At 69.9% G+C, this 57,671-nt stretch carries 48 protein-coding genes and 2 pseudogenes (2 of these 50 cut by a window edge); 13 read left to right on the forward strand and 37 right to left on the reverse strand.

Annotated features, from left to right (window positions below; translation table 11 throughout):
* Window positions 1–479, forward strand: the end of a protein-coding gene (locus tag RJQ01_RS03460) for a restriction endonuclease (protein ID WP_350475319.1). The gene continues 958 nt to the left of window position 1, outside the view; only the last 479 of its 1,437 coding nucleotides appear in the window; its start codon lies beyond the left edge, outside the window; it ends in the stop codon at window positions 477–479.
* A gap of 80 nt (window positions 480–559) precedes the next feature.
* Here the strand turns inward: RJQ01_RS03460 and RJQ01_RS03465 are convergent, their stop codons facing one another.
* From RJQ01_RS03465 to RJQ01_RS03475, 3 genes are all read right to left on the reverse strand, one after another.
* The gene (locus tag RJQ01_RS03465) at window positions 560–2,017 is read right to left on the reverse strand and encodes an ATP-dependent nuclease (RefSeq protein ID WP_350475320.1); all 1,458 of its coding nucleotides are present in this window, start codon (window positions 2,015–2,017) and stop codon (window positions 560–562) included.
* A 642-nt stretch (window positions 2,018–2,659) separates the two neighbouring features.
* Window positions 2,660–4,180, reverse strand: a complete 1,521-nt coding sequence (gene gatB, locus RJQ01_RS03470; RefSeq protein WP_350475321.1) for an Asp-tRNA(Asn)/Glu-tRNA(Gln) amidotransferase subunit GatB — start codon at window positions 4,178–4,180, stop codon at window positions 2,660–2,662.
* A 10-nt stretch (window positions 4,181–4,190) separates the two neighbouring features.
* On the reverse strand, window positions 4,191–4,853 hold the full coding sequence (locus RJQ01_RS03475; protein WP_350475322.1) for a DUF6498-containing protein: 663 nt from the start codon (window positions 4,851–4,853) through the stop codon (window positions 4,191–4,193).
* Between the two features lie 128 nt (window positions 4,854–4,981).
* Here RJQ01_RS03475 and RJQ01_RS03480 point away from each other — a divergent pair, with 128 nt between their 5' ends.
* On the forward strand, window positions 4,982–6,454 hold the full coding sequence (locus RJQ01_RS03480; protein WP_350475323.1) for an HNH endonuclease signature motif containing protein: 1,473 nt from the start codon (window positions 4,982–4,984) through the stop codon (window positions 6,452–6,454).
* 83 nt (window positions 6,455–6,537) lie between these two features.
* On the opposite strand, the gene gatA is transcribed toward RJQ01_RS03480, so the two are convergent.
* The 7 genes from gatA to RJQ01_RS03515 all read right to left on the reverse strand — a co-directional run bounded on the left by gatA (window position 6,538) and on the right by RJQ01_RS03515 (window position 15,407).
* Entirely contained in the window at window positions 6,538–8,046 is a 1,509-nt protein-coding gene (gene gatA / locus RJQ01_RS03485; protein ID WP_350475324.1) for an Asp-tRNA(Asn)/Glu-tRNA(Gln) amidotransferase subunit GatA, read from the reverse strand.
* A gap of 11 nt (window positions 8,047–8,057) precedes the next feature.
* Complete coding sequence (gatC, locus tag RJQ01_RS03490) at window positions 8,058–8,357, reverse strand: Asp-tRNA(Asn)/Glu-tRNA(Gln) amidotransferase subunit GatC (RefSeq protein ID WP_350475325.1); 300 nt, start codon at window positions 8,355–8,357, stop codon at window positions 8,058–8,060.
* Between the two features lie 77 nt (window positions 8,358–8,434).
* A complete protein-coding gene (locus RJQ01_RS03495; protein WP_350475326.1) occupies window positions 8,435–8,887 on the reverse strand; it encodes a hypothetical protein in 453 nt (150 codons plus the stop codon).
* Window positions 8,888–9,016: 129 nt separating this feature from the next.
* Entirely contained in the window at window positions 9,017–10,474 is a 1,458-nt protein-coding gene (locus tag RJQ01_RS03500) for an alpha/beta hydrolase (RefSeq protein WP_350475327.1), read from the reverse strand.
* A gap of 143 nt (window positions 10,475–10,617) precedes the next feature.
* A complete protein-coding gene (gene ligA, locus RJQ01_RS03505; protein ID WP_502885217.1) occupies window positions 10,618–12,975 on the reverse strand; it encodes an NAD-dependent DNA ligase LigA in 2,358 nt (785 codons plus the stop codon).
* Window positions 12,976–13,019: 44 nt separating this feature from the next.
* On the reverse strand, window positions 13,020–14,180 hold the full coding sequence (gene mnmA / locus RJQ01_RS03510; protein WP_350475329.1) for a tRNA 2-thiouridine(34) synthase MnmA: 1,161 nt from the start codon (window positions 14,178–14,180) through the stop codon (window positions 13,020–13,022).
* Window positions 14,181–14,228: 48 nt separating this feature from the next.
* Window positions 14,229–15,407 carry a cysteine desulfurase family protein gene (locus RJQ01_RS03515; protein WP_350475330.1) on the reverse strand — a complete coding sequence of 393 codons (1,179 nt, stop codon included), beginning with the start codon at window positions 15,405–15,407 and terminating at the stop codon, window positions 14,229–14,231.
* A gap of 19 nt (window positions 15,408–15,426) precedes the next feature.
* Here RJQ01_RS03515 and glgX point away from each other — a divergent pair, with 19 nt between their 5' ends.
* The 3 genes from glgX (at window position 15,427) to RJQ01_RS03530 (ending at window position 19,068) form a co-directional block, all read left to right on the forward strand.
* Window positions 15,427–17,496 carry a glycogen debranching protein GlgX gene (glgX, locus tag RJQ01_RS03520; RefSeq protein ID WP_350475331.1) on the forward strand — a complete coding sequence of 690 codons (2,070 nt, stop codon included), beginning with the start codon at window positions 15,427–15,429 and terminating at the stop codon, window positions 17,494–17,496.
* A 17-nt stretch (window positions 17,497–17,513) separates the two neighbouring features.
* Window positions 17,514–18,017, forward strand: coding sequence for a Cys-tRNA(Pro) deacylase (ybaK, locus tag RJQ01_RS03525; protein ID WP_350475332.1), 504 nt, complete (start codon window positions 17,514–17,516; stop codon window positions 18,015–18,017).
* Window positions 18,018–18,219: 202 nt separating this feature from the next.
* A complete protein-coding gene (locus RJQ01_RS03530) occupies window positions 18,220–19,068 on the forward strand; it encodes a DUF559 domain-containing protein (RefSeq protein WP_350475333.1) in 849 nt (282 codons plus the stop codon).
* Between the two features lie 142 nt (window positions 19,069–19,210).
* Here the strand turns inward: RJQ01_RS03530 and glgP are convergent, their stop codons facing one another.
* The gene (glgP, locus tag RJQ01_RS03535) at window positions 19,211–21,766 is read right to left on the reverse strand and encodes an alpha-glucan family phosphorylase (protein ID WP_350475334.1); all 2,556 of its coding nucleotides are present in this window, start codon (window positions 21,764–21,766) and stop codon (window positions 19,211–19,213) included.
* A 357-nt stretch (window positions 21,767–22,123) separates the two neighbouring features.
* Here glgP and RJQ01_RS03540 point away from each other — a divergent pair, with 357 nt between their 5' ends.
* Both RJQ01_RS03540 and glgB read left to right on the forward strand, forming a co-directional pair.
* Window positions 22,124–24,322 carry a maltotransferase domain-containing protein gene (locus RJQ01_RS03540; RefSeq protein WP_502885220.1) on the forward strand — a complete coding sequence of 733 codons (2,199 nt, stop codon included), beginning with the start codon at window positions 22,124–22,126 and terminating at the stop codon, window positions 24,320–24,322.
* Entirely contained in the window at window positions 24,322–26,580 is a 2,259-nt protein-coding gene (gene glgB / locus RJQ01_RS03545) for a 1,4-alpha-glucan branching protein GlgB (RefSeq protein ID WP_350475335.1), read from the forward strand. The genes RJQ01_RS03540 and glgB overlap by 1 nt, the downstream gene beginning before the upstream one ends.
* 12 nt (window positions 26,581–26,592) lie before the next feature.
* Here the strand turns inward: glgB and RJQ01_RS03550 are convergent, their stop codons facing one another.
* Together RJQ01_RS03550 and RJQ01_RS03555 are read right to left on the reverse strand one after the other, a co-directional pair.
* Entirely contained in the window at window positions 26,593–27,534 is a 942-nt protein-coding gene (locus RJQ01_RS03550; RefSeq protein ID WP_350475337.1) for a tetratricopeptide repeat protein, read from the reverse strand.
* The gene (locus RJQ01_RS03555; RefSeq protein WP_350475338.1) at window positions 27,531–29,363 is read right to left on the reverse strand and encodes a DUF8094 domain-containing protein; all 1,833 of its coding nucleotides are present in this window, start codon (window positions 29,361–29,363) and stop codon (window positions 27,531–27,533) included. Before RJQ01_RS03555 ends, RJQ01_RS03550 begins: the two co-directional genes overlap by 4 nt.
* A 308-nt stretch (window positions 29,364–29,671) precedes the next feature.
* On the opposite strand from RJQ01_RS03555, the gene RJQ01_RS03560 reads away from it, so the two are divergent.
* Both RJQ01_RS03560 and RJQ01_RS03565 read left to right on the forward strand, forming a co-directional pair.
* On the forward strand, window positions 29,672–31,462 hold the full coding sequence (locus RJQ01_RS03560; protein ID WP_350475339.1) for a coiled-coil domain-containing protein: 1,791 nt from the start codon (window positions 29,672–29,674) through the stop codon (window positions 31,460–31,462).
* A gap of 33 nt (window positions 31,463–31,495) precedes the next feature.
* The gene (locus RJQ01_RS03565) at window positions 31,496–32,557 is read left to right on the forward strand and encodes an AI-2E family transporter (RefSeq protein ID WP_350475340.1); all 1,062 of its coding nucleotides are present in this window, start codon (window positions 31,496–31,498) and stop codon (window positions 32,555–32,557) included.
* On the opposite strand, the gene RJQ01_RS03570 is transcribed toward RJQ01_RS03565, so the two are convergent.
* The 10 genes and pseudogenes from RJQ01_RS03570 to rpsB form a co-directional block, all read right to left on the reverse strand.
* Window positions 32,554–33,267 (reverse strand): alpha/beta hydrolase, encoded by a 714-nt coding sequence (locus RJQ01_RS03570; RefSeq protein WP_350475432.1) that lies wholly within the window; start codon window positions 33,265–33,267, stop codon window positions 32,554–32,556. The two genes, RJQ01_RS03565 and RJQ01_RS03570, sit on opposite strands and share 4 nt — an antisense overlap.
* Window positions 33,268–33,326: 59 nt before the next feature.
* On the reverse strand, window positions 33,327–33,626 hold the full coding sequence (locus RJQ01_RS03575) for an Rv1322 family protein (RefSeq protein WP_350475341.1): 300 nt from the start codon (window positions 33,624–33,626) through the stop codon (window positions 33,327–33,329).
* Window positions 33,627–33,637: 11 nt separating this feature from the next.
* The gene (locus RJQ01_RS03580; RefSeq protein ID WP_350475342.1) at window positions 33,638–34,294 is read right to left on the reverse strand and encodes an aggregation-promoting factor C-terminal-like domain-containing protein; all 657 of its coding nucleotides are present in this window, start codon (window positions 34,292–34,294) and stop codon (window positions 33,638–33,640) included.
* A gap of 36 nt (window positions 34,295–34,330) precedes the next feature.
* The gene (locus RJQ01_RS03585) at window positions 34,331–34,885 is read right to left on the reverse strand and encodes a DivIVA domain-containing protein (protein ID WP_350475343.1); all 555 of its coding nucleotides are present in this window, start codon (window positions 34,883–34,885) and stop codon (window positions 34,331–34,333) included.
* Between the two features lie 28 nt (window positions 34,886–34,913).
* Window positions 34,914–35,981 carry a phosphatidate cytidylyltransferase gene (locus RJQ01_RS03590; RefSeq protein WP_350475344.1) on the reverse strand — a complete coding sequence of 356 codons (1,068 nt, stop codon included), beginning with the start codon at window positions 35,979–35,981 and terminating at the stop codon, window positions 34,914–34,916.
* Window positions 35,982–36,536: a ribosome recycling factor gene (gene frr, locus RJQ01_RS03595; protein ID WP_350475433.1), complete on the reverse strand. Its 555-nt coding sequence runs from the start codon at window positions 36,534–36,536 to the stop codon at window positions 35,982–35,984.
* 115 nt (window positions 36,537–36,651) lie between these two features.
* Complete coding sequence (locus tag RJQ01_RS03600) at window positions 36,652–37,521, reverse strand: EamA family transporter (protein WP_350475345.1); 870 nt, start codon at window positions 37,519–37,521, stop codon at window positions 36,652–36,654.
* Window positions 37,522–37,533: 12 nt separating this feature from the next.
* Window positions 37,534–38,244 (reverse strand): UMP kinase, encoded by a 711-nt coding sequence (gene pyrH, locus RJQ01_RS03605; protein ID WP_350475346.1) that lies wholly within the window; start codon window positions 38,242–38,244, stop codon window positions 37,534–37,536.
* Between the two features lie 123 nt (window positions 38,245–38,367).
* Window positions 38,368–39,195, reverse strand: coding sequence for a translation elongation factor Ts (gene tsf / locus RJQ01_RS03610; RefSeq protein WP_350475347.1), 828 nt, complete (start codon window positions 39,193–39,195; stop codon window positions 38,368–38,370).
* A 216-nt stretch (window positions 39,196–39,411) separates the two neighbouring features.
* Window positions 39,412–40,395: pseudogene (gene rpsB, locus RJQ01_RS03615) on the reverse strand (30S ribosomal protein S2); the annotation flags it as partial.
* A 281-nt stretch (window positions 40,396–40,676) separates the two neighbouring features.
* On the opposite strand from rpsB, the pseudogene RJQ01_RS03620 reads away from it, so the two are divergent.
* Window positions 40,677–41,084, forward strand: a pseudogene (locus RJQ01_RS03620) (peptidoglycan DD-metalloendopeptidase family protein); the annotation flags it as partial.
* 148 nt (window positions 41,085–41,232) lie between these two features.
* On the opposite strand, the gene RJQ01_RS03625 reads toward RJQ01_RS03620, so the two are convergent.
* Window positions 41,233–42,156, reverse strand: a complete 924-nt coding sequence (locus RJQ01_RS03625; protein ID WP_350475348.1) for a tyrosine recombinase XerC — start codon at window positions 42,154–42,156, stop codon at window positions 41,233–41,235.
* A gap of 50 nt (window positions 42,157–42,206) precedes the next feature.
* Complete coding sequence (locus RJQ01_RS03630) at window positions 42,207–44,327, reverse strand: MMPL family transporter (RefSeq protein ID WP_350475349.1); 2,121 nt, start codon at window positions 44,325–44,327, stop codon at window positions 42,207–42,209.
* Between the two features lie 133 nt (window positions 44,328–44,460).
* Between RJQ01_RS03630 and RJQ01_RS03635 the strand changes: the two genes are divergently transcribed.
* The gene (locus tag RJQ01_RS03635; RefSeq protein ID WP_350475350.1) at window positions 44,461–44,955 is read left to right on the forward strand and encodes a MarR family winged helix-turn-helix transcriptional regulator; all 495 of its coding nucleotides are present in this window, start codon (window positions 44,461–44,463) and stop codon (window positions 44,953–44,955) included.
* On the opposite strand, the gene RJQ01_RS03640 is transcribed toward RJQ01_RS03635, so the two are convergent.
* The 9 genes from RJQ01_RS03640 to rplS form a co-directional block, all read right to left on the reverse strand.
* The gene (locus RJQ01_RS03640) at window positions 44,956–45,891 is read right to left on the reverse strand and encodes a phosphodiesterase (RefSeq protein ID WP_350475351.1); all 936 of its coding nucleotides are present in this window, start codon (window positions 45,889–45,891) and stop codon (window positions 44,956–44,958) included.
* Window positions 45,892–45,924: 33 nt separating this feature from the next.
* Complete coding sequence (gene dprA, locus RJQ01_RS03645) at window positions 45,925–47,193, reverse strand: DNA-processing protein DprA (protein ID WP_350475352.1); 1,269 nt, start codon at window positions 47,191–47,193, stop codon at window positions 45,925–45,927.
* A gap of 8 nt (window positions 47,194–47,201) precedes the next feature.
* Window positions 47,202–48,728, reverse strand: coding sequence for a YifB family Mg chelatase-like AAA ATPase (locus tag RJQ01_RS03650; RefSeq protein WP_350475353.1), 1,527 nt, complete (start codon window positions 48,726–48,728; stop codon window positions 47,202–47,204).
* Window positions 48,728–49,078 (reverse strand): YraN family protein, encoded by a 351-nt coding sequence (locus RJQ01_RS03655; protein ID WP_350475354.1) that lies wholly within the window; start codon window positions 49,076–49,078, stop codon window positions 48,728–48,730. The genes RJQ01_RS03650 and RJQ01_RS03655 overlap by 1 nt, the downstream gene beginning before the upstream one ends.
* 100 nt (window positions 49,079–49,178) lie before the next feature.
* A complete protein-coding gene (locus RJQ01_RS03660) occupies window positions 49,179–52,226 on the reverse strand; it encodes a hypothetical protein (protein ID WP_350475355.1) in 3,048 nt (1,015 codons plus the stop codon).
* Window positions 52,227–52,330: 104 nt separating this feature from the next.
* Window positions 52,331–52,654 (reverse strand): DUF2469 family protein, encoded by a 324-nt coding sequence (locus RJQ01_RS03665; protein ID WP_152583178.1) that lies wholly within the window; start codon window positions 52,652–52,654, stop codon window positions 52,331–52,333.
* A gap of 10 nt (window positions 52,655–52,664) precedes the next feature.
* Window positions 52,665–53,339 (reverse strand): ribonuclease HII, encoded by a 675-nt coding sequence (rnhB, locus tag RJQ01_RS03670; RefSeq protein ID WP_350475356.1) that lies wholly within the window; start codon window positions 53,337–53,339, stop codon window positions 52,665–52,667.
* Window positions 53,336–54,067 (reverse strand): signal peptidase I, encoded by a 732-nt coding sequence (gene lepB, locus RJQ01_RS03675; protein ID WP_350475357.1) that lies wholly within the window; start codon window positions 54,065–54,067, stop codon window positions 53,336–53,338. Before lepB ends, rnhB begins: the two co-directional genes overlap by 4 nt.
* A gap of 105 nt (window positions 54,068–54,172) precedes the next feature.
* The gene (gene rplS / locus RJQ01_RS03680; protein ID WP_350475358.1) at window positions 54,173–54,520 is read right to left on the reverse strand and encodes a 50S ribosomal protein L19; all 348 of its coding nucleotides are present in this window, start codon (window positions 54,518–54,520) and stop codon (window positions 54,173–54,175) included.
* A gap of 235 nt (window positions 54,521–54,755) precedes the next feature.
* Here rplS and RJQ01_RS03685 point away from each other — a divergent pair, with 235 nt between their 5' ends.
* Window positions 54,756–55,403 (forward strand): TetR family transcriptional regulator, encoded by a 648-nt coding sequence (locus RJQ01_RS03685; RefSeq protein WP_350475359.1) that lies wholly within the window; start codon window positions 54,756–54,758, stop codon window positions 55,401–55,403.
* The gene (map, locus tag RJQ01_RS03690; RefSeq protein ID WP_350475360.1) at window positions 55,404–56,171 is read left to right on the forward strand and encodes a type I methionyl aminopeptidase; all 768 of its coding nucleotides are present in this window, start codon (window positions 55,404–55,406) and stop codon (window positions 56,169–56,171) included.
* A gap of 34 nt (window positions 56,172–56,205) precedes the next feature.
* Here map and RJQ01_RS03695 read toward each other — a convergent pair whose 3' ends face one another.
* The 3 genes in view from RJQ01_RS03695 to rimM are tightly spaced (at most 9 nt apart) and all read right to left on the reverse strand, a layout consistent with a single transcriptional unit that may run on beyond the window.
* A complete protein-coding gene (locus tag RJQ01_RS03695; protein WP_350475361.1) occupies window positions 56,206–56,670 on the reverse strand; it encodes a hypothetical protein in 465 nt (154 codons plus the stop codon).
* Window positions 56,667–57,398, reverse strand: coding sequence for a tRNA (guanosine(37)-N1)-methyltransferase TrmD (gene trmD / locus RJQ01_RS03700; protein WP_350475362.1), 732 nt, complete (start codon window positions 57,396–57,398; stop codon window positions 56,667–56,669). The genes RJQ01_RS03695 and trmD overlap by 4 nt, the downstream gene beginning before the upstream one ends.
* 9 nt (window positions 57,399–57,407) lie before the next feature.
* Window positions 57,408–57,671, reverse strand: partial view of a ribosome maturation factor RimM gene (rimM, locus tag RJQ01_RS03705; RefSeq protein WP_350475363.1) — the 3' portion only. 333 nt of this gene lie beyond the right edge of the window; 264 of the gene's 597 nt are visible here — the last part of the coding sequence; its start codon lies off the right edge, out of view; its stop codon occupies window positions 57,408–57,410.

The raw sequence follows: 57,671 nt of genomic DNA on the forward strand, positions 1-57,671 counted from the left end.
TGGACATGTCAGATGCACGGTTCGTCACCGAGGCCGATGTGCTCAGCACGCTAGACACCAGGCCGAACCTGATGGAACTGTCGCCGACCGAATTTGAGTCTCTCGTCCAGAACCTCTTCGCCAGCATGGGGCTCGACACCAAGCAGACCCGAGCCTCCCGAGACGGAGGGGTCGATGCAATTGCGTTCGATCCGCGACCGATCATCGGCGGCAAGATCGTCATCCAGGCCAAGCGGTACAAGAACGTCGTTGGCGTCAGCGCTGTTCGGGACCTGTTCGGAACCCTTCAGAACGAGGGCGGCAGCAAAGGCATCCTCGTGACCACGAGCGGCTACGGCAAGGCCAGCTTCGAGTTCGCGAAGAACAAGCCACTAGAGCTGATCGATGGTTCGGGGCTGCTCTTCTTGCTCAAGGAGCACGCAGGTATTGATGCCCGAATAGTCGTTCCGGAGGATTGGCGGGATCCGGCGACCGACTAGCCTCCAACGCGGCAAGAGGTAGGCGTTGGAACAACCCGCGCGATGGGGTAAAGCGCGCGATCAGCTGAGATCAGTGATGGCTATCGACGATCAAGTACGACCGACTTGATGAACTCAATAACACCATCGAAGTGGCCCTGCGTCGAGTCTTGGGCCCAAGTGCGGCATGCCTCCATCTCAACGATCTTTTCCGACGTATTCGTCTCCTTGGCAAGGACTCTCGCGTAGTCATGATGGTTTGCGATGCCCGCGAGCGTATCGTCAACCTGAACGCCATATGTCTGCGCGAAGTATGACTTCACGCTCTCGTGTTTGAAGACGACCTTCTCGGGCACGTCATCGCCAGGGAGAGCATGAATAGCGCCCTCACCAGCGTGCGTCTGATCAGTGTCGCTTATTGCTACGACACGCCGGCCTGCCGACGCCAGCACCCGAACAGCAGGAGCGAGTGACGCGACATCTCCCGCGTTTACAAAGCCCAATCCAGAGAGCAGGTCAGGCTCGAAGTGTCGCAACATCTCGCGGACCATAGTTTCAGCGAACTCATCCTCTACGCAGATGGTCGCGACAGTGCCGGCGCCACTGTTGAGGTAGGAATCGATCTGGTAAGTGCTGAGACCAGGAGTGGCAGTGAGCGATCCCGTCGTCTCACGACGGAGCAGCACGACCGACTCACGCCCGAGTTCGCTCATGATCGCCCTGCTGTGGGTGGTCATCACGACTTGATGCCCGCGACGATCAACTACATCAACCAGGTACTGGGCGAATCTCCGCTGGGCCTCACCATGAAGAGACGTCTCTGGCTCCTCGAGTATGAAGAGGCTGTTCTTCGCGGCCGCCTCCATCGTTGAGATCACGTAGAACATCCGAGCCTCGCCGAACCCCATGTTGTTCTCGGAGTATCGTTGCGGCCCACGCTTGACCATGGCGAGTTCGCCAGATTTTCCCGGGATGGATACCGCTGTGAAATTTGCTTCTTCGTAGTCGAGGCCCATCACGAACGACAACTGCTTTCGCGCAACCTCCGTGATGGCCCGCGACTGACCCCTCTGTAGCCGCGCGCCGCCGTAAACCGAGAAGTCGCGCTTCTCGATCTTCGGAAGGAAGTAACTGATCCCTACGTAGTAGACCGCGCGCTCCGGCTGGCGCTTGTAGCCAGACCACTTGTCCACGACCCGAGTCACAGTCAAGCGTTGTGTACCATCCTCATCCGCGTACTCGTAGCGAACCTGCGCTTCGTCGGTGAACGGACGCGGGTCGACCACCGACACCGGGAACCAGCTCACGACGTATGACCGAGGCGGCCAGCCACCAGAAGGAGATCTGTATGCAGCAGCCAGGAGTTGAGCCAAGGATGTCTTGCCAGTTCCATTCAGCCCGGAAAGAGCCAGGATCGGAGAGGTGAACTCGAGTTGCAGAGAGTCGACACCCCGGAAACCCGAAACTTGAACCGACTCGATCAGAGACCCGAAGTTGGCATAGCGAGATGATCGCTTGAACTTGTTGCGCAGATGGCGCAGGTTGTCATCATGACTCATATCTCACCTCGGGTTAGCGACAAGGTATCAACATTGCGATGACCGTTTGGGATTGGCTCGCGATCTCCGAAGTTGGATATTTGACCCCGCATCGACCTGAGGCGAGCAGCGCGAACACCAGCCGACTCATAGCTCTCGTGTGGGATCGACGAGACCTGACCCCTACTTGATAGGCCAATTGCGCTTGATTGCCCTATGGCGGCTAGGTTCGATCGCCAATTCAGGCTCTGAACCCTGCCTATCGAGGAGTGAATCTTCACCGATCGGGTCCGGTCCGTCTACCCGTCGTCGGCACCCATCTCGCAGCGACGTGAACTCATGGCGAAGCTCCCACGTACGGTTCACGGCGACACGTCGTCGTTGTTCTTGGCATGGCGCGTTGACGTTCATTGCTCCAAACGGGCACCTGGAGTGCCGATGTCGGTGGTGCAAGGCATCCTGTTGGAGAGGCGAAAAGTGCTCGCCGACCACGGTTAGGAATAGTCATGAAGACATCGGCATACCACTCGAGTCACCAGTCCGACCCGGACGTCTACCACGACCACAGCGATTGCCCGAGCGGACAACAGATCCCTCGGCAGAACCGCATGTCGGGCACTGGCGGCTATCCTCGCTGCGGCCACTGCAAGAACATGGGCTGATCTAACCGGAGGTCTGAGCCCGCTCCAAGACGAGCTCGCGCACGCGCGCCGCATCGGCCTTGCCACCCATTGACTTCATGACCGCGCCGATGACGGCTCCGGCGGCCTGCACCTTGCCGTCGCGGATCTTCTCCAGCACGTCAGGCTGCTCCGCGAGCGCCGCATCCACCGCGGCGATGAGAGCACCGTCATCCGAGACGACCTCGAGACCTCGGGCCGCGACGACCTCGGTCGGCGTGCCCTCCCCCTCGATGACACCCTCGAGCGCCTGGCGGGCCAGTCGGTCGTTGAGCGCACCCGACTCGACGAGCTGCACGATCTCGGCCACGTGGGCTGCGGTGATGAGCGACGCCGGTTCGGCATCCCGAGCGTTCGCGATGCGGGCGATCTCGCCCGTCCACCACTTGCGGGCCTGCTGCGGTGACGCACCCGCCGCAACCGTGTCGGTGACCTCCACGAGCAGGCCGCTGTTCACGACGTCGCGGAACTCCAGATCGGTGAAGCCCCACTCCTCCTTCAGGCGGCGGCGTCGAGCCGCGGGGGGCTCCGGCAGGGCATCCCGCAATGCGTCGATGAGCGCCTGCGTCGGCACGACGGGCAGCAGGTCCGGCTCGGGAAAGTAGCGGTAGTCGTCGGCGTCGCTCTTCACGCGGCCCGCCGACGTCACGCCCGTATCCTCATGCCAGTGGCGGGTCTCCTGCTGAATCGAGCCGCCCTTCGCCAGGATCGCCGCCTGGCGCTGAATCTCGTAGCGCACCGCACGCTCCACAGAGCGGAACGAGTTCACATTCTTGGTCTCCGTGCGGATGCCCAGCTCGACCTGCCCGCGCGGGCGCAGCGACACGTTCGCATCGCAGCGCAGGTTGCCCCGCTCCATGCGCGCCTCGCTGATGCCCAGCGCCCGCACCATGTCGCGGATCGTCGACACGTACGCCTTCGCGATCTCCGGCGCGCGGTGCTCGGCGCCGTAGATCGGCTTCGTCACAATCTCCACCAGCGGCACGCCCGCGCGGTTGTAGTCGACGAGCGAGGACTCGGCGCCCTGGATGCGGCCCGTCGAACCGCCCACGTGCGTGAGCTTGCCGGCATCCTCCTCCATGTGGGCGCGCTCGATCGGGATGGCGACGAGCGTGCCGTCCTCCAGCTCGACCTCGACCTCCCCCTCGAACGCGATCGGCTCGTCGTACTGGCTGATCTGGTAGTTCTTCGCCAGATCCGGGTAGAAGTAGTTCTTGCGGCTGAACGTGCTGCTCGGGGCGATCTGGCAGCCCAGCGCGAGGCCCAGCGAGATCGCGAACTGCACGGCCTGCTCGTTGACGACCGGCAGGCTGCCGGGGAGGCCCAGGCAGACCGGCGTGATCGCGGTGTTGGGGTCGGTGATGTCGTTGTCGCTCAGCGCCGGGTTGGGGGCGTCGGAGAACATCTTCGTCTTGGTGCTCAGCTCGACGTGCACCTCGAAGCCGAGCACCGGCTCGAAGAGTTCCAGTGCCTTGTCGAAGTCCATGAGTTCTGCGCGCGCCATGCGGTCAATCCTACGGGGGCGGGGTGGCGGCGTCGGTTGCGGTGGGGCGGGCCGCCTGGCCCGCGTGCGCATCGAGACGGATGCTCGCCCTCCGCCTCCGCCTCACCACCAGTGCCGCGGCATCGACGAGGGCGTGAATCGCGATCAGCAGAACGGCCGCTACAGGTGGCCAGCCCGACGCCGCGATGACGACCGCGACCAGGAAGACGGTGAACTGCAGCGCGATGATGCGCGGGTAGACGCTCACCATGAGGGCGAACCCGCCCAGCGTCGGCAGCGGACCGCGCAGGGCGAGGGCTAACTGCAGCACAGCCGCCACGGCAAAGACCCCGAGAATGCCGGGACCGTCGAGCGCAGCATCCGTACCGGCCATCGGCGCCGCCGAGAACGGGCCGAACACCACGGCGACCACCGTGACGACCAGGGCGCCATGCACAATCGTGAAGACGCCGAAGTGGACGACGAAGAGCGCGGCAAGACCGACCGACCCGACCCCATCGCGCCGCCGCGAGCGCAGCAGATACACGACCATGGCGAGCCCGACCGCGATGTTCTCGAACCAGTAGAGCGCGAGAATCTCGCGCCACCCCCAGCCGAAGGCCAGCACCCCCGCCAGCGGAATGACCGTGTAGGCCGCGACGATGAGCAGCCGCAGCACGGTCGACAAGAGCATGGGGAGAGTGTGGCACGAGGCTGCCGTCCAGTCCTGGCCGCTCCTCCACAGGAGCCGATCAGGACTTCTTCTCCACGAGGTTACCTCAACCCCTGTACACCAGTTCGATACTTCGGGAGAATAGGGGTATGTCAGATTCGAACGCAGTGCACGCATCGCTCGTCGATGTGTCGCGCCCGTTCGAGCCGCCGCGCGTTTCCGCGCTGCCCGACGACGAGCTGATCGCGCGGCAGCGCACCCTCGCCGAGATCCGTCGTCGCGTCGACGCGACCGCCGCTACTCTCGCCGCCGAGATCGCCCACCGCTCCCGCCGCGACCTCGGAGGCGAGGGCCTCGCCCAGCGCCTCGGAGTCCGCACCCCCGAACGCCTCGTTCAGCGCCTCACCGGCTCGACGGCGCGGGAGGCGGGCACCATGGTGCGTGTCGGCACCCTCATGACCCCTCCCTCGGCTCCTACTGAGAATGCTGCGCTCGACTCCCCCGACGCCACCGACCCTGCCGACCAGCGTGCGGGAGCCCTGGCCACGCCGTGGCTGACCAACGTCGCAGCAGCCGTCTCCGACGCCCGACTGTCGCTCGACGCCGCCGACGCGATCCGCGCCGGGTTGGGCGAGCCCGACGGGGCACGGGGTGTTGACGCCCAGAACCCGGGTACCGGAGTGACGGTCGAGCAGTTGACCGCTGCGGCTGAGCAGCTCGTCGCCGAAGCCCCGACGTGCACGGTCGAGCAGCTCGCCGCCCGCGCCCGGTATGTGCGCGCCGAGCTCGACGCCGAGGCCGACGCGAGTCGGTCGACCGAGCGCGAGCAGGCCCTGCGCGACCGCCGGTACCTCTACCTCTCGAAGCAGCCCGACGGCATGACCCGCGTCTCGGGCCTGCTCGACCCCGAATCCGCCGCGCTCGTGACCTCCGCGATCGACGCTGCCACCTCACCGCGACGCGGCGGGCCGCGCTTCGTGAGCAGTGAGGGTGTCGATCGTGCAGAGCGCTTGGCCGAGGACCCGCGTTCGACCGAGCAGATCGCCGCCGACACGCTTGTCGAGCTGATCCGCCTCGGTGGAGCCGCCTCGCCCACCGAGTTGCTCGGGGCGCGACCACCCGCCGTGCAGGTCATCGTCGCCGAGCGCGACCTGCGTGCCGACCGCGGGCTCGCCCGCATCGAAGGGCAGAACGAGCCCGTCAGCATCGCCACCGCCGAACGCTACGTCTGCGAGGCCGGCGTCACCCCCATCGTCGTCAACGACGCCGGCGACGTCCTCACCCTGGGGCGCTCGATGCGCCGCTTCAGCCACCGCCAGCGGCTCGCCCTCGCCGCTCGCGACGGCGGGTGCCGCTTTCCCGGCTGCGATCGACCGCCCTCCTGGGCAGAAGCCCATCACATCATTCCGTGGTCAGGAGGCGGGCCGACCGACGTCGACAACGGAGTGCTGCTCTGCCGACATCACCACCTGCTGCTGCACAACAACGGGTGGGGAATCACCCGCGAACACGGAGTGCTGGCCGTCGTGCCACCGCGATCGCTCGACCCCGACCGCAGACCCATCCCCGCCCCCAGCAAGAGCCGAGTCGTCGACCGCGCCCTCCGCGCCCGCGCCGGGTAGCCGTGCGCTCGGGTGGGGACGTGCTCACGTGGGGGCGTGCTCGCGTACCCGTGGACCAGGCGAGACCAGAGCGAGAACCGGGGTCAGCCCAGCGCTGGCGCCTGGGTCCAGAGCGGGCCGCCCCAGTTCGCCTCGAGCAGCTGCTCGACCGCCGCACCGACCGTGTACAGGCGAGCATCCTCGCGCGCGGGGGCCATGATTTGCAGTCCCACCGGCAGGCCGTCCTCGGGTGCGAGACCCATCGGCAGACCCATACCGGGCACGCCCGCGAGGTTCGCCGGAATCGTCGTCACGTCGTTGAGGTACATCGCCAGCGGATCAGCCAGCTTCTCGCCGAAGCGGAACGCCGTCGTCGGCGCCGACGGCGAGACCAGAACGTCGGCCTGCTCGAAGCACGACGCGAAGTCGCGCTGGATGAGTGTGCGCACCTTCTGCGCACTGCCGTAGTAGGCGTCGTAGTAGCCCGCCGACAGCGCGTAGGTGCCGAGGATGATGCGACGCTTCACCTCGGGGCCGAAGCCGGCCTCGCGCGTCGCCGCCATGACATCCTCGACCGTGCCGCCCGCGACCTCGCGGCGCAGACCGAAGCGCACCGAGTCGAACTTGGCGAGGTTGCTCGACGCCTCCGCGGGCAGGATCAGGTAGTACGCCGCGATCGCGTACTCGAAATTCGGCGCACTCACCTCGACGATCTCGGCACCCGCCGCCGCCATGAGATCGAGAGTCTCCGTGAACCGCTGCCGCACGCCCGCCTGGAAGCCCTCGCCGTCGCCATCGAGCTCCTTCACGACGCCGACACGCACGCCCGCTAACGCCTCGCCCGACTGGCCGGCACGTGCCGCCGCCGCCATCGACGGCCACGCGTCCGGGATCGAGGTCGCATCGCGAGGGTCGTGCCCGCCGATCACGTCGTGCACGAGCGCCGCATCCAGTACTGAGCGCGACACCGGCCCGACCTGATCGAGCGAGGATGCGAGCGCGATCGCGCCGTAACGGCTCACGCCGCCGTACGTCGGCTTCACGCCCACCGAACCGGTGACCGCCGCCGGCTGGCGAATCGAACCGCCCGTGTCGCTGCCCAGCGCGATCGGCGCCTCGAACGCCGACACCGCCGCCGCCGAGCCGCCGCCCGAACCACCGGGGATGCGGTCGAGCGCCCACGGGTTTCTCGTCGGCCCGAACGCCGAATGCTCCGTCGACGAGCCCATCGCGAATTCGTCCATGTTCGTCTTGCCGAGCGGAACCAGCCGCGCCGCGCGTAGCCGGGCCACGACCGTTGCGTCGTACGGCGGCACCCATCCTTCGAGGATGCGCGAGCCCGAGGTGCTTGGCATATCCAGCGTGCACAGCACATCCTTGATGGCGATCGGCACCCCGGCCAGCTCGCCGAGAGGTGCACCCGCGGCCCGGTCGGTGTCGACCGCCGCCGCCGTCTCGAGAGCGTCGGCGCTCACGTGCAGGAACGCGTGCACGTCACCGTCGACCGCCGCGATGCGATCCAGGTGCGCCTGCGTCACCTCGACGCTCGACACCTCCCCCGCGGCGAGCCGCGTCGCCAGGTCAGCAGCAGACAGGCGTGTGAGATCGGTCATGATCGGGGCCCCTACTGCTCTTCGCCGAGGATCGCCGTCACGCGGAAACGGCTGCCGTCGTGGTCGGGCGCGCCCGCGAGTGCCTGCTCCGTCGTGAGCGTCACACCGACCTCGTCGGGGCGCATACCGCCCGTCAACGGAATCGGGTGGCTCGTCGCCGGCACCTCCGGCGTCGCCACGCGCTGCACGGTCGCGACCGCGTCGACGATCGCGCCGAGTTCACCCGTCAACTGCTCGATCTCGTCGTCGGTGAGGGCGATGCGGGCCAGTGAAGCCAGATGCGCGACGCGCTCGGGCGTGATCTCAGACATGGAACTCCGAAACGGGCGTAGCAGGCGGGTGGGGATGCCCCCAGTCTACTGAGACGGGTGCTCCACCCCGACGGGGCTCACGCGACCGGGCGGCACTCGCTCTCGCCCGTGAGCGTCATCGCGCTGTCGCTCGCACGGAACAGCAGCAGCTCCCCCACCGTCGACTCGCCCTTCAGCTCGATGACGTTCGACACCTCCATGACGGTCACCTCCAGGCCCTGCTCGCGCCACGCCTCCTCCACCCGGTCGGCCGCGCGCGTCGGCGAGGCAGGACCGTCAGCCAGGCGCAAGGCCGGGAAGCGCTCGCCCGACACCCACAGCGGAATGACGCACTGCCGAGGGGTCGGGTCGTCCCGCACCGACCACGAGCCGCCCGCCGCCGCCTGGGTGTCGTCAAGAAGTGCCACGAAACGCTCGCGCGCCTCCTCGTCCTCCACCGCCGACGGCGTCTGGAGGGTGCACCCGCCGAGAGCGGCGACGCCGAACACCGCCGCCGCGGCGACGATGCCGAACCTGCTGCGTCTGATCATGGCCCTCCGCGGTCAACCTAACACCGGCGTGCGTCAGGCAAACAGCAGACCGTCAGGTCTGCCTGTCAGGCCGCCGACACCTTCCGCATCGGGTCAGCGACCCGATGCCGGCCGCCTCGGGTCAGCGGCTCAGCGCAGCATGGCGAGGGTGCGGCCCGCGTCGAGCGCCGAGCCGTCCGTCACCAACTCGCCCTTGTCGATCGCGATGAGGGAGAGGTTGCGCATCGACTCGGTGCCCGGCACCCAGTACTCGTTGTGCCCGGCAGAGCCCGCGAGCACCTCGTTCGTGATGACGTCGACCGAGCCGAGAACGCTCATCACTCGAGCGCCGTACGACGGCGCCCCCGGGTCGGAGCCGAAGAACGCGCTGTTCGGAATCGGATCCCACGCCGCCTCGCCGACGAAGACATCGCCGCGCACATTCAGCTCGTCGACGCTCTGCGCGGGCGAACCCGGCGAGCCGACCATCGCGAGCGCGTCGACGGTGGTGTCGTCCGCCAGCGCCAGCAGGGCCGCCGTGGAGCCGTACGAGTGGGTCAGCAGGGAGATGAAGGGCGGGTCATCCGCCCGCAGGGTCTGCAGGCCGTCGATCGCGGCAGCGATCGCATCCCGACCCTTGTAGGCGAGATCCATGCTGCCGACATTCATGAGGCTCGGCGTCTGGTAGCCGATCCACGCGACCGTCGCGACGGTCTCCTCCTCCGTCGCGGCTCCCGCCTCGGCGAGCAGTGCGAGCCACGACGTCTGGTCGTCGTAGAGACGGGCCCCGAACCCGGTCCACCCGACGATGTCGCCCGCGACCGTCACGAGCATGCCGGGGATCATGTAGCTCACGTAGTCGGCCGTCTGGAGGTCGCCGAGCACGACCGCGGCCTTCCCCTGGCCGTGCGTGTCGAGGTTGAGTAGCGAGCGGGGCGGGTTCGCGGTGGCCGGGCCCAGAGCATCCACCACCTCGTAGAGCATCTCGAGACGGTGCAGATTCTGCGTCGCCACGGCACGGCCGATCGCGGCATCGGCCTCGAGCTCCAGCTCGCGAATCGTCGACTTCAGGAGCGCCCGATTCGCCTGATTGCGCACGGCGAACGGCACGCCGTCCAGGTTGCCGACGACCTCGGGGGCCGCCGCCAGGAGCGAGCGCTGCGCGGTGGAATCGAGGCCCGCCCACCAGCTGGTTACCTGGTGCGCCGCAGGAGGCGCGCTCAGGAGCTCGTGAACCGCGTGGGGGTGCGAGGTCACGAAGTCGGCCGCGGCAGCCGGGGGGAGCGCCGAGAGGCCATGCAGAAGCGACGAGCCCGAGAACGTCGCCAACTGCTCGGCCGCGAGGGGAAGCGCGGGAGCGACGACGGTCGGGGCAGACCGCTGAACCAGACTGGTGGGCAGGTCGATCGCCCGCCCGGGGGCGGGGGTCAGGGGGTTGTGCGACGCCGAGCGACTGTCGCTGTCTCCTTCGGGAGAGGAGAACGCGTAGCCGGCGTGGGCGGAGTAGGGTGACGAGGCGGCGCTGGAGACTTCGGGCATGGCGACGGGCCCGCCGACCGTTGCGACAGTCAGCGAGGCTACAAGTACAGCCGTCGCGTCGAACAGCACTGCGATCCCCTCGCGCGCTGCCGAATCCCGTGTCCCCGAGACACGGGTAGACAGCGCGGTTTCATGGTAGGGGAAAAGTGACCCCAATGGGGGGCATAGGCGCAAAAACCTTCACCATTCATATGGTCGTTACATAGCCGCCATCACGCATCCGACCCGGAAACACGCGCGTCGAGCGCCTCCGGCCCCTCGGTGACGAGCACCGCGAACTGCGCCGCATCGATGATGCGCAGCCCCAGCTGCTCGGCCTTGGCGAGCTTCGAGCCCGCGCCGGGGCCCGCCGCCACGAAGTCGGTCTTCTTGCTGACGCTGCTCGCCGCCTTGCCGCCGGCGGCGATGATCGCTTCCTGCGCCCCCTCGCGCGTGAAGCCGTCGAGGGTGCCGGTCGCCACGACCGTCAGACCGGCGAGCACCCCCCCGGCGGCTGCCGCGGCTCCCGGGCCGGGGTGGCCCGGTGTCGACCACCGAACGCCCGACGCAGCCCACTGCTCGACGATCTCGACGTGCCAGTCGACGGCGAACCAGTCCAGCAGGGCTTCAGCGATCGTGGGCCCCACGCCGTCGACCGCCGCGAGCTCCTCCGCCGTCGCCGCCCTGATTGCGTCGAGAGAGCCGAAGTGGTCGGCGAGAGCCCGAGCGGCGACCGGGCCGACGTGCCGGATCGACAGGGCCACGAGCATCCGCCACAGCGGCTTCGTCTTCGCCTTCTCCACCTCGTCGAGCAGCTGCAGGGCGAGCGCGCTCGGCAGCGTCACCGGCACTTTGCGGATGCCCCGCGCGCGCCGCTCGGCCGCGTCGAGCCTCTCCGCCTCGGGCGGATACCGCTGCTCGGTGCGCTGGAACGGCGTGCGCCGTCGCGCCTCGCCGTCCTCATCGAGCTTCGGCAGACCCGTCTCGCTGTCGGTGACGATGACCTCGATCGGCAGCAGGTGCTTGAGCGTGAGGGCGAACAGCCCTGCCTCCGTCTCGAGAGGCGGCGTCGCCGGCACCTCCGGCTGGGTGAGCGCCGCCGCACCGATCTCGCCGAGCCCCTCGATGTCGAGCGCTCCGCGGCTGCCGATGTGCTCCACCCGACCCCGCACCTGGGCAGGGCAGCTGCGCGCGTTCGGGCAGCGCAGGTCGACATCGCCCTCCTTCGCCGGCCGCAGCTCGGTACCGCACTCGGGGCAGCGGGTCGGCATGACGAACTCGCGCTCGCTGCCGTCGCGCAGCTCGACGACCGGCCCCAGCACCTCGGGAATCACGTCGCCCGCCTTGCGCAGCACGACCGTGTCGCCGATGAGCACGCCCTTCGCCTTCACGACGTCCTGGTTGTGCAGCGTCGCCTGGCGCACCTCGCTGCCGGCCACCCGCACCTTCTGCATGACCGCGAACGGCGTCGCCCGGCCCGTGCGGCCGACGCTCACGACGATGTCGAGCAAGGTGGTGTTGACCTGCTCGGGTGGGTACTTGTAGGCGATCGCCCAGCGCGGGGCGCGGCTCGTCGCGCCGAGCTCGTCGTGCAGGGCGAGTTCGTCGACCTTGACGACGACGCCGTCGATCTCGTGCTCCACGCTGTTGCGGTGCTCGCCATAGTGGGTGATGAACTCGGCCGCGCTCTCTGCCGAGTCGCGCACGCGGTAGTGGTCGCTCGTCGGCAGCCCCCAACTCGACAGCAGACCGTAGATCTCGCTCTGCGCCGCCACGGGAGGGCTCTGCCAGGCGCCGATGCCGTGCACGAGCATCCGCAATCGACTCAGGCGATCGTGCATGCGCGCGAGCTGGACCGCGCTCTTGCCCTCCGCCTTCTGCCGCAGCGAGCCGCTGGCCGCGTTGCGGGGGTTCGCGAACTCGCGCTCGCCCGCCTCGCGTTGCAGGCCGTTCAGCGCGTCGAATGCCTCCTTCGGAATGAACACCTCGCCGCGCACCTCCACGAGGTCGGGCACGACGGCAGCGCCGCCGGGCTGGCCCTCCCCACCGACGAGGCGGTGCGGGATGACCGTCACGAGCCGCGCGTTCTCGGTCACGTCCTCCCCCACGACCCCGTCGCCGCGCGTCGCCGCGCTGACGAGCACGCCGCGCTCGTAGCGCAGGTTGAGCGCCAGCCCGTCGATCTTGAGCTCGCACAGCCAGCGGATCGGCCGATTCGCGTCGCGCTCGACACGCGCCGCCCACGCCGCGAACTCCTCGGCCGTGAACACGTTGTCGAGGCTCAGCATGCGCTCGGCGTGCGTCACGGGCGCGAACAGCGTCGATTCTGCGCGGCCGCCCACGGTCTGCGTAGGGCTGTCCTGACTCTGCAGTTCGGGAAACTCGCGTTCGATCTCCGCCAGCCGCTGCAGCTTCGCGTCGTAGGAGGCGTCGTCCTCGATCACGGTGTCGCGGCCGTAGTAGGCGTCGCGCAGCTCGAGAATGCGGGTGGTGAGCGCCCCGACCTCGGCGCGAGCCTCGTCGCGACTCAGCCCGCCCACGGGAGGCGCGGCGGTCGTCGTGCCGGTGTCGTCGGAAGCGCTGTCAGCCACGCGTTCAGTCTACGAGCGCGCTCTGACGTCGCCCTCGGACGAGGTCAGGATGCGGTTGCCGTCACCGCACTGACGGTGCGGTCGATCGTGCACTGGCCGAGCACGCGCGTGCCGACGTAGATCACGGCGGTCTGGCCGGGGGCAACACCGTCGAGCGGCTCGTCGACGGTCACGCCGAGCTCAAGCACCGCCTCGTCGTTCTCCGCGACGCGGGCGCGCGCCGGCACCGGGTCGGCGTGCGCGCGAACCTGTACCTCGCACGCAAACTCGGCCACGGCATCCGGTGCGCTCGCATCGGCGACAGCGATGCCGGATGCGACCGGGTCGAGCCCCGCCCAGGTGAACCGCGCCCCGGCGAGCTCGCGCACCGCGAGCGCCTCACGCGGGCCGACGACGACCTCGTTCGAGCGCGGCCGCACCTCGAGCACGAAGCGCGGGCGCCCGTCGGGAGCGGGCACGCCCAGGTTGAGACCGCGGCGCTGCCCGACCGTGAAGCTCGTCGCGCCCTCGTGAGCGCCGACCTGCGTGCCCTCCCGGTCGACGATCGCACCCGCAGCGGGCGGGATACGGTCGGCGAGCCAGCCGCGCGTGTCGCCATCGGGGATGAAGCAGATGTCGTGACTGTCGGGCTTCTGCGCGACCGTCAGCCCGCGCTCGGAGGCCTCGGCGCGCACAACCGCCTTCGACGGCGTCGTGCCGAGCGGGAACATCGCGTGCGCCAGCTGCTCGCTCGTCAGCACGCCGAGCACGTACGACTGGTCTTTGGCCTCGTCGCTCGCACGGTGCAACTCGCGGTGGCCCGCCTCGTCGGTGACGATGTGCGCGTAGTGCCCGGTCGCGACCGCGTCGAAGCCGAGCGCGAGCGCCTTCTCGAGCACTGCCGCGAACTTGATGCGCTCGTTGCAGCGCATGCACGGGTTCGGTGTGCGGCCCGCTGCGTACTCGGCGATGAAGTCGTCGATGACGTCGTCGCGGAACCGCTCGCTGAAATCCCACACGTAGAAGGGGATGCCCAGTCTCTCCGCCGCGCGCCGGGCATCCAGCGAGTCCTCGATCGTGCAGCAGCCGCGCGCGCCCGAGCGCAGCGTGCCCGGCATGCGGCTCAGCGCGAGGTGCACGCCGACGACGTCGTGGCCGGCGTCGACCGCGCGCGCGGCGGCGACGGCGCTGTCGACGCCGCCGCTCATCGCCGCGAGAACCTTCACCCCTCCAGGGTACGCGCGGCGGGCGAGCGCGGCGTCCGGGCGGCGGGACTAGCGGCCGAGGCGCGGCTGCCGCGCGGCGAGCCCCGCGGCGAGGGCCTGCTGCACGGCAGCGGGCAGGGCATCCAGGAATGCGTCGATCTCGGCGGTCGTCGTCGTCGGCCCGATCGACACGCGCAGCGAGCCCCGCGCCTCCGCCGCGGGCACCCCCATCGCGAGCAGCACGTGCGACGGCTCGGGCACCCCCGCCTGGCACGCCGAACCGGTCGACACAGCGAACCCCGCCTGGTCGAGCAGGAACAGCAGCGAATCACCCTCCGCACCCGGCACGCGCAGGTGCAGCGTGCCCGGCAGAGAATCGGCCAGATCGGTCGAGAGAAGCGCCTCCGGTACACGATCCCGGATGCCCTGCGCCAGCCGGTCGCGCAACCCCCGCTTGTGCGCCGCCCGGTCGTCGAGCTCGGCGTGCGCCGCCTCGGCGGCGTGCGCGAAGGCGGCCGCGCCCGCGGCGTCCATCGTGCCGGACCGCCCGCGCTGCTGGCCGCCGCCGTGCAGCAGCGGCTCCACCTCGGTGCCGCGGCGCAGCACGAGCGCACCGACGCCGACCGGCCCGCCGACCTTGTGGGCGGAGATCGACACGGCATTCACCCCCGCCGGCAGGGGCGCGAGCGGTACCTGCCCGTACGCGGCGATCGCGTCGACGTGCACGGGCACGCCGGCGGCCGCGGCGAGCGCCGCCGCCTCCGCGACCGGCTGCAGCGTGCCGACCTCGTTGTTGGCCCACAGCATCGTGAGCAGCGCGGCGGGCCCGGCCGCGAGGGCCGCCTCGAGCGCGTCGAGGCGCAGCCTGCCCCGCTCGTCGACGGGCAGCCAGTCAACGGACGCCCCCTCGTGGTCGACGAGCCACTGCACCGCATCGAGGGTCGCGTGGTGCTCGGCCGTCGGAGCGAGGATGCGCGAGCCGGCGCCCTGCGCGCGGCGCGACCAGAGCATCCCCTTGACCGCCAGATTGACCGCCTCGGTGCCGCCGCCCGTGACCGTCACCTCGATCGGGTCGACGCCGAGCGTAGCCGCGAGGCGGGCGCGCGACTCGTCGAGCAGGGCGCGCGCCGACTGGCCAGAGGAGTGGATCGACGACGGGTTGCCCACCACCTGGAGCGCCTCGACGTACCGCTCGCGCACGGCGCGCGGCATCGGCGAGGTCGCCGCGTGGTCCAGGTAGATCGTCATCGCCTTTACCCTAAGACTCATGCCCTCCGCCCCCGCCTTCGCGCGCCTCGGCGTGCACCAGACATCGAGAGGCGGCGAGCTTCGCGTGTGGAGCGAACACGCGTCGCGCATGCGGCTCGTGCTGTTCGACCCGGAGGATCTCGACCGGGTGACGGGCGAACACGAGATGCACCGCATGAAGAAAGACGGGGGCACGTGGCACGCCGCCGCGCGCGAACTCGCCCCCGGCGCCGCATACGCGCTGCGCGTCGACGGCCCTCGGGACGCCGAGCGGGGCACGGGGCACGCCTTCGACCCCGAGCGGCTGCTGCTCGACCCCTACGCGCGCGGCGTGCAGCGCAGCCCGCGCGGCGAGTGGCGCGCCCGCGTGCTCGGGGACGCGTTCGACTGGGGCGGAGTGCGCAAGCCGCGCATCCCGAACGATCAGCGGGTCATCTACGAAGCGCACGTCAAGGGGCTCACGAAGCTCGCGCCCGAACTGCCCGACGAGCTGCGCGGCACGTATGCCGGGCTCGCCCATCCGGCGACGATCGACTATCTGAAGAGCCTCGGTGTGACGACGGTCGAGCTGCTGCCGATCCACCAGTTCATCAGCGAGCAGCGGCTGCACGCGCTCGGCCTCAGCAACTACTGGGGCTACAACACGCTGAACTTCTTCGCCCCGCACGCCGCCTACGCCACCCGGCGCGCTCAGCAGGCGGGCCCGGAAGCCGTGCTGCGCGAGGTGAAGGGCATGGTGCGGCTGCTGCACGAAGCGGGTCTGGAGGTCATGCTCGACGTCGTCTACAACCACACCGCCGAGGAGGGTATGGACGGCCCCACGTCGAGCTTCCGCGGCATCGACAACGCCAGCTACTACCGGCACACGGCCGACGGCGAGTACCTGGATGTGACCGGGTGCGGCAACACCCTCGACGCCTCGCGGCCCGTCGTGCAGCGGCTCATCCTCGACTCGCTGCGCTACTGGGCGCGCGAGGTGCAGATCGACGGGTTCCGCTTCGACCTCATGGCCACGCTCGGGCGCGACAGCAAGGCGCACTTCGACCCCGAGCATCCCCTCTTGCGGGCGATTCTCGACGACCCCTCACTGCAGGACGCGACGATGGTCGCCGAGCCATGGGATGTCGGGATGGGCGGCTGGCAGGTCGGCAACTTCCCGCACGGGTACAGCGAGTGGAACGACGGCTACCGCGATCGCGCGCGGCACTTCTGGCTCACCGACATCGCCTCCGCCCGCGAGCACGGTCACGCGCCGGAAGGCATCGGGTCGCTCGCGCGGCGTATCACCGGCAGCGCCCACGTGTTCGCCGCCGAGCGCGGCCCGCTCGCGAGCGTCAACTTCGTCACCGCCCACGACGGGTTCACCCTCGCCGACCTCGTCAGCCACGACCACAAGCACAACGTGGCCAACGGCGAAGACAACCGGGACGGCAGCGACCACAACCGCTCCTACAACTTCGGAGTGGAAGGGCCCACCGACGACCCTGCCATCACCGGCGAACGGCGCAAGGCCATGCGCAACCTGCTCGGCACACTGCTGCTCAGCGCCGGCACGCCCATGATCACCGCGGGCGATGAGGTGGGCCGCACCCAGCGCGGCAACAACAACGCCTACTGCCACGACAGCGAGCTCACCTGGCTGGACTGGGCGCACGAGGGCTGGCAGCAGGACCTGCTGAGGGTCGCCTCCCGCCTGACGCAGCTGCGGCGCGAGAACCCCGCCTTGCGGCCCAGCCAGTACGGGCGCTGGGGAGAGACCGTGCCTAACGCGACCCAGATGGACTGGTACAACAAGGAGGGCGCCTCCATGACGATGGAGGACTGGGATTCACCCTCCGAGCGCACGCTGCAGTACCTCGCGGCCTCCACCCCAGAGCGCGAGGAGTTCAACCGCATCCTGCTGATCCTCCACGGCCTGGAGGAGCCGGTGCGGGTGACCCTGCCGGAGCACGAGGGTGTCACCGGCTACACCCTGCTGTGGGACAGCCTGCACGACGACATCTCCGACCTTGAGGCCGAGCACTCGCCCGGCTCCGCACTCGAGGTGGGCCCGACGTCGATGCTGCTGTTCCGGGCCCACGGCGACTAGCGGCGCGCGGGCAGCGGATGGCGAAGAAGAGGCGCGCGGGTTCGCAGGCCGGGCCGGGTACTCCCGCGACGGTCGCGCTCACAGCAGCGGGCATTCCGTACCTCGCGCACGCCTACACGCATGATCCGAGCGTCACGAACTACGGCCTCGAAGCGGCCGGCGCCCTCGGGGTCGACCCCGATCGGGTCTTCAAGACGCTCCTCGCCCTCGCGGACGGCCGCGTGGTCGTCGGCATCGTCCCGGTGTCGCGGATGCTCGATCTCGGGCTGCTCGCCGCCGCCTCCGGTGCGAAGCGCGCGGTGATGGCCGAGCCCGCGCTCGCCGAGCGCAAGACCGGGTACGTCGTGGGCGGCATCTCGCCGCTCGGGCAGCGCACAGCCTGCCCGACCTTCCTCGACGACTCGGCCGCCGCGTGGGCGACGATCTTCGTCTCCGGCGGTCGGCGCGGCGTCGACCTCGAGCTCGCACCGCACGACCTGGTGCGCGTCACCGGCGGCCAGCTCGCGCCCCTCGCCCGCTGAACCCGGGCAGGCCCGCCCCGCCGGCTCGACCAAACGACGGACTTCGCCGGGCTCGCGGCCTCCCACCCCGAGGAAACCAGCATCAACCGCCACGATTTCCGTCGTTTGGTCGAGCGCTCGTTCACAACGAGAGCCGGCTGCGGAGCGTCCCCAGTTCCGGCGACGACACCCCGACAGCCACACATGCCTGCACTCTCGGCGGATGCGCATCCCTTACATCGAGCCAGGAGACATCTCTCCCGCCTACGAGCTGCTCGCACAGGGAATGAGTCGTGCGAGCCTGCGTCGGGCGGTCGCTGCGGGTGACCTCTGGCGGGTACGCCAGGGCTGGTACAGCCTCCCGGGCCTACATCCCGACCTGCTCGCCGCAGGACGGGTCGGTGGAACAGTCTCCTGCGATCGGGCGCTCGGACTCCACCGGGTGTGGATGCGGGAAGGCTCGTCACTGCACGTGCGCGTGTGCCGTCACGCCCGTGCCCTCAGGACGCCGAATGACAGCCGCATCACGCTGGACCTGTCTGAGCCTCGCTCTACTCGGCACGCGACCATTCACTGGACTGCGCAGACCCCGCAACCCCGCACCCTCCTCACGCCGCTTTCGGAGGCTCTCTCCGACCTGCGGCAGTGCGGCCCTGCCGAGCTCTACCTGGTCGCCCTCGAGTGCGCGATGTATTCCCGACCGCACTCCCGGGCAGCGCTGCGCAGGTCCGGGCATCCTGTCGATGCGGCGGGAGTCGACGGAATCTGCGAGAGCGGAACGGAGGCGCTCCTGTGGCTTCGGCTGCGGTCGCGGCTTCCGTTGAGGCGTCAAGTGCAGATTCCGGGCATCGGTCGGGTCGACTTCGTGGTCGGCGACCGCCTCATCATCGAGGTCGATAGCCGGGCCCACCACGAGCGGACGCCGGACTACGAGCGAGATCGTCGGCGTGACGCGGCGGCGAGCACGCACGGCTACCGCGTGTTGCGGTTCACCTACCGTCAGGTGTTCGACGATTGGCGTTCGGTCGAGGAGGCGATCATGGCCGCCTACCTCCGCGGCGACCACCTCTGAGACGGAGTGCAGTGACCCCCATCGCGCTCTGCTCGACCAAACGACGGAGATCTGCCGGCCTTGAGCGCGCAGAACGGGCACGCCGGGGGTCCGTGACCACATTCTCCGTCGTTTGGTCGAGCAACAGGGCAGGGATGCTCGGCTAGTGCTCGGCGACGGCGACGAGGCCGAGCTCTGCCGGGTGGGCGAGCAGCTCATGGCACGGCGTCACGCGCACGGTGTAGCCGAACGAGCCGGAGTGCGCGAGCGGCACCGTGCCCGTGAACGTCGCGGCCTGACCGAGCTCGTGCGCCTCGAGCGTGAGCGGCATGTGATGCACGTCGGCGAGCTCGTCGCCGTCGCGCGCCCGCCCGAACACCACGTCGACGAGCACGTCGTCGGCGCTCAGGCCGGCGAGTTCGACGTGCGCCCGCACGGTGAGCTCGTCGCCGACCTGCGGCGACTGCACGCCGCCCGACTCGACGTGGGCGACGGCGACGCGGGGCCACTCGGTCGCCACGTGCGCCTTCCACTGTGCCAGGTCGCGCGCGGGCGCGTAGGAGCCGGCGGTGATCGCTCGGCGCGCGCGGGCCGCGGGAACGTACAGACGCTCCACGTACTCGCTCACCATGCGATCGGCCGAGAGCTCGGGCGAGAGCGTGGCGAGCGTGTGACGGATGTTGCGCAACCAGCGGCGCGGCAGGCCCTCGTCGTCCCGGTCGTAGAACCGTGGAGCGATCTGATGCTCGATGAGGTCGTACATCGCCTCGGCCTCGAGCGCGTCGCGCTCGGCGCTGTCGCCGGCGGCGTCGGCGCTGGGGATCGCCCAGCCGTTCTCGCCGTCGTAGTACTCGTTCCACCAGCCGTCGAGGATCGACAGGTTGAGCGACCCGTTGAGGGCCGCCTTCATGCCGGAGGTTCCGCAGGCTTCGAACGGTCGCAGCGGGTTGTTCAGCCAGATGTCGGTGCCCGGGTAGAGCAGACGCGCCATGCCGATGTCGTAGTTGGGCAGGAAGACGATGCGATCGCGCACGTCCATCTCGCTCGCGAACTGCACGAGCTTCTGGATGAGCGCCTTGCCGCTGTCATCGGCGGGGTGCGATTTGCCCGCGATGACGAGCTGCACGGGCCGGGCAGGGTCGGTCAGCAGGGCCCGCAGACGCTCCTGGTCGTGCAGCATGAGCGTGAGGCGCTTGTAGGTGGGGACGCGACGCGCGAAGCCGATGGTGAGCACGTCGGGGTCGAGCACGCGCGTCATCCACTGGGGCGCGGCCATGCCGGGGTTCTCCTCGACCCACGCCGCGGCGACGCGCTCGCGCGCGTCCGTGACGAGCTGCTCGCGCATGGCACGCCGCACCGACCACAGCTGGGCGTCGGAGACCGCGTCGGAGCTCCAGTCGCAGCGCGTCGTGTCGTAGGTACCGAGGCAGTCGTTCGCGAGGGTGACCATGAGCGGGTCGGTCCAGGTCGGGGCGTGCACGCCGTTGGTGACGGAGGTGATCGGCACGTCCGCGGCGTCGAATCCGGGCCAGAGCTCGCCGAACATGCCGCGCGAGACCTCGCCGTGCAGCTGGGAGACGCCGTTGGCGCGCTGCGCGAGCCGCAGCCCCATCACCGCCATGTTGTGCACGCCGCGGTCGCCACCCGGGTAGTCCTCCCGGCCGAGCGCGACGACGTCTCGTGCGTCCACGCCGGGCAGCAGCTCGGCCTGGAAGTATCGTTCGACGAGGGATGCGTCGAAGCGGTCGATGCCGGCGGGTACCGGCGTGTGGGTGGTGAAGAGCGTTCCCGCCCGCACGACCTGCAGGGCCTCGGAGAAGGTGAGGCCTTCGGCGATGAGGTCGCTGATGCGCTCGAGGCCGAGGAACCCGGCGTGGCCTTCGTTGGTGTGGAACACCTCGGGTGCGGGCGTGCCCGTGACGCGAACATGGGCCTTGATGGCCCGAACGCCGCCGATGCCGAGGAGGAGCTCCTGCAGAAGGCGGTGCTCTCCTCCCCCGCCGTACAGGCGGTCGGTGACGCCGCGCAGCTCGTCGTCGTTCTCTGCGATGTCGGTGTCGAGCAGCAGCAGCACGACACGGCCGACGTGCATCTGCCACACGCGGGCGTGCAGCTGCCGCCCGCCGGGTAGGGGCAGGGTCACGATCACGGGAGCACCGTCGGTCTCCCGCAGCACCTGCATGGGCAGGCCGTCGGGGTCGAGGAGCGGATAGGTCTCTTTCTGCCAGCCGTCACGATCGATGGCCTGACGGAAGTAGCCGGCGCGGTAGAACAGGCCGACGCCGAGCAGCGGTAGCCCGAGGTCGCTAGCACTCTTGAGGTGGTCACCGGCGAGGATGCCGAGGCCGCCGGAGTACTGGGGAATCGCCGACGCGATGCCGAACTCGGGCGAGAAGTAGGCGATGCGCTCGGGGGCGTCGTCGAGCGACTGGTACCAGCGCGGCTGCTCCAGGTAGGCGGTGAGGTCGGCGCGCATGGCCTCGGCGTCAGCGATGAACTGCTTGTCGCCGGCGAGCTCGTCGAGTCGCGCGGCGTCGACGGCACCGAGCAGGGCGATCGGGTCGTGGTCGAGCTCGTCCCACAGCACGGGATCGATGCGCGAGAAGAGTTGCCTGGTCGGCTCGTGCCACGACCAGCGCAGGTTCGCGGCGAGTGCCGCGACAGCGTCGAGCGCTTCGGGCAGGACAGTGCGGACGGTGAAACGGCGGATCGCCTTCACAGCATCTCCTCAGGGGCCAGGGTTCGGACGGCGTTGCGAGCGAACGGATGGAGGCAGTGCGCCGAGACCACCACGAGGTGATGGCCGGGACGCGCGTGCCCCAACTCGCCACTCTAGGCGAGGTCGGCCCGTCTCGGGAACCGGTTCCAGAATCCGTCGCGCCCGGCGGGATGCCGGTCGTGCATCGTGGACGGTGCTCGCTTAACGACGAACAGGACCGGCCTCGCCGGGGGATGCGAGTCTCGGTCCTGTCTCATGAGTCCGTTCGGGTCGGTCTCATCGTCGTGCTGATGTTCGAGAGCCAAGCTGTCGCGTTCGGGTCGCGCGACAGTGCTGGTTCCATCCATGACGATACGCATGCATGGGTTCGAGCCCAAGACTCTGACAAGGATTCGCGTACCCTACCCGGGGTACATTTTGTCCTCTTTTTGCCCGACACAACGCTCCCGAGGGCGCATCGGCACCTCCAAGCCCCCTGGACGCCCCCGCGACTCCCGCGCGCTCATCGCCGCGGCGGAGTACGGTCGAGGCGTGGCTGATATCGAACCGACCCCGTTCACCCCGCGCATCGGGCGCATCCCGATCCGCCACCTGAGCCCTGTTCAGCCGGAGGATCGATGGCCGAGCAAGGCCTTCCTCGGCGAAGTCGTCCCCTTCGCCGCGACGGTGTTCCGCGAAGGGCACGACCTGCTCGGCGCCGATCTGCTGCTGCGCGCGCCGGACGGCTCGCAGAGCGTGCATCCGCTCGAGATGGGCGCCCCCGGCACTGATCGCTGGCAGACCGAGGTTCTCCTGGACCAGCTGGGGCTCTACACCTGGCGCGTGCAGGCGTACACCGACGATTGGGCGACGTGGCTGCACGCCGCGACGGTCAAGATCGAGGCGGGGGTCGACGTCGAGGTCATGCTCATGGGCGGCGGCGAACTGCTGGAGCGGGCGGCCGAGCTTGCCGGAGCCGGCACCGCTGCCGGTGCGATGTTCTCCGATGCTCGCGCCGCCATGATGAACGCCGCGCTCTCCCCAGCGGCCCGCCTCGCTGTCGCCACGGATGCCCGGCTCGTGGCCGCACTGCAGCAGCACCGTCTCACCAGCCTCGAGACGGTGTCGGCACCGCACACCCTGCGCGTCGAGCGCACGCGCGCCGGCGTGGGCAACTGGTACGAGTTCTTCCCGCGCTCCGAAGGGGCGAAGCGCCTCAAGGACGGCCCCTGGCAGTCGGGCACCTTCGCGACGGCCGCCCGCAGGCTGCCCGCCGTGGCCCAGATGGGCTTCGACGTGCTCTACCTGCCGCCCATCCATCCGATCGGCCGACTCAACCGCAAGGGCCCCAACAACACGCTCGATGCCGGGCCGAACGACCCCGGCAGCCCCTGGGCGATCGGCGCGAAGGAGGGCGGGCACGACGCGATCCATCCGGACCTCGGCACGGTGGACGACTTCCAGGCCTTCCTCGCGAGCGCGGCCAAGAACGGCCTCGAGGTAGCCCTCGACCTCGCCCTCCAGTGCGCTCCCGACCACCCCTGGGTCGCCGAGCACCCCGAGTGGTTTACGACGCTGCCCGACGGCTCCATCCGGTACGCAGAGAACCCGCCAAAGAAGTACCAGGACATCTATCCGCTCAACTTCGACAACGACCCCGAAGGGCTGAGCACCGAGATCCTGCGCATCGTGCGCTACTGGATCGAGTTGGGCGTGCGCATCTTCCGCGTCGACAACCCGCACACCAAGCCGCTCGCGTTCTGGGAGTGGCTCCTGCACGAGATCAACACCGAGCATCCGGACGTCGTCTTCTTCGCCGAGGCGTTCACGCGCCCAGCGATGATGCAGTCGCTCGCCGCGGTCGGCTTCCAGCAGTCCTACACGTACTTCACGTGGCGCAACACGAAGCGGGAGCTCGAGGAGTACCTCACGGAGGTGTCGCAGGAGACGAGCGCGTACTTCCGCCCGAACTTCTTCGTCAACACACCGGACATCCTCACCGAGTACCTGCAGTTCGGCGGCGTACCCGCCTACAAGATCCGGGCCGCTCTCGCAGCCACCGCAAGCCCCTCGTGGGGCGTCTACGCGGGCTACGAGCTCATCGAGAATGTCGCGCGGCCGGGCAGCGAGGAGAACATCGACAACGAGAAGTACGAGTACAAGCAGCGCGACTGGTCGAGCCCGGAGACCCAGAAGAAGTCGATCGCTCCCTTCCTGACCCAGCTGAACACGATCCGGGCCCAGCACCCTGCCCTGCGCCAGCTGCGCAATCTGCGCATCCACCGCACGCGCGACGAGGCGATGCTCTGCTACTCCAAAGTGCTTCCCGGCCGGTTCGTGCGCTCCGGCCGCACCGACGGCATCATCGTCGTCGCGAACGTCGACCCGCACTCGGCCCGCGAGACGACCGTCTCGCTCGACCTGAACGCACTCGGCCTCGAACCGGGCTCGACTTTCGAGGTCACCGATCTGCTGTCGGGCGAGCGGTACACCTGGGGCACGGAAAACTACGTCAGACTCGACGCTTTCGTGCACCCCGTCCACATCCTCCGCATCGAGTACCCGAAGGGGGTCTGATGGCCGCCGACAAGCGCCCAGCGCAGAAGCCAGCCCAGAAGCCCGCATCCCAGGACACCGCGACGACCGCAGCGACCGACGCAGCGAAGGCTGCGCCGTCGGCGGTGCTTCCCGCCCTGCACGACGACCACCGGCGCGCCCTCGTCGAGGGAAGGCACCCGCGCCCGCACGATGCCCTCGGGCCGCATGCCGTCGACGGCGGGTGGGTCGTGCGGGTCGTGCGCCCGCTCGCGGCGAGCGTGACGGTGGCACGAGCCGACGGCTCTCGCGTGCAGCTCGAGCACGTGGCAGACGGCCTGTGGCACGGTTTCCTGCCGGGCGAGGGCCAGGCGTACACGGTGGAGACGACCTACGACGGCGGGCCGGACTGGCACACCGATGATGCCTACCGCTTCGTGCCCTCGGTCGGCGACGTCGACCTCCACCTGTGGGGCGAGGGTCGGCACGAGCAGCTCTGGCACGTGCTGGGGGCCCACCACCGCCCGCACGAGGGCGTCGACGGCGTGAGCTTCGCCGTGTGGGCGCCGCACGCCCAGGCCGCCCGCGTGATCGGCGACTTCAACAGCTGGAACGGGGTCGGGCACGCGATGCGCCGCCTCGACGACAACGGTGTGTGGGAGCTCTTCGTTCCCGGCCTGGGTTCGGGCTCCACCTACAAGTTCGAGCTGCTGAGCGAGAGCGGCACGTGGCTCACGCGCGCCGACCCCATGGCCCGCTACACCGAGACCCCGCCCGCGACCGCATCGGTCGTCGGCGACAGCCACTACACCTGGAACGACGGCGACTGGATGGCGCGGCGCGCCGCGCACGACCCGCACGGCCAGGCGATGAGCGTCTACGAGATGCACCTCGGCTCGTGGCGCCCCGGCCTCGGCTACCGTGAGCTCGCCGACCCGCTCATCGACTACATCACCGAGCTCGGGTTCACCCACGTCGAGTTCATGCCGCTCTCCGAGCACCCCTACGGGCCCAGCTGGGGCTACCAGGTCACGGGCTACTACGCGCCCACGGCGCGATTCGGGCATCCGGACGACCTGCGCTACCTCATCGACCGGCTCCACCAGGCCGGCATCGGCGTCATCATGGACTGGGTGCCCGCGCACTTCCCCAAAGACGAGTGGGCGCTCGGCCGTTTCGATGGGAAGGCCCTCTACGAGCATCCGGACCCTCGACGCGGCGAGCAGCCAGACTGGGGCACCTACGTCTTCGACCTCGGCCGCAGCCAGGTGCGCAACTTCCTCGTCGCGAACGCCCTGTACTGGCTCGAGGAGTTCCACATCGACGGGCTGCGCGTCGACGCCGTCGCGAGCATGCTCTACCTGGACTACTCGCGGTCGGAAGGCCAGTGGCTGCCCAACGTTCACGGCGGGCGGGAAAACCTCGAGGCGATCGCGTTCCTGCAGGAGACCACGGCGACCGCGTACAAGCGCGTGCCCGGCATCGTCATGATCGCCGAAGAATCGACCTCCTGGCCAGGCGTGACGCGCGCCACCTCCGAGGGTGGGCTCGGCTTCGGCATGAAGTGGAACATGGGGTGGATGCACGACACCCTCAGCTACTTCCAGCGCGACCCCATGTGGCGCTCACACCACCACGGCGAGATCACCTTCAGCTTCCTCTACGCCTTCAGCGAGAACTTCATGCTGCCCATCAGCCACGACGAGGTTGTGCACGGCAAGGGCTCACTGCTGGGCAAGATGCCGGGTGACCAATGGCAGAAGCTCGCCAATATGCGCGCCTACCTCGCGTTCATGTGGGCCCACCCCGGCAAGCAGCTGCTCTTCATGGGTCAGGAGTTCGGGCAGCCGAGCGAGTGGAGCGAGCAGCGCGGCCTCGACTGGTGGATACTCGACCAGCCCGTGCACCAGGGTCTGCACCGGCTCGTCGCCCAGCTCAACCGCGTCTACCGCGACACCCCGGCGCTGTGGGAGCTCGACAACTCACCGGCCGGCTTCGAGTGGCTCGAGGGCGGCGACGCGGGCAACAACGTCATCGCCTTCGAACGTCGAGCGTCGAACGGCGCGCCCGTGGTGGGAGTCTTCAACTTCAGCGGCAACCCGGTGGGGCCTTACCGCCTGCCGCTGCCGCACGCGGGCGTCTGGCGCGAAGTCGTCAACACCGATGCCGCAGAGTTCGGCGGCTCCGGTGTCGGCAACTTCGGGCAGGTCACGGCCCAAGATTCCGCGTACGGCGGCCGCCCTGCCTCCGTGGAGCTCACCCTGCCGCCGCTGGCCGGGCTCTACTTGAGCCCCGCCTGAGCGCGCAACGCGTCAGTAGAGCAGGTTGGTGAGCGCGCGGCGCGCGGAGATCGTGCGCTCGTCATCCACCCCGACGATCTCGAAGTAGTCGAGGAGTCGGGCGCGGACGCCCGCCTTGGCCTCGGGGTCGAGGGTGGGGAACAGGGCGAGCAGACGCGCGAAGGCGTCCTCCACGTGCCCCCCGCTCAGGTCGAGGTCGGCGACCGCGAGCTGAGCATCCAGGTCATCGGGCGCCGCCGCCGCCGCGTCGCGGATCTGCGCCGCCTCCCGACCTTCCAGTCGCTGCAGCAGGGAGACCTGCGCGAGGCCCGCCACGGCGTCGCCGTCGGCCGGGCTCTGCGCGATCGCCGTACGGTAGGCGGTCGCCGCCGCCTCGAGGTCACCGCCGGTGATCGCGTCGAAGGCCTCCTGGTGCAGGGGAGGCAGAGGCTGCTCGGCGGGCTCGTCCCCGTCCTCCGCGGGCGCGTCGGCGGAGACCGTTCCGGTCACGCCGTTCTGCGCGGCGAGCTCGAGCACCTGGTCGAGCACCTGGCGCACCTCGTCCTCTGCAGGCATGCCGACGAACAGGTTGAGCGGCCGGCCACCGACGAGAGCAACGACCGCGGGAACCTGCTGCACCTGAAACGCCTGCGCGACCTGCGGACTGGCATTGCCGTCGACCGTCGCGAGCGCGAGTCGGCCGCCGTAGGAGCTCACGATCGCCGGCAGCGCCGGAGCGATGCCGGCGGCGTAGATCTCCACGATGACGGGGACGGTGCGGGAGAGCTCGACGATCTCACCGAATTCGGCGTCGCCCACATCGCGCACGACTCCGCTCGCGGCCGCCCCGGAGGGCGACGAGCCGGGGCTCGCCGGCGCCCCCTGCTGTGCCGCCGGCTGCTGAGCCTTGCGCACGAGTGAGGAGAGATCGACGGCGCCCCGCAGGGTGTCAGGGGTCATCGGGGTGTCGGTCACGGTACCTCCTTGGCACTGACGAGCCCCTGTGTGTAGCCGAGCACGCGCACGGGCTCGGTGCTGTCCAGGGGCGGAACGAAGAACAGAATCTGCAGACCGTAGGTGGCGATGATGCCGCGCGTGCTCTGCGCGCTGCCCGAGAGCGCCTCCACGGCACCGCTCGAGTTGACGGCCGCGCCCGACTGCGTCGGCGTGACCGTCTCGGTCTCGGTGAGGTAGGCCGCCATGATGGCCCCACCATCGTTGGTGACGAAGGAGAGGATATCGGCGTCCTCCACCACCCGGTTGGTGAACTCGATCGAGGCCGTATCGGGCAGTGCGGAGCGGCGCTCTCGCTTCGCCTCGACGCCGATCTGCGCGCGCAGGCTGTCGCCCTCGGCCTCGAAGAGGTCGACGTTCTCGGCGTCGTCGCCGCGCAGCAGCACCTGCGAGTACGCGGTGGCAACCTCGGCGGGCGTCACGGCCAACTGCGGGGTGTCGGCAGGCAGAAGAGGGCTGCCGAGCCCGACGGGTGCGAGCGCCGGCACCTCGGCCTGCGGCTCCAGCGTCAGGGCGTAGTGCACCCGATAGGGGCTGCGCGGGTCGTCCTGGATCATCACCAGCGCCTGCGGGGGTCGAGTCTCATCCGTCGGGTCCTCGACGACGGCGAAGATCGCGCGCGGCCAGGTCGCGCCCTCGGCCGGCAACCGCTGGGGCAGGGCCAGCGCGACCTCGCGGGCGGGGATCGGCAGCAGAGTGCCGAGATCGGAGTCCTCCTCCCGCACCGTGTAGGCCGCTTCGCGGAACTGCAGGGCCGGGCCGGCGAGTCGCGTCGCGGCGAGATCCTCATCGGTCTCGTCGTCGGCGAGCGCAACGGTGTCAGCGATACGGCTCACAATGCGGTCGATCTGACGCTCGCTCGCCGCGACCGCGGGAGTCTCGGGCTGCGCCGTCGGCGTGGGGCTCGGCGTCGCGACGATCGACGCGCCCGTCGTGCACGCGGAGAGGACAAGACCGGTGATGAAGAGTCCCGGCACGACCGCGATGCTCGACGCCGCGCGCCGGCCCTTCGGACGACCGAGTGCTGGTCGCCCGGAGAGCGGGCGATAGCGCGAGGGCCGGGGAACCTTCGGCATCTTCGGCGATCGGGACGACTTGCGGCGCGGCCCGCGCTGCCTGCGCATGTGGAGCAACGCCCAGAGCAGGGCGATGAGTCCGAGAATGAGCGAGCCCACGCCGCCGAGGATCAGCCAGGTTGAGTACGGTGTGCTGCTGTCGAGGGGCCACGTGACGGAGAATTCCTGCGGCGCCGGCAGTGTGCCGTCGGACGCGAGCAGCACGGAGACATCCCGAGGCACGTTGACGGTGATGCCCAACTCGCCCTCGCCCGTGAAGTCGTCGTACCAGAGGTCGCTGCCGAAGGGGTCGGGAACGGCGTCTTCCGACCCGCTCACAGGCTGCGCGACGAGCTCGCGGAGCTCGTCGTCGAACGTCACAAGCGTGTAGCGGGCCTCGCCGACCCAGGCGAGTACGTCTCCGGTTCGGCCGTAGGCGGCCACGACCCGATCGGTCTGCGCGATCTGCTCTTCGCCGTCCTCCGTCTCGCCCTCCGCCGGCGGTTCGGCAGCGCTATTGGGCGGGGCGACGACGCCGCCGCTGATCGTGAGAGTCTGGCGACCCTCGTACGCGTTGAGGGCCGAGCCGTCGATCACGGTGACGGTCGCGGCGCTGTCGAGCTGCACGGTCGACGTGACGCTCTCCGGCGGGGCGAGCACGGTGCGCTGGGCGACGCCGAGGCCGACGCCCACGACGGCGACCACGAAGAAGACGATGGCAATGATGAATCGCACGGATTCACTCCTCTCGTGCCGGCGCGCGACTCCCCGCTCACCGCTCGCCCGCGCGTGTCGACCGCGGGCGGCGGTCGCTGAGGGGCGATGTGGTGGCGGTTCTGGACTGATCGAGCGACGAGAGCGTCAGCCCGGTGCAGTCAGCGGCCAGCAGATTACAGACATTCCAGACTAGCGGACGCTCGCGGTGCGCGTTGCCGCCGACCTCCGGGCGCCTGCCCCTCTCGCCGAATACTCAGGCGGAGCAAAGACGCGAGGCGCCGATAGACTCGCAGGGTTCGCGCCCCACCGACCCGGGAGACTCACACGTGGCAGGCACAGAGTTCGATTTCGGCACCGAGATGCGCGGTTACAAGCGCGAGGACGTCGACAAGGCCATCCAAGACCTCCGGCGCGACCTCATCCAGTCCAACACGGAGCGGGCCGACACGGCCAAGGAGCTCAAGCGACTGCACGCCGTCATCGACGACCTGCAGTCGGAGCTGGACGAGGTGGGCCGCCCCACCTACGCGGGCCTGGGTACGAAGCTCGAGCAGACCCTGCGGGTTGCCGAGGAGCAGTCGACGCGTCTCATCAGTCAGGCCGACATCGACGCGGAGAAACTGCGCACCAGCGCGCGCGCGGAGGCGGAGCGTCTTCAGACCGAGACCGCGGAGCGCACGCAGCAGCTCGTCGCCGAAGCCACGGAGCGGGCGCGGCACCTGGTCGACGATGCGACGGACGAGGCCGAAGGGCTGGTCGCGCGTGCGCGTGCCGACGCCGACGCGCTCGTCACCGAGGCGCAGCGGGAGGCGGCGGCAATTCGCGGCGCCGTGGCGACGGAAGCGGCGGAGTCGCGCGCCACCGCGAAGCGGGAGATCGCAGCGCAGCGCGCGGAAACCGAGCGGCAGCTCGCCGAGCTGCGGGTCGTCGCCGATCGCGAAGTGGCCGATGCGCGGGATGCCGCAGCGCAATTGGCGCGCGAGACCGAGCAGGCACGGGCCGAGTTCGAGAGCGACGACGCGACGCGACGCGCGCAGCTCGATGCCGACATCACGAACGCGCGCACCGACCTCGAGGACGAGGTGCGGCGAACTCGCGACGAGGTCGCGCGCGAGGTGGACGAGCGTCGACGGTCCTGGGCGGCCGAGGAGGCCCGTCGGCGCACAGAGGTCGACGACGAGCTCGCCGCTCTGCGGCTCGCCGCGGAGCGGGAGACAACTCTGCTGCGGGAGACGACGGAGCGCGAGACCACGGAGCTGCGCACGATCACCGAGCGCGAGACCACCGAGCTGCGCGATGCCGCTGAGCGCGACACCGCGGAACTGCGCGAGACCGCGGAGCGGGAGACCACCGAGTTGCGCGCCACCACGGAGCGCGAGCTCGCCGAGCTGCGCGCGACGACCGAGCGCGACGCATCGCAGCTGCGGCGAGATGCCGAGGCGGCCGCGCTGCGGCTGCGCGAGCGCGCAGAGCAGGACACCGTCGAGCTGCGCGCGACGACCGAGCGCGAGCTCGCCGAGCTGCGTGACGCCGCCGAGCAGCAATCACTCGAGACCCGAAGCGCTCTCGAGCGGGAGGCGTCGCGGCAGCGCGGCGTGCTCGCCGACGAGGCCGCGAAGGCCCGGGCCCAACTCCTGCACGACGCGGAGGAGAACCGCGCGCGTCTGGCGCGCGAGGCCGAGCAGGCCCGCACCGACCTCGAGGTGGAGCTGACGGCGCGACGCGACGAAGCGGAGAAGGAGTACCTCGCACGCCAGCAGGACGCCGTTGCGCAGACGCAGCGCTACCTCGAGGAGGCGACCGCTCAGCTCACGGAGGCCCAGGCCCGAGCGGCCGCAGTGCGCTCGGAGACGGAAACCCTGGATCGCACCGCGCGCGAAGACGCGCAGAAGCGTCGTGCGGAAGCCGACGCAACCGCGCGCGAGGTGCTCGCCAACGCCGAGCAGCGGGCGCAGGCCCTGCAGCACGAGGCCGAGGAACGCAGCGCGAAGCTCGTCGCCGAGGCGGAGGAGTCGCTCGCCCGCATCCGCGTCGAGCGCGACGCCGTGGCGGGATACTTCGAAGGCCTGCGCGGAGTACTCTCGCAGGCAGAAACGCTGTCTCAGCGCGACGACTAGGCTGACGCCGCTCGACCCCAGGAGCCACGGCACGTGAAGATTCAGAACGCATTCCGATTCGGGCTGTTCGGCGGCCTCGGGGTTCTCGTGGCGCTCGTCATCGGCGGCGCCGTCACGAGCCTCGCGACGATCATCACCTACATCGGCGCCGCACTCTTCATCGCGCTCGGGCTCGACCCGCTCGTCTCGTGGCTCGAGGAGCGCAAGTGGCCGCGGTGGGCCGCGATCCTCACTGTCCTCGTCGGAGTGCTCGGCCTGTTCACGGGGCTCGTCTTCGCGATCATCCCCGTGATCGTCGAGCAGTCGAGCAGGCTGGTGGCGCGCATCTCGGACTACGTCAGGTCGCTCGACTCGCTGGACGACTTCTTCGACAACGTGCAGTCGTTCATCCCCGTCGAGGTCGTCGACGTGCGGCTCGCGGCAGAGTCAGCGCTCGAGTGGATCACCAACCCCGACAACCTCACGCAGGTCGGCGGCGGCGTGCTCTCCGTCGGCATCGGCATCGCGACGGGAGTCTTCGGTGCCCTCATCATCCTCATCCTCACGCTCTACTTCGTCGCCTCCCTCAACAACCTGAAGAGCGCCGTCTACAAGCTCGTCCCGTTGTCCAAGCGCGAACGCTTCATCGGCATCGCCGAGCAGGTTTCCTCGGCCGTCGGGCGCTATGTGGTCGGGCAGGTCACGCTCGCGCTCTGCAACGGCGTGCTGAGCTTCATCTTCCTGACGATCATCGGCGCCCAATACCCGGCGCTGTTCGCCTTCGTCGCGTTCCTGTTCTCCCTCGTGCCGCTCGTGGGAACGCTCTCCGGGTCGATCCTCATCGTGCTCACGCAGCTTCTCGTGAACCCCGAGTCGATCTCCACAGTCATCGTCGCCGGCATCTACTACCTCGTGTACATGCAGGTCGAGGCGTACGTGCTGAGCCCCAACATCATGAATCGGGCCGTCAAGGTGCCCGGCGTCGTGGTCGTGATCGCCGCTCTCGCCGGCGGCACGCTGCTGGGCATCCTCGGGGCCCTCATCGCCATTCCGGTGGCTGCCTCGATCCTCATCATCATCGACCAGGTCGTGGTGCCCAAGCAGGAGGCCCTCTAGGGCCAGCGCGTCGGCAGCGGCAGCACGCCGGGGTTCAGCCGAGCCACGATCTCGGTGAGCACGCGCGCCGTCTGCGCCTCCCCCACCCACAGGTGCTTTCCGCCCTCGACCGCGACGAGCTCCGCGTCGGGCACCGACGCGAACCGCTCCTCAGCCTCGGGCGGTCGAAGGTAATCGTCGAGCTCAGGTACCACGACGACCAGGCGCATTCCGGCACCCGCCCACGCCGCAACCTCCTCCGCGCTCGTGCGGTGCAGCGGAGGCGACAGCAGGATCGCACCGGCGATCTCGTGCTCAAGACCGTGCTTGAGCGCCACCTCGGTGCCGAACGACCAGCCCAGCAGCCACGGCGCCGGTAGGCCGCGCTCACGCACGAAGGCCATCGCCGCATCGAGGTCGTCGGCTTCGGCCTCGCCGTGCCCGAAGTCGCCCTCGGAGGTGCCGCGGGGTGAGGACACCCCTCGGAAGTTGAAGCGCAGCACGGCGATGTCTGCCATTGCCGGCAGGCGTGCCGCCGCCTTGCGCAGCACGTGCGAGTCCATGAAGCCGCCCGCCGTAGGCAGAGGGTGGAGGCACACGAGGGTCGCCACCGGCGGTGCCTCCTCTGGCAGGGCGAGCTCGCCGACGAGCGTGAGCCCATCCGCCGTGTGCAGCTCGATCTCCTCGCGCTGGGCGGGCAGCACGGTGCCCCCTCGAATCTGCTCGCTCACGGCGGTGTCCTCTCGTTCGTCGTGCGCTGCGACGCCCCTCGCGTCGTCAGGGGTGCGGATCATGGCTCGATCTGCCAGCACCTCGCGTGCCAGTGGCGCCGAGCGGCGAGGTCGGCCTGCTCGCCCATGAGGCCGTCGGCACGCCAGGCGACGACGTGCGCCACCCCGACGGGCACCTCCGCGCCGCACCCCGGGCAGGTGTAGACCTTCTGCGCGGCAGCAGCGCCCACCGGTTGCACGTTCCAGGCACCGGAGCGCTTCACCTCGGTGCGGCGCATGCCGAGCCGGATGCGCTCGAGGTCGAGCTCAGACGGCTCCTCCGCGGCGCGACGGCGACGCGAACGGTTGCTGCGGGGCATACCGAGGGAGCCTAGTACCAGCCGATGCGCTGGCTCGTCGCCCAGGCGCCGCACGGCGTGCCGTAGCGCGCCTCGATGTACCCGAGGCCCCAGGTGATCTGCGTGCGAGGGTTCGTCGCCCAGTCAGAACCAGCGCTCGCCATCTTGCTGCCGGGCAGGGACTGAGGAATGCCGTAGGCGCCCGAGCTCGCGTTGTGCGCGTACACGTTCCAGCCCGACTCCTTGTTCCAGAGGGCGACGAGGCAGTCGAACTCCGCACTGCTCCAGCCCCGGGCCGCCACCATGTCGGCGGCGATCGCCTGGGCGGTGCCGGGGTCGGGCGTGCCCGCCGCGGGCGCCACCCCGTAGGTGACAACTCGGCTCGTCGTCCACTCCCCCCGATCAGCGTCGATCTCGTGATCGTCGGAGGCGATGTAGGTCTGCGAGTCGACGGCGGCGGGCGCCTCCGTCTGCTCCGCCGCGAGGCTCAGGCCGGAGGTCGGGTCGGTGACGGCGGCGAGCACGAACGCGAGGCTTGCCGCCGAGGCGAAGAGCGGCAACGACCACGCGGAGCGCACGTGGCGCTCGATCGTCGGCACGCCGGGGGTGGCCCGAGCGCGGTTCGCAGCGCCCTCACCGGGTCGACTCGACGCGGTGGGGCGCGCCTTCGCCGCTGCATGCCTACCCACGAGTGGCCAGTCTAGCCCGAACAGCCCAGGCGAGGCTCAGCGCACGGCCAGCATGAGACGGATCGTCGTGTCGAGCAGCAGGTCGACCTGCGTCTCTTCGTATCCCCGGAAGGCGGGGCGGAAGGCGATCGTGCGCACGTTCTCCACCGTGAGCGGAGCGCCCTCCTGGAAGTACCGGCTGACGCGCACCATGAACGCGTCGACGTCGCTCGGGCGGTAGCCGCGCACAAGGGCGTTCACACGGCGGAACCGGCGACCCTCGGGCCGTGCGAGCCGATCGACGATGTCCTGCGCTGTCGCCCGCGACTCGGCGTCGACGGCCTCTTGGCCGCGCTCGGCGATCGCCCGCTCGCGCTCCCGCGCGGCGAAGGCCTCCTCGAGACGCTCGAGCGCAGCATCGACGTGGCGTGCCGAGTACCCGCCGCGGCGGCGCACCCGGAAGGCGGTGTGGCGGATGTCGTCGCTCGTGAGCGACCCCTCCGCGCCCGGCGCCGCGCCGTAGGCCGTGCGAGCGACCTCGAGGAAGAGCTCGACCTCGTCGATGTCGTAGCCCGGCTTGCCCGGACGCGGAGCGGGAAACGTGGAGGTCACGTCACCATTCTGCCCCAGCCGCACGGACTCAGGAGACGACGACGAAGAAGACGTACGCCACCACCGTCGCCGGCAAGATCGAGTCGAGTCGGTCGAGGAACCCGCCGTGGCCCGGCAGCCAGGTGGAGATGTCCTTGATGCCCAGATCGCGCTTGATGAGCGATTCGGTGAGATCACCGAGCGTCGCCGCGGCGACGAGCGCGAGCCCGAGCAGCGCGCCGATCCACCACTCGATGCCGATCATGAAGAGCCCCAGCAGTACGGAGGCGATGATCGCGACGACGACCGACCCGGCGAAGCCCTCCCAGGTCTTCTTCGGGCTGATGCGGGGCGCCATCGGGTGCTTGCCGAAGAGGAGACCGGAGGCGTACGCCCCGGTGTCGATGCTGATGACCACGATGAGGTACGCAAGCACCCACCACTGCCCGCCCGGCTGGCCGGCCATCACGACCGCGAAACCGCCCAGCAGAGCGACGTAGGCGAGCACGAGGATGCCCGCCCCGAGATCGGTGCCCAGGGAGGCCGCCGCCGTCCGCCGGGCCGGGATCAGCTGCTCGGCCAGGCGCCACAGGCTCACGAACGCGACTCCCCCCAGAATCGCCCACCAGAGGCCTTCCGCTCCGAGGTAGAACGCGGGCGCGATGACGCCCACCGCCGCGATCACCAGTGGGATGCGCGGCACGTCACGGCCCGCGAAGCGCAGCGCGCTCGCCAGCTCGTAGGCCGTGAAGGCCACCAGTGCCGCTCCGAAGAGCATGAAGATCTCTTTGACGACGATGAGGCTGAACAGCAGGGCGAAGCCGAGGATCAGGCCGAAGAGGATCGCCTTGGGAAGGTTGCGGCCGACGCGGGCCTCCACCCGGGCATCCATCTCGCGTGCCCGGGTCTCCAGATCGTGCAGGGCCGTCTCGACGTCGTGGAGGGCGGCCTCGACGTCGGAGCGCGGGCGCCCGCCTCTCGCAGGGAAAAGGCGGCGGCGCGGCGCCCGCACCGGCTCGGCGGCGCCCTGGGCGGCAGGCTCCTGCGCGGCGGGCTGCTGCGTTGCAGACGCCTCCACGGAGGTCGGGGGGGTGGGTTCGGCGGGCTCCGGGGGCATTTAGACCTCGAGGAGCTCGGCTTCCTTCTTCTTGAGGGCCTCATCGGCGGCGTCGGTGTGCTTCTTCGTGAGCGCCTCCAGGTCCTTCTCAGCGCGTGCGACCTCGTCATCGCCGACCTCGCTCTTGAGGCCGTCCAGGTCGTCCTTCGCCTTACGACGGATGTTGCGGATGGCGACCTTGCAGTCCTCCGCCTTGCCCTTGACGATCTTCACGTACTCCTTGCGGCGCTCCTCCGTGAGCTCGGGCATCGTCACACGGATGATCTCGCCGTCGTTGTTGGGGCTCGCCCCGAGGTTCGGAAAGTTCACGATCGCACGCTCGATCTCTTTGAGCGCCGTCTTGTCGTACGGCGTGATGATGAGTGTGCGCGCCTCGGGGTTCTGCAGGCTCGCGAGCTGCGCGAGGGGCGTCGGCGAGCCGTAGTAGTCGACGAGGATCTTCTGGAACAGCTGCGGGTTCGCACGCCCGGTGCGGACAGTCGAGAAGTCCTCCTTGGCGACCTCGACGGCCTTGGTCATCTTGTCTGCGGCTTCAGCGAGAACGTCGGCGATCACGGGCGGCTCCTTCGGTGGGTCGACGGCCAGTCTAGTGGTCACGGGCCGATTGCCGGTCGGGATGCCCGGCCTCTGCCGCACGCGCGCCTCCACCCGGTTCGGGCCCGTGCTCGGCTCAGCCCAGCGCGAGCAAAGCGACGCCCCCCAACACCACAACGCTGCCGAGGATGCGCCGGCCGGGGTGCGGCTCGCGGAACAGCATCCACCCCGCCAGGGCGATGAGCACGACACTGACCTCGCGCGCCGGCGCGACGATCGCGACCGGCGCGAGCTGGTACGCGTACAGGATTGCGATGTACGCCAGCGGCGAGAGCACGCCAACCACGACGACGGCAAGCGGATGCGCCCGCACCGACTCCACCGCGGTCGACGGCGCGCGCAGCGCGATCGCGCCGAGCACGATCAGCTGCACGGCCATGCTCGCCCAGTAGTAGCCGACCGGGGGAAGACCGGCCAGCGTTACCGCGGCGGCATCCCACAGCGTGTACGCGGCGATGACGACGCCCACCGCGGCTCCGTATCGGATGCCCCGCGAGCGCCGCCCCTCGTCCGTGATCGGGCGCCGCGCACCCGCCACACCGATGACGACGACCCCGGTGACGACCAGCAGGGCGCCGACGAGCGCGAGCGGCCCCGGCCGCTCGCCGAGCAGAACGATCGCCGCGATGACGCTCAGGAGGGGCCCGACGCCGCGCGCCACCGGGTACACGACGCCGACGTCGGCGAGCCGGTACCCGCGCTGCAGCAGCAGGAAGTACGCCAGTTGCCACGCAGCACTGCCGGCGACGAGGGCCATCACGAGCCAGCCGAACGCCGATGCGGGCTCGCTCGCGAGCGAGGCGACGCCGAACGGGGCGAAGGCGATCACACCCACGAGCAGGGTCGCCGCGATGAACGCGGTTCCGCTCGTGCCGGCTCGCTTCATCGCGACGTTCCAGCTCGCGTGAGCGAGAGCGGCGCCCGCGATGAGCAGTGCGGCGATCATGACGCCGCCGCGTCAGTTCGAGACGCGCGTGCCGATGTGCTCGCCGCGGATGGCCCTCGCGACGTTGCCCTCGGGCTCCATGCCGAACACGACCATCGGCATGCCGTTGTCCATGCACAGGCTGAACGCGGTCGAGTCGACCACCTTGAGGCCGCGCACGAGGGCGTCCTGGTAGGTGATGTGCTCGAGCTTGTGAGCGCCGGGGTCGTGCCGGGGGTCGGCGCTGTACACCCCGTCAACGCCGTTCTTCGCCACGAGCACCTCGACAGCCTTGATCTCGAGCGCCCGCTGGGCGGCAACCGTGTCGGTGGAGAAGTACGGCAGGCCGGCCCCCGCGCCGAAGACGACAACGCGACCCTTCTCCAGGTGGCGCACGGCGCGCAGGGGGATGTACGGCTCGGCGACCTGCGTCATCTGAATCGCCGACTGCACGCGCACGGGGGCGCCCGCCTGCTCGAGGAAGTCCTGCAGCGCGAGCGCGTTCATGACCGTGCCGAGCATGCCCATGTAGTCGGCGCGGCCCCGGTCCATGCCGCGCTGGCTCAGCTCGGCACCGCGGAAGAAGTTGCCTCCGCCGACGACGACCGCGACTTCGACCTCCTTCGCGGCCTCCGCGATCTCGCGCGCGATGCCGCTCACGACATCAGGGTTGACCCCGAGGGACCCGGCGCCGAACGCCTCACCGGAGAGCTTGAGCAGGACGCGGCGGCGGTCGGCGGTCATGGGGCCTCACTTCGAGAATCATCGGTCGTGCGAGTCAACAGTAGCGGTCGGGAGCGCGAAGCGAAGGGGCCCCGTCGGTCGCGGCGGCGACGAACGGGGCCCCTTTCGAGACGCTCGGTCGAGCTAGGCGCCGACCTTGAAGCGGGCGAAGCCCGTGACGGTGATGCCGGCGTCCTTGGCGACCTGCGCGACCGAGAGCTTGTTGTCGCGCGCGTAGTCCTGTTCGAGCAGGGCGACCTGCTTGAAGAAGGCTCCGACGCGGCCCTCGACGATCTTGGGCAGAGCGGCTTCGGGCTTGCCCTCGTTGCGGCTGATCTCCTCGACGATCCGGCGCTCGTTGTCGACCGTCTCGGCCGGGACGTCGTCGCGCGTGAGGTACTGCGGGTCGGCGAAGGAGATGTGCTGCGCGATGCCGCGCGCCGTCTCCGCGTCGTCGCCGGTGTAGGCGACGACGACGCCCACCTGAGGCGGGAGGTCCTTGTTCGTGCGGTGCAGGTAGACCTCGAACTTCTCGCCGTCGACGCGGGCGACGCGCCGCAGCTCCATCTTCTCGCCGATGATCGCCGCCTCCGAGTCGATCAGCTCGCCGACCGTGTGGTCGCCGGCCTTCGCAGCCAGAGCCTCGTCAGCATTCGCGGCCCCGGCCGCGCTGACGGCGGCGAGAACCTTCTCGCCGAGCGCACCGAACTTGTCACCCTTGGCGACGAAGTCGGTCTCGCAGGCGAGCTCGAGCAGAACGGCGAAGCCGTCTCCCTCGTGCGCGGCGATGAGGCCCTCGCTCGTGGAGCGGTCGGCGCGCTTCGCGTTGCCCTTCGCGCCCTTCAGGCGCAGGATCTCGACGGCCTTCTCCATGTCGCCCTCGGCTTCGACGAGGGCGTTCTTGGTGTCGACCATGCCGGTGCCGAGGCGCTCGCGCAGGGTCTTGACGTCTTCCAGGCTGACTGTGGCCATGGAGGGACTCCTCTACTTCTCGTCGGCCGACGCGGTGGCGTCGGCATCGGTCTTCTCCGCCGCCGGCTTCTTGGCGGCGGGCTTCTTCGCGGCAGGCTTCGCGGCCGGCGCCTTCTTCGCGGGAGCGTCGTCCTTCGCGGGAGCGTCGTCCTTCGCAGCGGCGGGGGCCTTCTTCGCTGCCGGCTTCTTGGCAGCAGGCTTCTTCTCCGCCGGTGCCTTCTCAGCAGGCGCCTTCTCTGCCGGGGCGGCCTCGGCCTCGATCTTCTCCTCGACCTCGGCAGGCGTCTCGGGAGCGTGCTCCGGCTCCGCGTCCGTGGTCGGCTCAGTCGTGGCGACCGCCGCGTCGGCGTCGTTCTCCTCGACCGTTGCGCCCACACCCTCGGTCTGACCCGCGGGGGTCTCGGCAGCCGGCTTCTCCGAGCTCTCGGCGCCCGCGCCCTGCTCGAGCAACTCGCGCTCCCACTCTGCGAGCGGCTCGACGGCAGAAACGTTGCCCTCGGCCTCGGGCTTCTGGTGGCGCTGGATGAGACCCTCGGCAGCAGCATCCGCGATGATGCGCGTCAGCAGCGAGACCGAGCGGATCGCGTCGTCGTTGCCCGGAATCGGGTATGCGAGCTCGTCGGGGTCGGCGTTCGTGTCGAGGATGCCGATGACGGGAATGCCCAGCTTGCGGGCCTCGTCGATGGCGAGGTGCTCGCGCTTGGGGTCGACGACCCACATGGCGCTCGGAGTCTTCGTGAGGTTGCGGATACCGCCGAGCGACTTGTGCAGCTTCGCGAGCTCGCGGCTCTTGATGAGCAGCTCCTTCTTCGTGAAGCCCTGCGTCGTGTCGTCGAAGTCGATCTCCTCGAGCTCCTTCATGCGCGAGAGACGCTTCGAGACGGTCTGGAAGTTGGTAAGCAGACCACCCAGCCAGCGCTGGTTGACGTAGGGCTGGCCCACGCGCGTGGCCTGCTCGGCGATGGACTCCTGCGCCTGCTTCTTGGTGCCGACGAAGAGGATCGTGCCGCCGTGGGCGACCGTCTCCTTCGCGAAGTCGTAGGCCTGGTCGATGTAGGCGAGCGACTGCTGCAGGTCGATGATGTGGATGCCGCTGCGCTCGGTGAGGATGAAGCGCTTGACTTTCGGGTTCCACCGGCGGGTCTGGTGCCCGAAGTGCACGCCGCTGTCGAGCAGCTGGCGAATGGTGACGACGGCCATGGCCGTACTCCTTTGTTCTCAGTTGTTCGCTCTGCGACCGGTTGGCGAGAGCCCTGGTGCCCGGCGCTGCCTCCCACCCGCACGGTTCACGCCCCGCGTGAGCGGGACCCGAGAGGGACTGAGGGAGGTGTGCGCCGTGGATGGGCACGCGAAGTCAGCCGAACGAGCCGGCTGCGGAGGCCAGCATATCACCGCTCCCCCACGGCGTGCGCAGCCGTCGGGTCGTCCACGGGTGGCGGCTGATGATGGCCGGATGCCCGCCCGCGCGCCATGCTCGCCCCATGCGCTCTCCGCTCGCGTCCGCCGCCGCCGTGTTCCTGGTCGTGGGGGGTCTGGGGGCCAGCGGCACCCCGTCCCTCGGCGGCCCGTACCTCAGCGACCCGTACCTCGCCGACGAGGCGTGGGTGTGGCCTGTGGATGGGCCGCGCGTCGTCCTGCGCCCCTTCCTCGCTCCCCCGACCCCCTACGCCGCCGGCCATCGCGGCGTCGACGTTGCCGCGGCCACGGACGGAGCCCCCGTGCTCGCGGCGACGGGCGGGGTCGTGCACTTCGCCGGGGTCGTCGTCGATCGGCCGCTGGTGACGATCCGGTCCGGCGCGCTGCTCGTGACGGTCGAGCCCGTGCAGCCGAGTGTGCGCGAGGGCGACCGTGTCGAGGCGGGCGAGATCATCGGCATTGTGGCGCCGGGGCACTGCGCACTGGCCTGCGTGCACCTCGGGGTGCGGCTCGCTGGCGAGTACGTCTCACCCCTGCTGTACCTGGGCGGGCTGCCGCGGGCCGTGCTGCTGCCGCTCGACCCCGCCGCGTCGATGCTCTGGTCGCGCGCCGCGCCCTCCGTCAGGCGCGCGGGTGCGCGGTGCGGTAGACAGAGGCCAGCCGTTCGGCGCTCACGTGCGTGTAGATCTGCGTCGTGCCGAGGCTCGCATGGCCGAGGATCTCTTGCACGGCCCGGAGGTCCGCCCCGCCGTCGAGCAGGTGCGTCGCCGCCGTGTGGCGGAAGGTGTGCGGGCCCGCCGGCCCGCTCCCGCCGCGGTCGGCGAGCAGCCGAGAGACGAGTGCGTACACGCCCCGCGCAGACTCCCGCGCGCCGCGGGAGCCGAGGAAGAGCGCGGCACCCGAGTCGGGCGTCGCGAGAGCCGGCCGGGCCCGGTCGAGATACTCTGCGATCGCGCGCTGCGCAGGCAGGCCATAGGGAACGATGCGCTCCTTCGCACCCTTGCCGAGCACGCGCACCGTGCGCCGCTGCGCGTCGACGCGATCGAGGTCGAGGCCGACGAGCTCGCTCACGCGCAGGGCGCTCGCGTAGAGCAGCTCGACGATCGCGAGGTCGCGCAACGCCAGGGGGTCGCCCGTGGTCGCCCGTGCCGTGAGCTCGTCGAACACGGCGTCGACCTGCGCACGACTGAGGACGCGCGGCAGGTGCCGATCTGCTCTCGGTGATGCGAGTCGCGCACCTGCGTCGCTCGAGGCGCGACCCGTACGGGCAAGCCACGCCGTGAAGCCGCGCACCGTGGAGGTGCGACGCGCCAGCGTCGAAGCCGCGAGCCCCTGCTCGTTCTGCCACCACACCCACTCCCGCAGCAACTCGAGGTCGAGCAGCGCGGGGTCGGGCTCCGCACCGCACTCGTCGACGAAGTCGACGAGCGTCAGCAGGTCACCGCGGTAGGCGCGCAGCGTGTGCGGCGAGGCGCCGCGCTCGAGCTCGAGGGCGCGCACATGCTCCTCGATCGCCTCGCGCAGCGCTGTCGTCGACTCGTGCACTCCTCCAGCATGACCGCACCGAGCCGTGACGCGACGCGCGACACGTCGGGCTAGCCGGCGGTGACCGGTTGGCGGTCGGCCTCGTGCGCACCGCTCTGCGCGTTCGCCCCGCGCGCATCCGCCTCGGCGATCGTCAGCGTGGGCCGACGGGGCCACCAGAAGCGGTCGCCGGAGATGAAGGCGAGGGCGGGCACGATGACGGTGCGCACGAGGAGAGTGTCGATGAGCACGCCGATGCACACGATGATGCCGATCTGCGTGAGCGTGATGAGCGGCAGGACGCCCAGGACGGCGAACACGGCCGCGAGCAGGATTCCGGCGCTCGTGATGACGGCACCCGTCGCGGCGAGCCCGCGGATCATCCCCTCCCGCATTCCGAGGTGCTCGGCCTCCTCCTTCGCGCGCGTGACGAGGAAGATCGAGTAGTCGACGCCGAGCGCCACGAGGAAGAGGAAGCTGAACAGCAGCACGGTGGTGTCGATCGCGGGGAACCCGAACAGCGGCGTCTGGAACAGGAACCACGCCGCGCCCACGGCCGAGAAGAAGCTCGCGACGACCGCGATGAGGAGCAGGAGCGGGGCGAGGAGCGCGCGCAGCAGGATCGCGAGCACGAGGAACACGAGGACGAGGATGAGCGGGATGACCAGGGCCTGGTCGCGCTCCTGCGCGTTCGCGACGTCGAGGGCCCGGGCGTCGAGGCCGCCGACGAGTGCCGAGCCGTCACCCACGGTGTCGAGCTCGGCGCGCATCCGCTCGATCGTGGCGAACGCCTCGGCGCTCTCCGGGTCGGCTGCGAGCACGACGTCCACCTGCACGATGTCGTTCGTGGATTCTCCGAGCGTCGCCCCGTCCACGCCCTCGGCGTCGGCCAGGGCCGCGGCGACGGTCTCCCCGTCGGCGGCGGGAGCGATGACCGCCGCCGGGGACGAGCTGCCTGCGGCGAAGGCCTCGGCGAGGATCTCTTGCCCGACGACCGCCTCGGGCTTCTCGATGAAGCGCTCGTTCTGCGAGAGGCCCACCTGCACGAACAGGAGCCCGCTCGCGAGGGCGCCGAGCGCGACGAACCCGGCGATGGCGACCGTCACAGGTCGTCGGCTGACGCCGCGGCCCAGGCGGCCCCACGGGCTGCGCGAGATCGCGTCGGGAGCGCCGAACCGCGGAATGTACGGCCAGAAGAGACCGCGGCCGAAGAGCACGAGGGCGGCCGGCAGTACGAGGAGCGCGAAGATCATCGCGACGATGATGCCCGTCGCGCACGCGATGCCCAGGGCGCGGTTGCCGGCGAGCTCGGCGAAGACGAGGGTCGCGAGGGCGAGGGCGACGGTACCGCCGCTCGCGAGGATCGCCGGCCCGGCGCCGAAGACCGCGCGCCGCATGGCCTCGCGGCGGTCCTCGTGCAGACGCAGCTCATCGCGGTAGCGGGCGATGAGGAGGAGTGCGTAGTTCGTTCCCGCACCGAAGACGAGCACTGAGAGGATGCCCGTGACGGAGGCGTCGAGCACGATGCCGAGGGCGGCCGCGACGCGCGCGGCGATGATGCCGGCGAGGCCGTCGGCGAGGCCGACGACCGCGAGGGGCACGAGCCAGAGCCAGGGGCTGCGGTAGGTGACGAGGAGGAGCACGGCGACGACGATGACGGTCGTCAGCAGCAGGGTGAAGTCCGCCCCCTCGAAGACGGCCGCGATGTCGACCTCGAAGCCTTCCGCCCCGCTCAGGTAGACGTCGATGCCGTTCAGGCCTTCGGCGGCGACCGCGCGCAGCTCGTCCGCGCGCTCGGCCTGCACCCCGACATCGGTCACGATGTCGAGCGGCACGGCGACGAGCGCGACGGTGGAGTCGTCCGAGACCGCCGGCGGTGGCACGAAACCCTCGGAGGACAGCTCGGCGAGGGCCGTCGTGCGCTCGGTGATCCCGGCGATGTCCTCGTCGTCCAGTTCGCCGGCGTCGCGCGTGAAGACGAGGAGGGCCGAGGTGCCGTCCGCGCTCGGCAGCTGCTCCTGCAGGGCCTCGACCTGCGCCGCCTCGGCGCTGTCGGGAAGGCCCACGGGCGGTGCTGTCTCCTCGTCGTTGCCCGAGCCGGCCGCAAAGATGGCGACGGAGGCGGCGAGAGCGACGACGAGCACGATCCAGGAGGTGCGGGCGGCGGTGATGAACCGGAGCAGAGAGCGCATGGGGAGAGGGGATCCTTCGCGGGGAGGTGGGTGCCGAGCAGGTGGGTGCCGGGCAGTCGAGTCGACGATGAGATTTTAGTTAGATTGTCGTATTACAAGAACTTCGAGTCACAGTAGTCATAAACTGGTGGGCATGCAATCGTCCGAGCCGACCGGCCCGCCGATGGCCGCGGTGCGGCCCCCGACGGTGCTGCTGCGCGCTCTGCTGGACGTCACAGAGGAGTTCGAGCGCGCCCTCGGCTCAGAGCTCACGGTCAACCCGACCGACCTGCACGCCATGGAGCACCTCATCATGAGCGGCCCGCTGTCGCCGTCGGAGCTCTCGCGTCGGCTGGGGGTGACGTCGGCGGCGACGACGACGGTGGTGGACAGGCTCACCGCGCTCGGGCACGTGCGGCGCGAGCCCCACCCGAGCGATCGGCGGGGCATCCGCGTCGTGGCCTCAGAGGCATCGACGGCGCGCGCGATGGGGCGCATCATGCCGATGATCGCGGGTGTAGACGCGGTGCTGGACGACTTCGACGAGGCGGAGCAGGCGGCGATCACGCGCTACCTGCAGTGCGTGGTGGAGCAGTATCGCGACCACGCGGAACCGCGCACGGGTGTCGCTCCCGCCGCGTCGCGGTAGTCAGGCTTCGCTCGCGGCGGCCTCGTTGAGGTTGAGCGGGGAGTTCTTACTTGAGAGGCTCTCGAGCCGCTGCGCCGGATCCATGGCGTCGATCATGGGCCGGTAGGTGGCGGCGAACCCGGTCGCCTCGGGGAAGGACTCGACGGGCACCGTGGAGCTCACGATGCGGTCGACGTAGACGTGGACGACGTCGAAAGACTGCCCGCCGTCGACGCCGCTCAGCAGGCGCTGCGCGTCGGCGGCGAGGTCGAGCGTGTAGCAGGTGGCGGCGGCGACGGAGACAGGGATGCCGGCGAAGGTGCTGTGGGTGGAGTAGTGCAGATGGCCGCCGAGGATGCCCCGCACGTCAGTGCCCGCGATGACGGCAGCGAGGGCCGGCTGGTCGTGCAGCTCGAGCACGGCCATCACTTCGAGGGGCGTCGGCACGGGCGGGTGGTGAAGGGCGAGGAGGGTGCCGTGCGGTGCCGGCTCGGCGAGGATGCCACGCAGCCAGGCGAGCTGCTCGACGGTGATCTCGCCGTGGTGGTAGCCGGGCACGGTCGTATCGAGGGAGATGATGCGCAGGCCGCGCACGTCGTACACCCGGTCTTGGGGCTTGTCACTGGGCTCTTCATCGAAGAGCAGGCTCGCGTACGGGGCCCGCTCGTCGTGGTTGCCCATGACCCAGATGAGCTGGGCGTCGAGGCGCTCGGCGACGGGTTCGACGGCGGCCCGCAGGCGGAGGTACGCGTCGGGCTCGCCGAGGTCGGCGAGATCGCCGGTGAAGACGAGGGCGTCGGGTCGGATGGGGCCTGCTTCGAGACGGCGGAGCGCGCCGGCGAGCCGCTGCTCGACGGGCACTGTGCCGTAGAGGGAGCGACCCTGCCCCAGCAGATGCGTGTCGGAGATGTGCACGACGACGTGCCCTGCTGGCGGGTACTGCCCCAACTGCGTCATGGGGGAATGGTAGCGGCCCTGCGTGACCGGGTTTCAGGATCGGGCACGCACCCAGTGTCCTGTCTCGGTCAACGTGGCGCGGCCGTCCAGCTGAAGCGCTCCGAGCGCGGCGCGCACGCGGCTCTGCTCCTCCCCGACGGCGCGGGAGAGTTCGGCGACGGTCTGCCCGCGACGGGGTCGGAGGGCGTCGATCACTCGCGTGTGCACAGCGGGCTCGCGCGCGCCCATGGTGTCGCAAGGCCCGTCGAGATCGAGCACGGCGTCACTGCCGAAGGCGAGCTCCATGACCTCGGGCACGGAGGTCACGCAGTGCGCGCCGCCTGAGCGGAGGAGGCGGTGGCAGCCTGCGCTCGCAGCGCTCGTGATGGGGCCGGGAATGACGCCGACCTCGCGGCTCAGGGTGTCGGCGTGCCGCGCCGTGTTGAGTGCCCCGGATCGGTGCCCGGCCTCGACGACGACCGTGGCGCGCGAGAGTGCCGCGATCAGCCGGTTGCGCTGCAGGAAGCGCCATTTCGTGGGCGCGGTGCCGCACGGCACCTCGGAGACGAGCGCGCCCTGTTCGGCGATGCGGGTGAGGAGCGCCTCATGCCCGCTGGGATAGAGGCGGTCGATTCCTCCGGCAAGTGCCGCGATGGTCGCGCCCCCGCTCGCGAGAGCAGCTCGGTGCGCCATACCGTCGATGCCGTAGGCGCCGCCGGAAACCACGGTGACGTCGCGCCCGGCAAGCCCTGCGGCGAGCTCCATCGCGACGTGCTCGCCGTAGCCGGTCGCCGCGCGGGCCCCGACGATGGCGACGGAGGGACGGGCCAGGAGCGCGACCGTGCCGCGCACCCACAGCAGGTGCGGGCGGTGGGCGCCGAGGTCGTCCACGGCGACGGGCCATTCCGCGTCGCCCGGCACGAGCAGCTGCGCTTGGCAGCGTGCGGCCGACTCCAGAGCCCGCACGACGTCATCACAGCGCAGCCGGGGAGCCCACCGGCCGAGAGCGTGCTCTACGTCGTCCCGACTCAACTCACCCTCGAGCCCGGCACCGACGGCGCGCACGACGCCCTCGGGGGTTGGCCGGGAGAGCAGGAGCAGTGCCGCGGAGACGGGGCCGAGCGACTGCACGAGACTCCCGGCGACGGAGTCGCCCGGCTCGACGACGACGCTCCACAGCACGCGAGCGAAGACCTCGTCGAGGCTCGGAACGCTCACCTGGGTGCCCTCGGATGCGTTCTCGGCTCGAGGCCTCAGCGGTGCGAGCAGAGCCGCGATGCGCTCGGGCGCGAGACCCCAGTCGTTCGTGGTGTCGTCGTGCATGGTGCTCCTCACAGTCCTTGTCGCAGGTAGAGTGCGCGGCCGACGTGGTCGGCACTCGGGCGATCGGCACCGTCCAGGTCGACGATGGACCAGGCGATGCGCAGCACGCGGTCGTAGCCGCGCATGGTCAGGGCGCCACGCTCGAGGGCCCGGTCGAGGCTGGCGCGATCCCGAGCAGAGAGCCTCCAGGCCCGTGACCGCAGGACCGTGCCGGGAACAGCCGAGTTGAGCGACCACCCGACGTGACCCCATCGCGAGCGCGCTCGAGCGCGGGCCGCCGCGACGCGCACTCGAGCCTCCGCGGTCGTCACCGCGCCCTCCCCACCCGTGGTCAGCTGCGCCGCTCCGACGCGGCGCACCGTGAGCCGCAGATCGACGCGGTCCAGGAGCGGCCCGGAGAGCCTCCCGAGATAGCGGCGCCGCATCATGGGAGTGCAGGTGCAGGCCCCGTCGAGGGACTCGGCCTGGCCGCACGGGCAGGGGTTGGCGGCGAGCACGAGCTGGAAGCGAGCCGGGAAGCGCGCCACCGCTCGAGCACGATGGATGGTGATCTGGCCGGTCTCGAGGGGCTGCCGCAGGGCATCCAGCACCGCAGCGCTGAACTCTGGCGCCTCGTCGAGGAACAGCACCCCGTGGGCGGCTCGCGAGATCGCGCCGGGACGGACGAGACCGCTGCCGCCCCCGATGAGCGAGGCCATGGTCGCACTGTGGTGCGGGCTCTCGACCGGCGGCCGCGTCACGAGGGCGGCGCCGACGGGAAGCCCGGCGAGCGAGCGGACCGACGACACCTCGACGGCCGCGTCGGGCTCCAGGTCGGGCAGGAGCCCCGCCAATCGTGTCGCGAGCAGAGTCTTGCCCGCACCCGGTGGGCCGAGCAACATGAGGTGGTGCCCGCCGGCGGCGGCGACCTGCAGCGCCTCGACCGCCTCCGGGTGACCGACGACGTCGCTCAGATCGCCATCCTCCGCCGCCGGCTCCTGCGCGGTCGCCCCGACGAGCGGGTCGACGGGCACCGCTTCCAGCGCGGCGCCGTGGTGGATGAGCACATCGCGCAGACTCGCCGCGCCCACGACGCGGATTCCCTCCACGAGGCCCGCCTCGAGCGCGTTGCCGCTCGGCACCACGACCGCCCGCGCACCCGCACGCCGAGCCGCCAGCACCGCGGGCAGCACGCCTGCTACCGGCCGGAGGCGACCATCGAGACTCAGCTCCCCCAGATGGACGACGCCGTCGAGCGCCTCGCCCGTCACGACACCGGTCGTTGCGAGCGCGGCGACAGCGATGCCGAGATCGAACCCCGAGCCGTGCTTGGGCAGAGAGGCGGGTGAGAGATTGACCGTGACCTTCCGATTGGGCAGATCGCAGCCCGAGTTGCTCGCGGCCGATCTCACCCGATCCTTCGCCTCCCCGAGGGCCGCGTCGGGCAGACCGATGATCGTGAATGCGGGCAGCCCGTTCGCGAGGTCGGCCTCGATCTCGACGAGCGCCCCATCGACGCCGTGCAGGGCGACAGCGAGCGTACGCGCCACCGGCATCAGCACACCTGCCGCACATGCTCGACCGCGATGCCGTCGCGGTCGGCGACGACGGAGACCGCGTCGACGCGCAGACGGTCGACTGGCCCGTGCGCCTCGCACCAGGCCGCCGCGAGGCGTCGCAAGCGCGCACGCTTGACCGGCGTGATCGCCTCCAGAGGATGCCCGAAGCCGACGCCCGACCGCGTCTTGACCTCCACGAACACGGTCGTGGCGCCGTCGCGAGCCACGACGTCGACCTCGCCGATCGGGCACCGCCAGTTGCGATCCAGGATCGTGTAGCCCTGGGCCTCGAGATGGTCGACAGCGAGGTCCTCCCCGCTGCGACCGAGTGCCTGTGTGCGTGTCATGCCCCCGACAATGCCGGGAGACCGTTCGCCTCAGGCAGTCGGACGCGACACGGAGGGCGCGCCCCAGCCCGAGCCGGACTGTGAGGGAGTCGGTCGCGCGTCAGCGCGCGGCGTCCTCCCGCACAGCATCCTCGGGCTCCGAACCGCGCTCGTCCACCGCGTGGCGGTCAGGGTTCGTGTAGTGCAGCACCGCCCACAGGGTGAGTGTCACGACCGCGAAGCCCACCAGCACGAGCAGCCAGGTGCCCACATTCGAGATCTCGTCGATGCCGTCCTCCGTGGGCAGCACGAGCAGCGCGAACAGAGACGCCGTGACGAGGAACGCGCCGATCCAGAGCGCCTTCGAGCGCTGGAAGATCTCTCGGCCCTCGAGGAATCCGAGCGGCAGGATCGCGACCGCCGCGGCCGTCAACCCCTCCGCGGTGGCTGCTGCGAGGGTGTCGAGGGAGAGCGCTGTCACCCAGTCGAGGGCTCCCGACGTCGACTCGGTGAGAATCGAGTAGCCGACCCACGCCAGCACCGAGATGCCGACCATCACCCCGAGCTGAGTGAGGACTGCGCGCACCCGGTGGGGAGCGTCGACTCGCGCAACTATCTCCAGGCCGATCACGAGGCCGACGAGGAAGCCCGGCGAGAAGTCGAGCAGGCGGGCAACGACAACGCCGATCACGGCGAAGACGAGCGCGGCCGGCTGCAGGCCGATGCTCGTCTCGAAGCGCCAGACGCGCCAAATGATCGCCGCACTGATCCACGAGGCTACGTACGTCACGAGAAACAGCCCGATCGCGAGCGCAAGCGTGAGGCGAACAGAGACGGCGTCGAACCCGAAGGAGGGGTCGACGAAGCCGAAGATCACGGCCGTGATCACGATGAGCACCGCCGCGGCGGTTGCTCGCGTTCTGGTAACGGCCGCGAACCAGTCAGTGATGCGGTCGACGCCGCTCTCGAAACGGGCAAAGGCCTTACCGAATCGACGCGTGTTCGCCGACAGCGTGGAGTTCAGCAGCTCTGTCGGGAAGGCAACGAGCAGGAGAATCGCGAGGGCGAGCCCTCCCGCTGTGATCGTGACGATCGGGTTGCGGAAGATCTCCGCCATGGTGGGAATCGACGTCGTGAGCGCGGAGGGGGCCGCTGGATCGTCGCGGACCAGGTTTCCGGTCGTGCCGTCCGCGCTGGCCGAGGCCTCCGGCTGCTCCTCGTCCACCGGTCCGCCGCTCGGCTCCTCGACCGCAACGGGTTCGGTGGAAGCGGGCGCGACCGTAATCGGCTGGCTCACGCTGGTGCCGGTGCCACCGCGCGGCGTCACGGTCACCACGATGGTGTGCTCGCCGGGCTCAAGGTCTTGAGGCACGGCGACGCGGAGCCCGAAGACTCCGTCGGGCTGGGTCACGGTCGACCCGAGCCGCTGGGGAGTGGAGAAGATATCGACGTCGACATCGCACACGATCGGCGCGATGCACTCGGTGGTGCCTTGAATCTCAAGCTCCGTACCCGCCCGCACATCGTCGGGCACTCCAGAGATCTCCACGGTGCCCGGGGTGGGAACCACCGTCTGCCCCGCGGGCGACTGCGGCGCGGGAGGCGCTAGAGGCGCAGGAGGAGCAGGCACCGTCACCGTCAGCGGGGCGGTGAGCTGAGAGAACCCGTCCAGGGCGGAACCGAAGGACACCCCGCCCTCCGGCTCGAAGCCGATCGACTCCTGCACTGCGCGGAAGGTGGACGTGCCCGAGGGCGGGGAGACCGTGCATGTCCACGCTCCGCCCGAGGAGACGGTGGCACTGCAGGACGGGGCCGTGTTCGCGTTGCGCAGCACATGCACGCGGAACCCGGGCGTTCCCGTTCCGGAAACACGCACCGTACGGTCGGCGTTCACGAGCGTGCTGGCGAGGGTGGGCGCCTCGGGGATGCGGACGTAGTCGTCCGTCCAGGCACTCTCGACGCCGTCCAGCGCCTGCGCGTAGTAGAGGTTCCAGACTCCCGCAGCGAGATCCTCGAAGGTGCACTCCAGTTCGGAGGTCGCGGACGCGAGCGGTGCGCCGGCGGGCCCGAGCCACTCCTCTTCGCCACCCTCGCCACCCTCACCGGGCAGTCCGCCGCACGAGTCGATGAAAGCGAAGTTGTAGCCTTCTCCGTTGGGCTCGGCCGTGTAGAGCTCGACCACCAGGTCTGCGTCGGTCTCGCCGACCGCCGTCACCGAGATCGTCGCAGGGGCGAGCTCGTAGTCGAGCTCGGGTGACGGCAGCTCGACGTCGCCACCGATCTCGTCGTCGTAGGACTCGCCAGGAGAGAAGCCGAAGAAGTCGGTCGAGAACACCTGGAAGTACACGTAGTCGTAATAGGGGGCGCCGCCGTTCTCGAGGGGGCCGCCCGTGCACTGCCATTCACCGCTGAGCGCCACCGATGACGAGCAGAACTCGACCGTCGTCTCGCCACCGAAGCTCGGCAGGTACGGGTAGTAGACCGCCTCGACCTGCACAGAACCACCAGCGGGCCCCGCTCCGCCGAGCTCGATCGTCTGCGTGACGAAGGAGTTGCTGAACCCCTCATGGCTCGTGAACTGCGCCTCAAGACCGGGTTGCACGTCGATCAGCACCGGGTCGCTCTCATCGCCCGAGGGCGACTCGCCGACATCCTCGCGGGACGAGGCGATCACCGATGCGGCTCCCGTGTGCGTCGACCCCAGGTTGAGCTCGCACACCCACGCGCTCTCGACGCCAGGGACGGGCACCTCGCAGAACCCGAGGAAGTCCCCGCCCTCGACGGCGTAAGCCTCCACCGTCACGATGAGGTCGAGCTCGGATGCGACCGTGCCACTGATCTGGACATCGCGAGAGAGCGACAGCACTCCCGAGGGTGGACTGGTGATCGAGGGCACCGGAGGGGCCCCCTCCGCGGGAGCGACCGAGGCCGCCTCCGGCGGGGCGTCGGATTCCGCCGCGAGCTGCTCGGGCAGGTCACTGCTCTCCTCCGCGTCGACGACCGCCTGCGGCTCCGAAGGGGCCCCCGTTTCGGTGGACTCGGCAGGGGCGGGCGCGGGCTGGGCCTCGTTGGCGAGCGCCGCGCTCGAGAGCCCGGCTGCCGCCGTGACCAGGACGAGGGCAGCGACGACGCTCGCGACAGCGCGGTGCGAACGGAAAGAGCGACGCATAGAATACCTGCCTCGGGTGTGACCATCTCGGCCAGTGCACGGCGGATCGGGTATCCGCGCAGTCACCCTAACCCGAAAGTGCTTCGCAACGCACGCAGGGGCCCCTACTCGTCGATGGCGAGCTCGCGAGGCAGCTTGAGGTCCTTCTTGCCCAGCTCCTCCACATTGACGTCCTTGAACGTCAGAACACGCACGCTCTTCACGAAACGGTCGGCGCGATAGACATCCCACACCCACACGTCGGTGAGCGTGAGCTCGAAGTAGAAGTCGCCCGCGACCTCGCGCACGACCTGCTCGACCTCGTTGGCCAGATAGAACCGTCGCTCGGTCTCCACCACGTACTGGAACTGCGACACCACGTCGCGGTACTCCCGATACAGGGCGAGCTCGACCTCGCGGTCGTAATCGTCGAAATCGTCGTCGTCCATCGCGTGCAGTCTAGACGGTCACATCGCGTGCGCCGCCGGTCGCGGCGGGCAGCCGCAACCACGTCACCCGGTGCCGGGGGCTCGGCCCGTGGGCGGCGACGGCCGCGAGGTGGGCGGCGCTTCCGTAGCCCTTGTTGCCCTCCCAGCCGAAGTGCGGCCACAGCCCCGCATCAGCCACCATGAGAGCGTCCCGATGCACCTTCGCCACGACCGACGCGGCCGCGACCGAGGCACAGTCTCGATCAGCCTTCGGCCTGACCCGGATGCTCGGCGGCGTCCTGAGCGCCGGTGTCAACCAGTCGTGGCTGCCGTCGAGCAGCACCGTCGACGCGCCCACGTCGATGCCCGACTCGTGGAGGGCGATCAGACCGCGACGTGCCGCGAGTCCGAGCGCGGCGACGATGCCGTGAGCATCCACCTCTCCCGGCTCAGCCTCGCCCACGGCGACCGCGGCCGCCCACTCGCGCACGAGGGGCGCGAGGTGCTCACGCTTCGCCGGGCTGAGCAGCTTGGAGTCGCGCAGGCCTGCGGGAGGAGCTTCCCCGCCCGGCACGATCGCGCACACACCCACGGCGACGACGCCCGCGATCGCCCCCCGCCCCACCTCGTCGCAGCCGATCACGACAGGAGCACCCTCCGCGAAGAGCGCGTGCTCGACCTCGAGCGTGGGTTCGACGACGGTCACGGCCGTGGGTCGACCCCGTCGAACACGAGGGGATAGTTGTCGAGCCAGCCCCAGCGCTCGAGAGGCCAGCTGACCACGAACGCCCGCCCAACGACATCGTCGATGGGCACCGGTCCGTTGACGCGTGAATCGCTCGAGTCGTAGCGGTTGTCGCCCATCACCCACAGCTGTCCCGCCGGCACGTCCTGCTGGAAGTCGCTACCGCTCACATCCCGGCGGCCCTCGGGAAGTTCCACGTATGGCTCGTCGAGCGGCACGCCGTTGATGCTCAACTGACCAAGGTCGTTGCAGCACACGATCCGGTCGCCCGGCAGACCGATCACGCGCTTGACGAGGTGCTCGTCGCTGTCGGAGGCGCTCAGACCCACCAGAGTGAGGATCGCATCGATGCCCTCCTCGAGCGGCGAGCGGGGCTGCTCGGGCGCAGGAGTCAGCCAGCTTCCCGGGTCACGGAAGACGATGACGTCGCCCCTCTCGACGGCGACGAGATCGGGGACGAGCTGATTGACGATGATGCGGTCGTTGACGAGGAGCGTGCTCTGCATCGACTCGCTGGGAATGTAGAACGAGCGGATCAGGAACGTCTTGATGAGGAACGAGATGACGAGCGCAGCAGCGACGATGACCACGACGTCGCGGAGGAAGAGCAGGGCGCCACGCCGCCGCGAGCGCGGGCGCTCGGGCGCAGGTTCGGATGCCGCTGCCGGCGGCGCTGTGTGCTCGGTCATTGCTCCCCAGGGTCGAGCTCCAGTCTAGGCACCGCCCCCGGCTCGAACGACGAAGGCCCCGCCGAGACATCGACGGGGCCTTGTGGCGCGAGGAGGGAGGAGCGCTCAGCTCTCGCGCTTCTCCTTGATCTTGGCCTTCTTGCCGCGCAGGGTGCGCAGGTAGTAGAGCTTGGCGCGGCGCACATCACCGCGCGTGACGACCTCGATGTGGTCGATGACCGGGGAGTGCACCGGGAAGGTGCGCTCGACGCCGACCTGGAAGCTCACCTTGCGCACGGTGAAGGTCTCGCGAATGCCCTCGTTGGAGCGGCCGATAACAACGCCCTGGAACACCTGGATGCGCGAACGGCTGCCTTCCACGATGTTGACGTGCACCTTGACGGTGTCGCCGGGGCGGAAGTCGGGGATGTCGGAGCGGAGAGACGCTGCGTCGACGTGATCGAGAATGTGCATGATGCATCGCTTTCTGCAATCGCCACAGGTCGAGTGCGGGGAGTAAGAGTGAGGTCGTGCCGGTGCTGCAGCCTCGCGGAACGACGGCTCCCCTGTGGCAGAACCGTGCCGAGGCACAAACGCTCATCATGCCATATGGGGGTATGCCCAGCCAACTTTCTGCGAGAATACCGGCAGGGATGCAGCGCACGGCCGCTACACTCGCGGCACACCGCTTTTCGGGGGGAGAGCACTCATGACCACCACCACCGCCACGCTCGCGACCGACAAGGTCGTCATGCGCACCGAGCCCATCCAGCGACGCAGCTCGGAGAGGATCGAGCTCCTGCTGGACGCCGCCGCCGCGCTCATCGACGACCACGGCATCGACGGCGTCACGACGAGCGCCGTCGCGAAGCGCTCCTCATCCTCCGTCGGCGTCGTCTACCGCTACTTTCCGAACATCCAGATCCTGCTGCGCGCACTCGCCGCCCGCAACCTCGAGCGCTACCTCGCCAAGGTGTGGGTGGGCATCGAGGGGTCGGGCCCGGAGCCCTGGTCGTCGTTCGACTCGACGCTCGATGTGTTCGTGGAACTCACCCGCACCGAACCCGGCTTTCGTGCCCTGCGGTTCGGCGACGTGATCGACCAGCGGTTCATCAACCCCGAGCTCAGCAACAACTCGATCCTCGCCCGCCGCTTTGCCGAACAGACCGGCGCAACCTATGGCTTCGAGCCCGACGATGAGCTGGTGTTCCACTACGAGGTCGCCGTCGAGATGGCGAGCGGGCTCCTCACACGGGCATTCCAATTGGACAAGAATGGTGATGCTCGCTTCATCGAGGCGACACGCACCCTGTGCGGTCACTACTTGCGCACGAATGTGCCACTACCCAGGAGCTGAATGATCGAGCTACGCACCCCGGCCGAGATCGAGCAGATGCGGCCGGCGGGACGGTTCGTGGCAAGCGTGCTGACGGCCACCAGCTCCGCCGCCGACGTAGGCGTGAACCTTCTCGAGTTGGATGCGCTCGCGCACGACATGATCCGCGCTGAGAAGGCGCAGAGTTGTTACATTGACTACCACCCCTCGTTCGGCGCATCGCCCTTCGCAAAAGTGATCTGCACCTCCGTGAACGACGCCGCGCTGCACGGGCTGCCGCACGACTACGCCCTGCGCGACGGCGACCTGCTCACCCTCGACTTCGCCGCCGCCGTCGACGGCTGGGTGTGCGACTCCGCCGTCAGCGTCGTGGTCGGCGAGCCCCGCCCCGGCGACCTCCAGCTCATCGCGACGGCGGAGAGCGCGCTCTCCGCAGGCATTGCGCAGGCCCGAGTGGGCAACCGCATGGGTGACATTTCGAGCGCGATCGGCGATGTCGCTCACGAGGCAGGCATGCCCGTCAACCTGGACTTCGGTGGGCACGGCGTGGGCCGCACGATGCACGGGGAGCCGCACATCCCCAACGATGGGAGGGCGGGGCGGGGGCTGAAGCTGCGCGCCGGGCTCGTCCTCGCGATCGAGCCGTGGTTCATCCCCGACACCGACGAGATCTACACCGACCCCGACGGCTGGACACTGCGATCGCGCACCGGCTCCCGCGCCGCGCACGCTGAGCACACCGTCGCGATCACGGCTGACGGGCCGCTCGTGCTCACCGCGCGCGACTGATCGACGCCTCGCCCGGAGCGGGCGATGCGCAGGCCTACCGGGTCGGCGCGTCGAGGAGCGGAACCTCGTCGGTCGCAGGGCCGAGCGGAGAGGTCCACGGCTCACCGTGCCGCTCCGCTCGCGTCGTGCGCGCCATCACGATGCACGCCGACACCGCCGCGACGATGAGCAGCGGCCACAGAAGATAGCCCAGAAGCAAGGCGGCCGGATCGAGAGACGTCGTGACGAGGATGATCGCGAGTGCGTACTGGGCGACGAGCAGGAGCTTCTCGCCGCTCGTGAGAACCGGCACCGCGCGGCGCTGCACGATCAGGTGGTTCAGGGCGAGCGACACCCCGAGGCCGGGCAGCACGAACGTGCCGGTCACAACGCTCTGCACCGACGGCAGGAGCGCGTACTGGTCGACCGCCTGGAGGACCCACGCAGCGATGCCCGCGAGCAGGGCGAGCGCCGCCACGAGAGGCTGCGACCAGAGCCACCAGCGCTCCCCCGTGGTCACGTCGACTCCCCCGCGCGATCGGGGCTCGGCAGATCGGGGCTCGGCAGATCGGGGCTCAGCAGATCGGGGCGCACGCGGCGGGTGCGCTCGAGCTGCTGCTCGTGACGCCACCGCGCAACGGCGCCGTGGTGGCCGCTCAACAGCACGGCAGGCACCGCCCGACCGCGCCAGATCGCGGGCTTGGTGTAGCTGGGGTACTCGAGCAGACCATCCTCATGGCTCTCCTCGGTGAGGCTCGCCGGGTTGCCGACCACGCCGGGAACCAGTCGGCCGACAGCTTCGATGATCGCCATCGCCGCCACCTCCCCTCCGTTGAGCACGTAGTCGCCGAGACTGATCTCACGCACCTCGTTGCGGTCAGCGTAGTGGTCGATGACGCGCTGGTCGATGCCTTCGTAGCGACCGCAGGCGAAGACGAGGTGCTCGCGCGCGGCCAACTCGCGCGCCTCGCGCTGCGTGAAGGGATGCCCGGCCGGGCTCGGAACGATGACGACGCTGTCGTCGCGAACGACACTGTCGAGCGCCTCCCCCCAGGGCTCGGGCTTCATCACCATGCCCGCGCCGCCCCCGTAGGGCGTGTCGTCGACGGTGCGGTGGCGGTCGTGCGCGAAGTCGCGCAGGTCGTGCAGACCGACGTCGATCACCCCCGCTTGGCGGGCCCTGCCGAGCAGCGACACCTCGAGAGCCCCGAAGAACTCGGGAAAGATCGTGACGATGTCGAAGCGCACAGCCCCACTCTAGGCGGGAGCATCCTTCGGCTCGTCGTCGTCGGCCGGCTCGTCAGGCACCTCAGGCAGCTCTTCGAAGAGACCGAGCGGCGGGGTGAGCGTCACGGTGCCACCCGCGATATCGACGACGGGCACGATCGCCCCCACGAAAGGCACGAGTACCTCGCCCTGAGGCGTGCGCACCGCCAGGAGGTCCTGAGCGGGCAGGTGGTCGACACGCACGATCGTGCCCACCTCGACCCCGTCGCGCATCGCGCGCAGCCCGACGAGCTG

Origin of the sequence: Microcella sp., from assembly GCF_040286215.1 — a bacterium.
In the GTDB taxonomy this organism is placed as follows: Bacteria; Actinomycetota; Actinomycetes; order Actinomycetales; family Microbacteriaceae; genus Microcella.

Coding starts and splice junctions, on each gene's coding strand:
- RJQ01_RS03660 (WP_350475355.1), bottom strand. CDS start 52,226: ATGCGTCGCTCTTTCCGTTCGCACCGCGCTGTCGCGAGCGTCGTCGCT.
- gatC (WP_350475325.1), bottom strand. CDS start 8,357: ATGTCTGAGATCACGCCCGAGCGCGTCGCGCATCTGGCTTCACTGGCC.
- RJQ01_RS03480 (WP_350475323.1), top strand. CDS start 4,982: ATGTCAGATTCGAACGCAGTGCACGCATCGCTCGTCGATGTGTCGCGC.
- lepB (WP_350475357.1), bottom strand. CDS start 54,067: ATGACCGAGCACACAGCGCCGCCGGCAGCGGCATCCGAACCTGCGCCC.
- RJQ01_RS03630 (WP_350475349.1), bottom strand. CDS start 44,327: ATGCGCTCTCTGCTCCGGTTCATCACCGCCGCCCGCACCTCCTGGATC.
- RJQ01_RS03575 (WP_350475341.1), bottom strand. CDS start 33,626: ATGCCCCGCAGCAACCGTTCGCGTCGCCGTCGCGCCGCGGAGGAGCCG.
- glgB (WP_350475335.1), top strand. CDS start 24,322: ATGGCCGCCGACAAGCGCCCAGCGCAGAAGCCAGCCCAGAAGCCCGCA.
- pyrH (WP_350475346.1), bottom strand. CDS start 38,244: ATGACCGCCGACCGCCGCCGCGTCCTGCTCAAGCTCTCCGGTGAGGCG.
- RJQ01_RS03515 (WP_350475330.1), bottom strand. CDS start 15,407: ATGACGATCTACCTGGACCACGCGGCGACCTCGCCGATGCCGCGCGCC.
- gatA (WP_350475324.1), bottom strand. CDS start 8,046: ATGACCGATCTCACACGCCTGTCTGCTGCTGACCTGGCGACGCGGCTC.
- RJQ01_RS03635 (WP_350475350.1), top strand. CDS start 44,461: ATGCAATCGTCCGAGCCGACCGGCCCGCCGATGGCCGCGGTGCGGCCC.
- gatB (WP_350475321.1), bottom strand. CDS start 4,180: ATGGCGCGCGCAGAACTCATGGACTTCGACAAGGCACTGGAACTCTTC.
- dprA (WP_350475352.1), bottom strand. CDS start 47,193: ATGCACGACGACACCACGAACGACTGGGGTCTCGCGCCCGAGCGCATC.
- RJQ01_RS03530 (WP_350475333.1), top strand. CDS start 18,220: ATGCGCATCCCTTACATCGAGCCAGGAGACATCTCTCCCGCCTACGAG.
- map (WP_350475360.1), top strand. CDS start 55,404: ATGATCGAGCTACGCACCCCGGCCGAGATCGAGCAGATGCGGCCGGCG.
- RJQ01_RS03655 (WP_350475354.1), bottom strand. CDS start 49,078: ATGACACGCACACAGGCACTCGGTCGCAGCGGGGAGGACCTCGCTGTC.
- RJQ01_RS03540 (WP_502885220.1), top strand. CDS start 22,124: ATGCATGGGTTCGAGCCCAAGACTCTGACAAGGATTCGCGTACCCTAC.
- RJQ01_RS03685 (WP_350475359.1), top strand. CDS start 54,756: ATGACCACCACCACCGCCACGCTCGCGACCGACAAGGTCGTCATGCGC.
- tsf (WP_350475347.1), bottom strand. CDS start 39,195: ATGGCCACAGTCAGCCTGGAAGACGTCAAGACCCTGCGCGAGCGCCTC.
- ybaK (WP_350475332.1), top strand. CDS start 17,514: ATGGCGAAGAAGAGGCGCGCGGGTTCGCAGGCCGGGCCGGGTACTCCC.
- RJQ01_RS03665 (WP_152583178.1), bottom strand. CDS start 52,654: ATGGACGACGACGATTTCGACGATTACGACCGCGAGGTCGAGCTCGCC.
- RJQ01_RS03495 (WP_350475326.1), bottom strand. CDS start 8,887: ATGATCAGACGCAGCAGGTTCGGCATCGTCGCCGCGGCGGCGGTGTTC.
- RJQ01_RS03590 (WP_350475344.1), bottom strand. CDS start 35,981: ATGCCCCCGGAGCCCGCCGAACCCACCCCCCCGACCTCCGTGGAGGCG.
- rplS (WP_350475358.1), bottom strand. CDS start 54,520: ATGCACATTCTCGATCACGTCGACGCAGCGTCTCTCCGCTCCGACATC.
- RJQ01_RS03650 (WP_350475353.1), bottom strand. CDS start 48,728: ATGCCGGTGGCGCGTACGCTCGCTGTCGCCCTGCACGGCGTCGATGGG.
- glgX (WP_350475331.1), top strand. CDS start 15,427: ATGCCCTCCGCCCCCGCCTTCGCGCGCCTCGGCGTGCACCAGACATCG.
- RJQ01_RS03475 (WP_350475322.1), bottom strand. CDS start 4,853: ATGCTCTTGTCGACCGTGCTGCGGCTGCTCATCGTCGCGGCCTACACG.
- RJQ01_RS03465 (WP_350475320.1), bottom strand. CDS start 2,017: ATGAGTCATGATGACAACCTGCGCCATCTGCGCAACAAGTTCAAGCGA.
- RJQ01_RS03600 (WP_350475345.1), bottom strand. CDS start 37,521: ATGATCGCCGCACTGCTCATCGCGGGCGCCGCTCTCGCTCACGCGAGC.
- RJQ01_RS03640 (WP_350475351.1), bottom strand. CDS start 45,891: ATGACGCAGTTGGGGCAGTACCCGCCAGCAGGGCACGTCGTCGTGCAC.